This is a genomic window from Rhizobium acidisoli (assembly GCF_002531755.2).
GTDB classification, from domain to species: domain Bacteria; phylum Pseudomonadota; class Alphaproteobacteria; order Rhizobiales; family Rhizobiaceae; genus Rhizobium; species Rhizobium acidisoli.
Genome location: NZ_CP035001.1, coordinates 286397 through 341883, shown reverse-complemented (window position 1 = coordinate 341883; position 55487 = coordinate 286397). Strand labels below are relative to the sequence as shown.

The window sequence follows — 55487 nt, the reverse complement described above, 5'->3', positions numbered from 1 at the left end:
TCATGGACCGTCAGGCGGAGACTGAGCAGGCTTCCAATGTACTAGGGTATCTGGCCGCCTTCGCATGTGCGGCGATCTGGTCGGGGTACTCCGTCATCAACCGCCGCTTCGAAGAGGTTCCGAGTCAGACTTTAATCGGTGTTTATGGTGCGGTGGCCCTTGCCGGCGCGACCGCGCATCTTTTGTTCGAGGATAGTGTAGTGCCAACCGTCCATCAGTGGCTTGCCGTACTGTTTCTAGGGATGGGCCCCACAGGCCTCGCGTTCCTGGCTTGGGATTATGCGACTAAGCATGGCAACATGCCGCTGCTCGGGACACTCTCATACTTGGCGCCACTGATCTCGACCCTGCTCCTTGTCGCGAGCGGGCAATCACAAGCGAGCATTTACGTTGGCTTGTCGGCGCTCCTAATAGTTGGCGGAGCAGGGCTCGCATGCTACCCAGGCAGAGCAAAAGAAAACGCGAAACGCCCTGGCACCTGACGTGCTGAAAGGTATGCAACGTCGTCAGCGCTATGGCTCGGCGAGTGCGTTCAGCGTCGCGTTCACCCGCCACGTGGGGAAGCCGCCGGAGGACTTCTCACGGGAAAATACGGCAACATAGAGCGGAGCAAGAAACCGCTTTTGAGGCGTTGACGAGAGCCGAGCCGCCCAACGGGGCGGCCGGTATCTTATTCCTGTGGGATCAGGCGCCGCAGACTCCCACGGGACAGTCTCGCCATCAAAGAAAGAAGCCGCCGGTCGGGCCGTCTTCTGGTTCAGGGTCGCCAGAAAAGACCACGCTCTTTGCAGCGTGTTGGACAGTGCGGTAGCCGGAATGTCCGTTGAAGTCCGTGGTCGTGAAGCCTGGATCGGTTGCGTTGACCTTGATGCCGGACGCCGCGAGGTCCTTGGCGAACGCCAGAGCAACCGCATCGAGCGCAGATTTTGAGCTGTTGTAGCCGAGCTAATTAACTCGGTAGAACTCGTTCTGCGGGGTCAGAAACCAGCCCTTGGAACCAAGACCGCTGCTTACCATGACGACGTCGGTTCAGGCGGCCTTAAGAAGCGGAAGGAAAGCCTGTGTGACGCGAACAACAGCGAAATTCAATTTGGTTCAGAGGCGGGACTTAGGTCCTAGCGATAGATCGGCTCCGCAAGGCCGATTTAAGTCTGACCGTCCGACTGCCGTAGGTTGGCAACCGGCGATCTTTTGTACCAAAGCGCCCGGGACCTAAGTCCGGGCTTACACGCGCCCACGAACTGGCATAGCGTGTGGTGTCCAACCCCTGATGGACAATCGAAGGAAGGCGCAGTCGGCGTATGTTTTCGGTCTCGTACTGAGCCTTCCTTTCCGATAGCATCCTAGGTTCACTCTCTGATAAGATCGGCTGCCATCCGCCAAAGCCGATCCGCGTTCTCGCTGTCCAGGGCGTAAGCCGCGAGCCTTCCTGTTTGCCATCAGGTCGTCCAGGGAGAACGGGGGCGATTGACAATCGTGGAAGTATCGGCCGCTCACGCCCTCGACGGGGGGCGAACCCGCCGGCAACACGGACGTCGATGCACCTTGCCCCGGCGTTTTGCGGAGATGTTCCGCAGTTCTAAGTCCCCCCGTGTGTCGTTATAGGTTCGTCGCGATCGCACCCGGGTGAAGTGCGTTCGAGACGATCCCGTCCGATTTCTAGCGGCCGGCGATGCCACCGCGATCTTCAGCGGCCTCCCTGCTTTAAGAGCAATCTGGATGGCTCGATCGGGTCGCTTCTCCGGGGGCAATGCGCCCAAGGAAAGCAAGATAGTTTCCTTTCGGCTTTGCGGTAAAAGGCAGCATATCGATCGCAAGCCCGTGATATACGGTACCCGCCCAGTTGACCGGCGGCATCGGCTGGCGCTGATTGTTTGAGATCGATACCAGCGGTTTTCCCGGAAAGCCTGGTAGAATGGTCGAAGGTCAGGCAGGTCCAACTGCCCGTGCAGCGTCGTCACGGTTCGGCCGGCAAAATTCCGAACCAACGGGAAATGCAGCAGATCGATGTGGGAATGGACGACATCGAATTCGTGCGCCCGGCGGCGAACCTCCTCCAGCATCACGATCTGGTGCGGCAGGTGGTCCTTGACTGCAGGGTTGAGCCGCAAGGCAACGCGCGAGCAAGGCACCAGTTTGCCGTTGGTAACACAGTCGCCGCTGGCGAAAAGTGCGACCTCATGGCCCTGACGGACAAGCTCGTCCGCCAGATAAGAAACGGTTCTCTCTGTTCCCCCATAGAGCTTCGGGGGAACGCGTTCGGCAAGCGGGGCGATCTGGGCGATCTTCGTCGAAAAAGCTTCTCGAATGAGCAACGAGTTAACATTTGGAATCAGCCCGCGTTCTCGAAGGGATGCGGCGCGGTCATCAGATGTAAAACTAGATCTGAAGCGGCTCGTTCCGTACTCCAGTCCAAAAGCTGCATTGGCCCGGACTGTTGAACCGTCGCATGCGCGGGCGACCTCACGACGCTCTCTTAGCGCTGAAGAAGGTCGACGAGGTTTGGTTTTAAGCTCCTCCTTCGGCCTTATCCAAATCCTTCAGGGATCGTCTTGGTCAATGGCGGCAGGCCTGAACGATGACCCGGAAGGAAGTGCTAACCAATTCCCTTCCGCGTGCTTTAACGTTCCCGTTTTACGCTGTTCACACATAAAAGGACGAATTGCAGATGAATCGGCAGGCGCGGTCGCAGTGGGTTTTAAAGTGGCTTCTCCCGGCAGCGGCGTCATTAATCATAGGGTGCGTCCTTCTTGGTACCCTCCACTGGGCCGCAGCAAAAACCGATATGGTGGCAGAGGCTCGCCAGCGGGACCTGGTTAGACTGATCGTCTCGAAGATGCAGGCAAGCGTTGCTCATGATCAGGAAAGCGCGACGGTATGGGACGATGCTGTTCGAAAAACCGGTGCGCGGGATCTGGAATGGCTCAAATCGAACCTCGGCGATTGGATGCACACTTACTTCGGCCATGACGCCGCAATCGTACTTTCCTCCGATCGGACCCCGATTTATGAATTCATTGCGCCCTCGGATAACGCGTTGTCGTCGGATGATCTGCGCGGCGCCTACATGCCGCTGGCGGAGGCATTACAGAAACGACTTGCTGCCAGCGACACCGAAGGGGTCACGGACCGCGTGCTCTCAATCGGCGAAAGCGACCTCGCATACGTAGGGCGACGACCGGCGATTGTGAGCGTCAAGCCAATCGTCTCTGACACCGGCGATGTCGAGCAACAGCCGGGCGAGCAAAATCTCCATGTCGCTGTGAGGTTCCTCGATCAAAGTTTCGTTTCCGACATCGGAAAGGACTACCAGTTTTCTGAAATGAAGTTCGAGGACGATGCTCCGAAGGACACCGAGCACTCATTCGTTCCCCTAACGGCTCGTTCGGGCGCTGCGATCGGCTACTTCACCTGGCGCCCATTTCGGCCTGGTGGGAGCGTGATGAAAGCGACCCTGCCGGCGGTGGGCCTGGCAGCCGCTGTCATTTTCGTCGCGGCTAGTCTGTGCGGGCATGCGATCTGGAGACGTTCGACCCGGCTCGCTTCAAATCGTGAGGAACTCCAGCATCTCGCCTCGCGCGATCCTCTGACCGGCCTTTCAAACCGCGCTCATTTCAGCAACGAACTCGCCGCCCGCCTCGGCGCGGCCTCGCAGAACCAGAGCCACTGCGTGCTGTTCATAGACCTCGACCGGTTCAAAGCGGTTAACGATACTTTCGGGCACCCGACTGGAGACAGGGTCATCTCGCTCGTGGGCCAGCGCATGAATGAGATCATGCCCGCGGCGCTCATCGGTCGCATCGGAGGTGACGAATTTACCGTCTTTCTCGAAGAAGCGGACGGTGAAGTGGCCACCGCCGTTTGCCAACAGATCGTGCAGCGTCTGCGGCAGCCTTTCGAGATAGATGGCGCCCACATCGTCATTGGTGCAAGTGTCGGAGCTGCGGTTGCCGCCGGCCGTGCGGATCCGTCGGAACTCACCCGTCAGGCCGATATAGCTCTCTACCACGCAAAGGCTGCGGGTCGGAACACTTTTGCGATCTTCGGCGGGCATATGGACGAGCTACTGCGCAGGCGTCGCAAGCTTGAACACGACCTTCGGCTGGCGCTCGAGACGAGATCTCAGATCGAGGCCTTTTATCAGCCGGTATATTCAGCGGAGCACAAGGGCCTGTCGTCTATGGAAGCGCTCGCTCGTTGGAAGCATCCCGAAGAAGGCTTCATCGCTCCCGACATCTTCATCCCCATTGCCGAGGAAATAGGCCTTATCCACGAACTCGGCGCCAAAGTGCTCGAGGATGCCTGCAGTGTCATGGCAGACCTTCCTTTAATCTCTATGGCGATCAACGCCTCTGCATTGGAACTCTGTTCAGACGGTTATCCTCTTCGTGTCTTGTCCAGATTGGCGAAATGGAACATCGATCCAAAAAGACTCGAGATAGAAATTACCGAGTCTTTGGCTTTTGGTGAAGAAGGACGAAGCGACCGGAACATTGCTATACTCCGAAATGCGGGGGTGGGTATTGCGATCGACGACTTCGGAACGGGATATTCCTCTTTCTCGAGAATGCAGAAGCTGGTGGTCGACAGGATCAAGATTGACAAGTCGTTCATCGATGCGATGCAGGGAGAGAGCAAGCCGCTGATCGAGGCGATGATCAATATGGCCCGGGCGAAGGGTCTTAAGACCACGGCTGAAGGTGTGGAAACGGATGAACAGAGCGATGCTTTGGTGGCGCTTGGATGTGATAGCCTCCAAGGTTTTCTGATCTCGCGGCCCCTTAGCCGCGCGGCCGTGATCGATTTGTACAACGAAACCGGCAAGCAAATATTTACTGCTTGAAGCTGGGCCGCGCCTCGGTCTGTCGCTACCGGCGCGGGGATATGCATTGGCTTAGAAGTTCCAAGGGCTGGCGTGCCGCCACCGGCTTCAGCCATTTTGGTCGTCTCGTGGCATCACGCCGCGAACGTCGTTGGAGCGCAAGAGGGAGTGTCTCCGGCTCATCGCGGTGCAGCCATGGTCTTTGTTGGTTTTGCGCCGAGGCCGATCAGTGGACAGTGGCAACCACCGGAACTCCGGCTTCCTCGGCAGCGCGAATGAGGGCTGCGCGGGCGACCTTGGCCGGGATATTGCCCCGGATCGCATCCAGACATGTTTTGCCGCCGCGATATCTTCCGCGCCGTCGCCCGCTGCCGATATGCCCCCGTCAGTTTCTTATCGGCAACGCAGACAAGGGTCGGCTGGCGACGGTGGATGGGATATCACCAACAGGCCTTCTGGCATTTTGTCCCCGCCAGCGCTCCCGTCCTCCGCAGCATTGGTGGCGTCGGAACACTGTTGGGAACAGGATGGACCCCGGGAGCAGGAACCCGCCTTTTTGCGCGGCCGAGGGCTTTCTTTTCCGACTTGGCGCGCTTGAGGCCCGATTGCGTCCGCTCGATCAGCAAGCCGCGCTCGAACTGGGCGACCGCGTTAAGCACGTTCAGGTTCATCGTGCCCGCCGGCGGTCTCACCTCCGTCGGCATCGTCAGCGGCAATCGCCGCTCAGGCCGACTGGCTCACTGCCAACCACCCGCTCGGCTATAGTTATGGGAGAGGCGTCTCCGCTCGGCAAACTCGTGGAGGCAGGTGGCAAGGTATTGATGGTCGGAGCCCCCTCGACACAATGACCCTTCTCCACCATGCCGAACACCTTGCGCGAATTCCGGACAAGCGCCTGCACCGGTATCAGGTGCCCTTTGCCACGTCGGCCGGGGTGGTGTGGCGCATACTCGAGGAGTTTGACACCCGCGACCCGGTTGTGCCGGGTCTTAAGGACGACAACGAGATCATCGGCGCGTTTCTCGCCACAGGGCAGGGTGACGCAGGGCTTGATCGGAGAGGCAAGATCGGTGCTGGTCGATGCGACCTCCATCTGCAGCTTCTGTCGCATGGTTGGAGAACCATGTCTGGCCTGACTGAGCAGCTGTCATGGCGACCCGAAGGTCCCGCACATCCTCTCATTGGTAAGCTGACCGCACACTCAAGCACAAGGAGCGCCCCTTCTGCCGCCAAGGAACAAACTCCGCATGGCGAGGTTGGTATTGCGAAACAGCACAAAACAATGGGAGAAACTCATGCATAAATCTCTTCAGTTCATCCTTGTCGGCCTTGCCGCCATGACCGGATTGACGATCTCGCCAACGATCGCCGCCGCGCAGGATATGGAGTTGCGGGTCGGCCCCGGCGGCGTCGGTGTCTACGATCGCGATCGCGACCGTAATCGCTACGACCGCTATGACCGCCGCGCTCCGCGCGGCTGCGATCCCAACGACGCGCTCGACATCGCCCGCGGAGAAGGACTTCGCAGGGCGCAGATCGTCCGCATGTCGCCCCGCAGCATCGTCGTCCAAGGGATGACGCGCCGTGGACCGGATCGGATGACCTTCGCCAATCGGCGCGGATGCCCGGAAATCTGATCTGCCCGTCAGCGGCAAGCTGAAGGGCCGGGCGGCTAGCGGAGCCCGGAACGACAAGGCTGCCGCGCCCAAGGCTTCGAAACCAGTTAGACTCACTGGGAAGTGGCCGCATGCAGGCCGCTTCGTTCTATTGTAAACGGGGGCAGGCTCCAAGGAGACGAAGCTGCGCGACTGCGGGATCATCGGAGGCGCCCCCGCAGGGCTGACCGCGGCGATCTATCTCTCGCGGAAAACCGTGCAAGAAAAGCACGACTGGACCACGCTCTTGTTGAACGACATGAAATGAGGCACCGTTGGCCTCAATTTCTGAATGGTGTACGGGATGATCAGCGGCGGCTGATACTTTATTAGGACAATTCATTTTTGCTCCAATCTATGCTTGATCCGAACCTTGTTGCGCGTGTTTGATCGGTTCAAATTCCATGACTTCTCCACCTGAGGCGCGAAGCCGATCAAAGTATGTGGAATGGTCGATGAGCTGGGCCGGGAAGTAGAGGCCCGGTCGAGGCGGTTCGCCTGCGAGACCAGCCAGGCGTTCAAGAACGAGCGCAACACCCAAACCCGTTAGCGGCATCTGACCACCGGGGTGAACGATCGCGTGACGTTTCTGAAGCGGCTGCCCGGCGTGATCCAGGCCCGAAAGGTTTATGATGATTTCGGTCGATACCGGTCCGCCATTCCGGCGAGCGGAGCTCATTCCAATGGCCAAGTCGAACCGAATATCAGGCGCGCCGGTTGCGTTTGCCAACAACAGGATATCGTTCGGCGAAAACACGTTCGCGTCCAACGCAGTGCCGTCGATTGCGCGAACCTTTGACTTAGTTTCGTCCCCATGGCACCACCGCCATGCGCCAGCCGTTCTCATAAGAGCAGCAGCACCCGCATGCATCTGGCGCTCAAAATCAGCATTTGCTGCAGGTCCGAACGCATCTTGCTCGTCGAGCACGGCCTCGATGTGAATGTTATGCAACCGACCAAATTGTTGGGCGAACAAGAGCGAAGGTACGCTTGTCGCACCAACGAGCCACTCTGTACCAAGGACGACAGGCGCGGCAGCGGGCTTTTGCATGAAAGATGCAGCCTCCAGACCCAGCTCGCTAATGCTTGGTGAGATGTTGATGTGCCCCGCGCTCTTTTGCTGAGCCCAGCGGAGAGCTGCTCCCGTTGCATCGGTAAACAGCGTTGCGACCGCCGAGACACGTTGCTCGCCTAGCCCCAGGTCAGAGGCAGTGAGGTCCACGACCACCGCAGACGCGCCGTCGAAAGCTGCTGCTGCTCGTACCGCGCGTTGTTCGTCCCGGCCGCCAATGAGGATTGGTACATCAGGATGTTGGACACGCAAGAAGCGTGTAGCCCAGCGCCCGACCTCACCGGCGCCGCCAATAATCAGTATTGGGTTTTGCACACTTCCAGATGCTTGTAACATCGCGATACCTATGTTTTACTGATACCTACTCATGGTAGGTTACTAAAAGTAGGTATGCAAGTGGAAAAACCAAAAGCCGCCGTCGACAACAGGACCGCAGGTCGTCTTTCGAAGCCTGAGCGGCGTCAGCAACTGCTGGAGACGGCCCGCCTGATCGTCCGGGAGGAAGGTGCTGACCGGCTGACATTAGGCCACCTGGCAGTGCGGGCCGGCGTTTCCAAACCTGTGACTTACGAGCATTTCGAGACCAGAACGCGTCTTTTGATTGAGCTCTATCGTTGGATAGACACCGAACGCATTACCGCGTTTCGCACGCTTATGGCTCAGGAAAATCGACCGGCGAAAGAGACTGTTTCGGCTTTGGCTAAAACCTATCTAGCTTGCGGAACCGACCAAGGTGACGAATTTCATGCTGTCGGCGCGGCGCTCGCAGGAAGCGAGGAAAGAGCTGGCGTATACCAGGAGTTAGTCGACGCAGTGATCGAGATGTTCCTGGAAGTTCTACGACCTCATTCAAGCGTTCGGCTGGAATCGCTGGCATTGGCATGCGAGGCATTGGTTGCGGCAGGAGACGCGCTGACAAGCGCCGTTACACGCGGCAATTGCTCCGCGTCTGAGGCAGAGGAGGTATATGTAAACCTCATTGAGGCTGTGACCAAGTGCTGATTGCCACTGAGGGGTTCAATGGCGCTCTAGGATCTTCGGAGGTTAACGCCGAGGTGTAGTCTCGATATCGCAATTAAGTCGCGAGGTCTCGGCACGTGCCGCAGGCCGACCCGCGCTGCCGAAATTGGCCATTCGGCAAATCAGCTCGCAAAGTAGCGCGTGGGTGTTTTGCCTAAGGCCTTCTTGAACATGACGATGAAAGCCGTCGGCGACTCGTAGCCCAAGTCGCTGGACACCCTCTGGACCGCCGCGCCGCTGGCCAGTTCGCGCAACGCGATGACCAAGTGCAGTTGCCGCCGCCATCGGCCGAAAGTCAATCCCGTTTCCTGGACCATCAGCCGCTTCAGGGATCGCTCACTCATGGCAACGTGTGCCGCCCAATCGACCAGGGTGCGACGGTCGCTCGGCTCTGCCATCAGTGCAGCGGTGATCGCGGCGATTTTGGGATGGCTGGATGCGGGTAACTCCAGCCCCTGTATCGGCATTTGCGCGAGTTCATCCAGCAGGACCCGCACCATTCGGCCTACATGGTCGTCTGGAGCAGAATTGACCGGTACATCCGCCAGTCGGAGGATCATCTCACGGAGCATCGGCGACACAGAGAGCGTGCAGCACACCTGAGGCAGCTTGGCAGCGTCGGGTTGAACGAACAAATAGGACGGGCATGCGTTGGACGTGACCTGGTTGCTGTGGGGCACGCCGCCGGGTATCCAGACCCCGCGGTCCGGCGGGACAATCCAGATGCCATTCTCCGTTCTGCATGTGACGGCCCCGTGCAGCGCCAAGATGAGCTGCCCTTCCTTGTGCTGGTGCTGGGGCACTTCAGCCTCATAGTCACTGAAGTCGAGACGGACAGCGAAGGCCGGACGATCCCACCGGTCGGGTTCAATGTCGTCGTAGCAGGAACGGCGTTTTGCGGATTGGCCCGATTTGGAGATCATTTGGCATTATGTCTAAATTCGTACGCACCGCAATAGTCTACTCTTTGGTAATCAACAACCGAATGGAGACTTTCATGCGAATTTCTGTCGTCGGCGCCACGGGACGAATTGGCGCCAAGCTGACTCGGAACTTACTGAAGGCCGGGCACCAGGTCAGAGCAGTGTCGAGAGGTGGCCCAGCGCTTGACGCACTGGTCGAGCTTGGAGCAGAGCCATACCTTGGAAGCTTTGACACAGGAGCGGGAGACCTCGACCAATTTTTCCAGGGTGCAGATGCTGCCTTCCTGATGGTGAAGACCGATTGGAACAACATCGCGGGACACTACCCCGCCGTTGCCCAGCGCTTTGTCGATGCGCTCGAAACGTCCTCCGTCAAACTGGCCGTAAGCCTGACGGCCATGGGTTCGGACGTGAAAGGGAAGACGGGTCATTTCGAGTGCTTCAACGATCTGGACGAAAAACTCAACGAGCTCCTCAATATCGATCTGGTCCACTTGCGCGCCGGCTGGTTCATGGACGACGTGTCGGCGTGGACGGGCCCGGTTGCCAAATACGGTCGAATTGCCTGGTTCTGCAAACCTGATTTGAAGATGCCCTGGGTGGCGACCGACGACATCGCTTGGCTGGCGGCGAAGGAACTGACCAATCCGAGGGGCAGACACCGCGTCTATCTCGAAGTCGGCTCGCAAGATGTCTCGATGAACGAACTGGCCGTAATCATTGGCAGGGAGATCGGCAGGCCGGTGGAGTACCGATACATCGAGACGACCCGCAAAGACGTGGAAGCTGAATTTCTGGCGCGGTTTGGAACCGCGGAGAAATGGCACGACGACACCCTGAGCGCCGACGCTTTGAACAATGGCATCGTAAGGTTCCATGGGGAGAACGAGGATCGTCCGAAATTGCCCACGACGATGGAGATGTTCATTGGTCATGTTTGGAAGCCGCGTTACCTGGATGCGGTCAGATCCGGAAACCAACGGGAGACGTTTTTCATGTGGGCCGCCAGAGACTAGCTGTCCGTCATGGCGGCTCTTTTGAGCTGTCCCAGCAATCTCGAGTCTTTATTGGACGCTGCCGCAATTTAATCATTTGCGGTAGTCATACGACCGCAATTGGCGCAGAGGGCTACCAAGCTATTCCATATAGGGTCGGAGCACCTCTTCGATCCATATGAACGCTGGGACACGGCGTGACAGGTTTTGGCGCAGACGTTCGCCGCGATTGCCCGGATTGACCACCAAGGATCATGAGCCGTCGTGGTCAGCTTGGCTGAAACGTTGTTCTACGTGCCGTCGTCGTATCCTGTCATAAGATCAAGCATTTTCGCGAGCCCTGAGCCGCGCTGTGATCGCGCCAAGGTTTTGCCTGGCTGACGCCACTCGCAAATACGCGTTTTGGGAATTCCGACAAACTCGGCGAGCTTATTTGTCGCTTGTGACCATTTTGCCGATATTGCGAAGCGACCCGCAGTTCGCGGTTCGGCTTCTTCGCGAGAACATTCTCCGTGTGATGCGATACCTTCGTGCCGCGTCGGTCATATCAATCGGTGAAGATTCACTGCGAATGAATAGTGCGAAGTTCGACGATAAGGTTGTGCCTTCGTTTCAGGACTGCCCCAGCGAGACGCCGCGGTTTCGACCTCAACTGATGCCACTGGCTGCGTGGATGCAAGTCTGATTTCAACTCTTGCACCACGAGTGGAAGAGATGGTGATGAGGAGGAAGGTGGAATGATGGAGGAACCGCGGGCCATGGAAGCCGGCCCGCGATTCATTCATGCTATTGGACGACTTCAATTACCGCGCGGGTCTTCGGATTAACGAGCACGCGCTTTTTGTTGACAACCACATAACCGTAATCAGGTTGATCGGGGATTGTGTGGATTTCGACCGTGTCAGGAAGCGCCGTACCGACCGTGACGTCACCGTCAAACGTGACGGATGGCGTTTCCTGTTTCATGACGTAGGTTTTGACCTCGCCGGGAACGACGACCGTCGTCGTCTGCGCGACGGCCGCTCCGCCGAGTGCCAGAAACAGCGACGCCGCAGAGATGACCAGTATTTTCATGTTATCCTCCAGGATCTTGAGTGTCACGGCAAAACGCTACCGGCAGGATATGGTTCCTCCGTTACACGGAATGTCGCAGGTATTCGGACACCCTGCAGGGTACCTTTGCCAGCATGATCTGCAGAATGTCCGATAGCTGAGCTGAGACCGCGTTCGAGGGAACGGCCTTGATGGCAATAGGGTGATGTCCGGTATAGTGTTGAGAACGTCATCAGCTCGTGGTGGATCAGGCGTATAACATGATCATGAACCCCTTTTTCCACTTCCAGCCGTGCCCGAGAACGCTTTCTCGAAGCTATCCTCCAGAGTGCCATCGAATATGCGATCATCTCCGTCGATCTCGATCACAGGGCGACCACATGGAATGAAGGTGTGCGCCGGATCCTCGGATGGGACGAGGCCGAAGTCATCGGCGAGCCCATCGGCGTAATCTTTACGCCGGCGGACCGGGAGACGGGGGTACTGACCTTGCCCCCAAGTTTTATCCATTTTTGAGTTCGCTCCAGCGGTTTTGGGGTGGTAGCGGCGGGTTGCGGTGCGGAGCCATTCCGGCTGCGCAGCACCGCATCACGTCGCGGGTTGATTGTCTGAGCGAATTCGGCTGGTGTCATCCAACCGAGTCCAGAGTGAGGTCGGTGATCGTTGTAATCGCTGCGCCAGTTTGAAAGCGCTGATCGAGTATGGGTCAGTGACGAGAAGAGCGTTTCATTGAGGAGCTCGTCGCGCAGTCGCCCATTGAAGCTTTCGATGAAGGCGTTCTCGATTGGTTTGCCCGGTGCGATGTAGTGCCATTCCACCCTGGCCCGATCCGTCCATTGCAGGATCGCGTTGCTGGTAAACTCACTGCCATTGTCGCTGACGATCATCTTCGGCTTGCCTCGTCCTTCGATGATCCGGTCCAACTCGCGGGCAACCCGCAGGCCGGAAAGAGACGTATCGGCGACGAGCGCCAGGCACTCCCTGGTGCAATCATCGACGACGGTCAGCACCCGGAACCTGCGTCCATCGGTGAACTGATCCGACACGAAGTCCAACGACCAGCGATCATTGGCGGTCATCGGGACCAGCATCGGTGCTCGCGTGCCGATCGCTCGCTTGCGGCCGCCGCGCTTGCGCACCGTCAGCTTCTCCTCCCGATACAGCCGGAAGAGCTTCTTTTGGTTCACACGGTGTCCCTCGCGTTTGAGCAGCACGTGGATGCGTCGGTAACCGAAGGGCGGCGTTCATGCGCCGGCGCCTTCATCCGCTCGCGAAGACTATCATCGTCGCTGCGCCTGGTTTCGTAACGGACCGTCATTCGGCAAAAGTCAATGGCTTTACACGCCCGCCATTCGCTCATCCGATGTTGTTCCACCAGATGCGCGACAGCTTTCCGCCTTGCTGCGGGCGTCACCACTTCTTTCCCAAAAGGTCTTTCAAAGCAGCATTGTCGAGCATGGCATCCGCCAGAAGCCGCTTCAGCTTGGTGTTCTCGTCCTCCAGCGTCTTCAGTCGTTTGGCTTCCGACACTTGCATGCCGCCGAACTTCGCCTTCCATTTATAGATGCTGGCATCGCTGACGCAGTGTTTGCGGCAAAGATCCGAGACCGGAGTGCCCGCCTCGTGCTCTTTCAGAATGCCGATGATCTGTTCTTCTGTGAAACGGTTGCGCTTCATTCTCTGGTCCTCTCGATGGGCCAGAGCTTACTTCAAAATGGATTATTTCAACGGGGCAAGGTCAGGCGCCGTCACTTTCCCGCCGCCGACAAAGGACGATATTGATCCGTTCAGCAATGGTCCTTGCTTCCTCGCACTCCGTTATTCCGCATCAGCTGGTGGCAATATTTATTCTGGCGTTCCGCATAGGTCACGCGGTTCGGCTTCGAATCCGTTATGTCTCACGCCGGGAGCCCGCGCAGAAGAGGTTTGAGAAGGAGATGACCAGCCTTCTGCGCGGCCCCGAACCCCGTGGAGGGGGTAGATCGCGAATAGCGCAGGGCAACGCTAGCTAACGATCCGAGGAGTTAACTATCAATGCGAGGCGGTGGTTCCTGTACAGTTGCGCACCAGCCGTTTCACCGCCTTGGGGCGGCCGGCTGTGAACCGCACGGACGCTGCGAACAGGGGTGCTGGCGCAGCAGTACAAGATACTGAAGCCGTGCGGCCCGTCGTCAAAACCATTAACTGACTGAAGAGGTTCCCAGATCACAGCTGTCGTCTAAGAAAAAAGCCCGCTGGCTGGCGCGAAGCTGGCTAACGAGACACCTTCCCCAGCAGTCGCATATTCTGCCCATCGCATTTCACTGTGTCGCTGTCGACGGCCGTCAGCGAGGCGCATAGGATCAGTTCGGCGATCATCTCGAATTGCTCCGGCTCTTGATCTCCTAACAGGGATAATGCTCGAAGCACCACCAGCGCGTTTCAACCGTCTTCGATTGGGAAAAGCCGAAGCTTCCTCATTTCGCGCATCCGGCGACGCAGCAATAGTGCTCGGTGATGTCGTTCGCTCCCCGAATGGCGAGCCCGTCTACACCCCTCTTCGCGGCGAAGGATAGCCGTCCTCTGAAAGCTCAGCAGCCGTCTGAGATCAAGTCCAGAATGCGCTGTTGCCTCACCTGTCGTGACGGTGAGGACGCGCGAGAGGCACCCAGCCTTTTCCTCTTCGCCGAATTGGAGCGGACCGCTTCTGTCGGGCGGTTGCGACATGGCTCGCCCTTCGCCGGCTCTATGTACTGAAGGGCCTTGAGGGAGGCTCTGCAAGAGTGATGCGATTTCCGTCAGGGTCTGTTAACTGGGCGATCCTTCCGTAGTCACCCTCCAATTCACTTGTGAGCTTCATGCCTAATTCATCGAGCGATTTTCGGGCATTTTCCAGTTTCGGCACCACAATTGTCAGTCTACCGGAGCCCGCATTCTCCTTGTCATGGAAGATTTGAATATTTGCGCCTGCGACGTTGCGCCATTGGATCAAACCATCCATCGGACGATCATCAGGTTCGCGGTCGAAAATTTGGGTATAGAATTTTTCCGCAAGATCGATGCTTGCCGTTGCAAGCGCGGCGTAGATTCCTTGGATTCGCATTTACATTGCTCCTTCCAAATCGGGCTCAAATGAGAAATGGGACAGTCCGTTCCAAATGGTTTGTGATGACGGCGGCATGGCCTTTCTGGCGCAAACCTCAAATTGAGAGGTGCTATCCCGCCGACTTCTCCTTCACCAATGTTGAGATATAATCTCGCAGGTCTATCGCTCCGCGGATCGGATTTTCAGGCATGTCAAAGCCGGCCAGGGATACCTCCGTCATCCGCGCGTAGGCATGAGCCGCACGTTCTGAAAAGCCCGCCTTCATGAAGCTCGCTTCCCACTCGCTCCGCTTGATCGTTCGGACGGTCACCGCATGCCCGAGTATTTCGGCGAACGCAGCCGCGACCTCGTCGAACGAGTATGCTTCCGGTCCTTCGACGTACCTTATCCCGACGTCGTCGAGCGGACTGGCCAACCGTCTTGCTGCGGCCAAACCGAGGTCGGCCGGAGCCACCATCGGTATCTTCAGCTGCGCCGGGAACATCGTCGTAATCGAGCCTTGCCGAGCCTCGTCGGGGAGCATGTCGAGGTTGGTGTAGTAATATGCGCCGCGGTTGATGGCAGCCGGAATCGCGGCGGCGCCGACGGCTCTCTCGAAATTCCACAGAACCGAGAGATCGCCGATCGCGTCGCCGGGCTGTGCGCCGTAGGTGGACTCCACCATGACTTTCTCCAGGCCCGCGCCGCCGACCGCCTCGGCAATGCTGGTTGCCGTCCGGGTTTCCCCGGCGTTTGTGTCAGTAGTAACGGGCGCTGGAGGATTCAGGAGAAATGCTCGGCGGCCGCGACGCAGTGTGGCGCGCAGAGCTTGCGGGTCGCCAAGATCGACAATGGCGATCTCGGCTCCCAGGGATTTGAGACCCGCGGCCTTCGCCTCGTCGTGTACGACCGCGACAATCTGATGCCCGTCTCGAAGAAGTGTCCGGGCGACTACCGATCCGATATGGCCGGTTGCGCCAAGAACGATGAAAGCATCCGCCCTGGTCATTGAGCCTGCTCCAGAGGCCAGACTTCGACGACACCCTGGGCGACCGCGCATGGCGCCTTCGAAACTATCTCGATGGCTTCTTCCAGGCTTTCAGCTTCAATCAATGCGAAACCGGCCAATGGCAATGCGGCCGTCAGGAACGAACCCTTAGAAATTTCCACCTTTACGCCATCGTGGTTTCGGACCTGGACCGGCGATCCGGCTATACCCATGATCGCACCTCGATCCCGCAGTTGCTGGTCGTGAGCGTGCGCCGCATCGCGGAGTGCTGGAGCGGTGCGATCATATCCGATCTGATCGCCATATCCGATCGTGAGATATTTCGGCATTACAAATTCCTTTCTTCCGCATCTCTTCCATCGCGGTCTCGGTCTCGGTCTCGGTCTTGTCGGCGGCGATGCCCAGCGCCTTGAGCACGGCGGCCGACTTGGAACTGGATATCGCGGTACTCGACGATTTCGAGATGGTTTCCCCAAAGGTCGAGAAAATTGAACGGCCGGCCCTCCGGAACCGTCGCGCCAGCCGCGGTGGCAAGGTCCATGACGATCGATCTGTCGTTCACGACCAAGCCAAAATGACGGTTTGTGTGGCGCTCTTGCGTTCTGCCGCGGCTCAACGCGAGGAACTGGTCCCCCATGTCCACGAAAGCCATCTGCAGGACGCCGCTATCATCGCGGTGGCTTCCGCGGAGCTGGAAATTAAAGACCTTGCCATAGAATTCGAACGCCGCGTCGACATCATCGACCTCGAGCGCGACATGGTTCAAGCCCATGAGCTTGGGTTTGGTCATGCTCATCTCCCGATTCTTGATGCTTTGGGCTTAACGCCCCAGAACCGACAGGGTTCAGAGCGTCTTCGGAATGCGGGATTTCTGCATCTGCGGATCCCGTAGAAAACCTGCGGGCGGGGCCAGCACCTTGAGCACGAGTTGCTAAACCGTGAGCAGTGTTGGCGGCATCGCGTTTGTGCCAGATGAGCCCGGCCTCCATTCGGCGCGCATGCGCTTCGGAAAGCATCGAGATCAGATCGGTGTCCGCCTCGGCGTCGGCGGGTTGCCCCAGGGGCCGCTTGCATCGGAGAGCTTCGAAAATTTCTGCTGGAGCTTGTCGACTGAAGGCCGCTGAAGCTGAGATCGCCCGGCTGGAGGCGGTGGAGAAGAGCGCCAACGAGCGGATTGCCAACCTCACATTGATCCTGAAGGTTCTGCAGCGCACCCTAGAAGTGGGAGGCGCTCACGCGCCCCCTGTTCCGAACTCCCAGACAGGGATACCGAGCTTCTTCGCCTTGTCGGCGAGATTTCCCTGCCGGTGCCCGGGACGTGCATCACACCGATAGGCAGGATGTCCCGCAGCTGATCGTTATGCTTGAACGGCGCGGCCTTGGCGTGTTTCGTCCAGTCTGGGGCAAATCCGACCCGCGGCACCTTGCGGCGATCGGCCAGCGGGAGGCGATCTTTTCGGCAGCTGCTGCAGATCGATGCGATATATCAAGTTAATCGTCTGTCGGATCACTGGGAGCTCTTGCACAAGATAATACCGATGCTCGGACGGACTTGTGGGGCAATTCGTCATCGAAGCGGCAGATAAAAGTTCATTACACCGGCGAATTCAGGCTTGGTGCTTAGAACGGGAGAACTCTGCCCACTCGGAGAACTCTGTGCTGCTATAAAGCGGCTGTCCCTAAAATGGTCCGTTGCCACACGCAGACGGTCCGGCGAGAGCGGCGACGGCTCCGCAATCGATTCACCCAACTTTCGCGATCCTGCGTAGACGTCGATATCGCAAATTCGTCACTGCGTTCTCAGCCACTGAGTAGATCGGCCCTCAAATCTCAGTCCAGGTCAAAGCGTTGTGAAACTGAACACCTCTGGCGCCTTGCACCGGTTCAGGGCATCCTATGATGGCTGAAAATTGTGTCATGGCAGTTGGAGGAATGCCGATGCGCTGCTTTACCGTGCTTGGACCTTCGCAGACCGGAAAATCGACAGTCGTGGAAAAGCTCGCCTCCCTGGAGGGAACGCCGCGAAAATCCGGCTCCCCTTATGGATTGAACCTTACGGAGTTCAGCTTCGGGAACGAGGCGTGGTGTGCACTGGATGCGCCAGGACCCAACGAAGCGTTGGCGCACGCGCAGCATGCGCTTCTTGCCAGCGACGCCTGCATCCTGTGCGTTTCATCGGCACCCGAGGAGGCTGTGCTCGCCGCGCCCTATCTCAGGATCCTCGAGGCCTCGGGGACGCCTTGCATCCTCTTCGTCAACCGGATGGACGAACCTAGAGGGCGGTTGAGGGACGTGATCGCCGCGCTTCAAGACTACGCCAACCACACCCTTTTGCTTCGCCAGATCCCGATCCGCGAGGGGGACAGGATCATTGGCAGTTGCGATCTGATTTCGGAACGGGCGTGGCGATACCGGGAAGGCCAGCCTTCGGCGCTGATCGCCATCCCCGAAAACACTGCGGAACGCGAGCACGAAGCGCGCACCGAGCTCCTGGAACACCTGTCCGAATTTGATGACTGGCTTCTCGAGGAACTGATCGAGGACCGTGAGCCATCCAGCGACGCGCTCTATGCCATCTCATCGCGCATTCTCAGGGAAAACAGAATTATCCCGGTCCTGATCGGTGCTGCAAGTCACGGCAGCGGCATGATGAGGCTGATGAAGGCGCTGCGCCACGAGGCCCCGCCGGTAGGCGTTCTTCGGCAGCGTCTCGCTCATACAGGAACTGTCGAGGAAGGCAAGCTGGCGGCCGTGAGCTTCCATGCCTATTATCGCCAGAATGTCGGCAAGACGGTGCTCGTGCGCGCACTTGGCGAGGGGCTGCGGCAAGGCGCATCACTGGGCGGCTCCAGCCTCGGCGCCGTCCAAAATCTCGCAAACGGCCGGTCCAATTCGGGGGTTCTGCCCGCGCCGGGGGATGTCTTCGCGGCGGTCAAGTCCGACCACCTGCCCGTTCCTTCGCTGTTGACCTCCGGCGCGGTGGTTGCCCCGCCTGATTGGACGGAACCACCCACGCCGATGCTCGAAAGGATCCTGGTTCCAGGCAGCGAGCGCGATGAAAACAAACTTTCCGAAACGCTGGCGAAACTTTCCGAGGCGGATCGCGGTCTGAAAGTCTTGCAGGAGGAAGGCACCGGCGCTCAACTCGTCCGCGCCCAAGGGCCGGTCCATCTGCGTGATCTCTGCCGAACGCTGTCCGATGTCTTTCACATCTCCGTGACCGACCGAACGCCCAGCCCGATCTACCGTGAAACGATCGCGAAACCATCGGAGGTTCATTACCGCCATCGCAAACAGACCGGTGGTGCGGGGCAATTCGCGGATGTGAAGCTGAGCATTCACCCCAACGAGCGCGGCCAGGGCTTCAGCTTCGGCGAAACCATCAAGGGCGGCGCCGTTCCGCGCAATTACATCCCCGCCGTCGAAGCGGGCGCGCGCGAAGCGATGGAGAAGGGGCCGCTAGGCTTCGAAGTCATCGATGTCGGCGTAACGCTGTTAGATGGTCAGCACCATACCGTCGACAGTTCGGAACACGCCTTCCGGACTGCGTCGAAAATGGGGGTGCGACAGGCGCTTTCCGAAGGATCGACCGTCTTGATGCAGCCGGTCTTTCGCACGGACTTCCACATCCCGTCGGTCTATTCGGGCAGCCTTATCCAGATCGTCGCCGCTCTCAACGGTCAGGTTCTCGGCTTCGACCGTGATGAAACCGCCAAGGGATGGGACATCTTCCGGGCGCTCGTTCCAGGCAGCGCACTTGAAGATCTGGCGCGGGCGCTGCGTTCGGCGACGCAGGGCATTGGTTATTTCTCCAAGACCTTCGATCACTTCGAGGAGCTATACGGCAAGGAAGCGGATGCGATTGTGAGGGCAAAGGAGAAACCGGGCACCGCACACTGAAACGTGCGCGCCACTTCATGCCTGATCACAGAGCCGGGCTCACGCCCGCCCTTAAGTGCCTGAGGCGTTTGCAGTTGTAGTCGCACAGGCCGCGGTTGGCTTGCTCGGCGAATCAACCGCTTGTGATTGCCACCAGGTGAAATCCGTCGGCTGGTCCGTTGCTCTTGATGTTCGCTTGATCCCGTTGCTGCGTGATCCGATTTCAAATCAGGTGGGGTTCCTCTCCGGTGCCTTGAATTAGGTCCTCTATTTGGACTAGCCGGGGTGGCATGCAATTCAACTTGTGAATGATTTTTGCAATCTTGCTGCTGTTAAGCGAATTCTGATTGCACGGTTCGATCAGCGACTGTGAAGCGCCCGTTCCGCCTCGAATAGTTCAGGAGCTGGGGTTCCGTTGGTTGTCTTGGGTGTGCGAACCATTTGCCTTCTCGCGTGAGAACGGCCGGGCCGCCGTTTCCGTGAATACCGCGAGCATCGTAGCCGATGAAGAAGGATGGAGCGTGTGGAAGCTCGCCTTTCGTCCATTTCTCCGGGTCAGGACGTGCCATTCAGCAGTGGTGAATCACGCAATGTCATAACCATATGTTCGATGAAGGCACGGACGCGGTGGGGCAGGGGACCGCCGCCAACATAGATGGCATGGACCAGTTCCAGGTCGCCCGGATTGTAGCCTTCGAGCAGTGCGATCAACTGCCCCGCCGCAATCTCGTCCGCCACATGGAACAGCCCCACTCTGGCGACGCCGGCGCCATCCAACGCCATCTGCTTCATCGTCTCGCCGTTGTTGACGACGATCGTGCCTTTCACCGGTTGCGCGATGTCCCGCTCATGGTCACGAAACGGCCAAGACGGCCTTGCGCGCCGGAAATTGAACGTCAGGCAGTCGTGATACGCAAGATCCGCCGGTGTTTCAGGCGAACCCCTGCGCGCCAGATAGTCGGGTGAAGCGCAGACCACGCGCCGGCTCTGTCCGAGCTTGCGCGCGATCAGCCCGCTGTCCGGCAGGTTGCCCATGCGGATGGCGACGTCGGTCTTATCCGCCACAAGGTCGACAATCCCATCGGTAAAGGAAAGATCGACGATCAGACCGGGATTGCGCGCAACGAATTCCGGTATCGCGGGGGCGACGAACATCGTGCCGAACGGTATCGTCGTATTGATCCGCAACCGCCCGCGGACCGCACCACCCGCCGCCTCCTGATCGGCATCGTTCAGCTCCTGCAGAATCCGCAGTGCCGCATGGTGATAGGCCTCACCCTCTTCGGTCAGCGTCAGGGCACGGGTCGTCCGCACAAGAAGGCGCGTGCCAAGCCTCATCTCCAGGCGTGCGATCAATTTGCTGACCGCCGATGGGGTCAGGTCGAGGTTGCGGGCGGCGGCGGAGAAGCCCCCATCCTGAACAACACGGGCAAACACCTCCATCTCGCCGGAGCGTTCCATCAGGATGCGTGGCATTGATGATCCTCGTTCACAGGTGCATGTCTTCTGAAGGCAATAGTGGGAATTGAGCTTAAATCATAGGTTTCCTCCAGCAACAATCTGGAGAGACGAGATGGATCTGCAACTCAATGGAAAGTCCGCACTTGTAACCGGCGCGACCGCCGGCATTGGCCTGGAAATCGCCCGCACGCTCGCCACGGAAGGCGCGCGTGTTATCATCACGGGACGAGATCGCGCCAAGCTCGACAGCGCGATTGCTGCCGTCAAGGCATCGGGTGGATCAGAGATTACAGGCGTTCTGGCAGATGCGGCCAATGCCGAAGGTGCTGCGATCATCGCCAGCGCCGAACCGTCGGTCGACATTCTCGTCAACAATCTCGGCATCTACGAGAGCAAGGCCTTCGGCGACATCACCGACGCTGACTGGAGCCATCTGTTCGACGTCAACGTCATGAGCGGCGTGCGCCTGTCGCGGAGCTATCTTCCCGGAATGCTGGAGCGCAACTGGGGCCGTATCGTCTTCATCTCGAGCGAGTCAGGTCTCGCTATCCCTGAGGACATGATCCACTACGCGACGACCAAGACGGCGCAGCTCTCGATCTCGCGCGGACTTGCGCAACTGACCCGTGGCACCAATGTCACCGTCAATTCCGTGCTTCCGGGGCCGACCCGCTCGGAAGGGATCGAGGCCTTCCTGCGCAGCCAGGCAAGCGATCCATCGGCTCCGATCAAGCAGATTGAGGCCGAATTCTTCGCCACCGCCCGCTCGGCATCAATCGTCCAGCGCATGGTGGAAGCAGACGAGGTGGCAAACCTCGTCGCCTATCTCGCCAGCCCCCGTTCATCGGCCACTAACGGCGCAGCCCTTCGTGCCGAAGGCGGCCTCGTCAACACCATCGCCTGAGAAAGGTTTTGCAATGTCAAACATACCTCTGACCATCATCGCCATCACTACGGCAAAGCCCGGCAAGGAGGCAGCCCTTGGCGCCGCCCAGCAAAAGCTCGTCGCCGAGACCTTGGCCGAAGACGGCTGCCTTCGCTACGAACTGCATCAGTCGCTCGATGATGCACGGGTTCGCATCTTCGTCGAAACGTGGGCAAGCGAAGACCAATGGCGTGCCCATATGCACGGCGCCGCCATGCAGCGATTTCAGGCGAGCGGCGTTGGCGATTATTTCGCTGACTTCGCTCTGCACCGGCTGACCAAGGTCGCCAGCTGAGAAGGGCCCGTCTTTTCGTTCACGACGACATTTTCTCACATTCGGAGCTAAACCCCTGAAACTTCTGCGCACCCTCGGTATCGCGCTTGCACTGAGCGCCGGCACCATAAGCGCCCATGCCGTAAACGTACTGATCGTCCGACCACCTCGACCTGAGGGTTGGCATTCGAAACGGGATTCACCTCAACGAACTGATGCAGCGGTGAAGCCGCTGCTCGACGCCGGCCATGAGACCACTTTCGCCGCGCCGAAGGGACTGCTCCATCCGTGGACGGGACACGATCGACAAGATGTACTTTGGTGGTGATGAAGCGCGATGAAAGCCAGCGAGGCGCAGTTAGCAGAACTGCACTGACGTCGAGCGATACGTCGCCTGTGGTCAGCCTCGCACGGGTCGAGCAGACCGGTTACGACCATTTCGATGCAGTCTACGTGTCCTGGCGGTCATGCCCCGATGCAGGATCTTCTGGTGAGTTCCGACTCGGCAAGTTGCCGACGGACTTCCATGAAAACGGCAAACCGACGGCTTTAGCCTGCCATGGTCCCATCGCCGGAAGCAGATAACGGAGTTATGGATCAAGAATAGAACGATCGCATCGGCGGATTCCTGTCCGAACGCGAAATGCCGGTGACGAGGATTTGCGCCGACTTCGGCCTTGGGTGAATTTCAGCGAGCCAGACGATCTTCCAACACCCTCGAGGATCTGCGAAGAGACATGGTACCCATCATCTCAGGCCAGTTGTGCAGTCCCCATGTCGCGATACGCCTTGAAAACTGGGTAGGCGGTGTAGCGTCGATCTTTCATGAATTGTGAGAACACAGTGTCACACGATCGCGGGTCCCAGGCATTGTCGAAACAAACCGCTTTCCAGTTCGGGGATTTCCGTTTTCTACCGGGAGCTCAAGCACTCCTTTATAAGGGTCAGCCCGTCGGCCTCGGTGGGCGAGATTTCGACATTCTGACCCTGCTTGTAACGCGGGCAGGCGAGGTCGTGAGCAAAGCCGATCTGTTCACGTATGCTTGGCCAGATTATATCGTCCACGACCATAACTTAAAGGTCAATGTCGGCAACCTCCGACGCTCGCTGGCCGAGCTTGATCCTTCCATGGAGTAAATCGCATTGCTGGGCGAGGCTACAAGTTCGTCGCCGCCTTGGAAAGCGACCCTCCGGCGCCAGCAAGGCAAGTCGGTTCAAGCAGAAGTCACCATATCGCTGCCCAGCGAGTTCGGCAGCTCCTCGGCCGCGATGTCGCGATCCGGCAGATCTCCGAGAAGCTCGATCAACCTGGTTACGTCACCATCGTTGGGTGGTCTCATGGCCGAAAGTCCAGGAGATGGCCAATGCGAACATCGACGATATTCGCAGGGCGAGTGAGAAAAACCGCCTACGCCTTTATTGTTGAGAAGGTCGCCCAAATTCATTCGACCAACGCTTCCATTAAAAGCCGATGTCGCTGAGACGGGGTGGTCGTCCGGACGGCGGCCAAGCGGCCAGCCGGAACTTGCAATAGGCCTCAGTTATTACAGCCGGGCAAACGCTCACTGAAGACAGATCAAGATGGAGATGTGACTGGAGCTTTGGTAATGATCTCGTGCGGGAAGAGCCCGCCGCGGTCGACGCACCTCGCTCGACTTCTGTATCGCACTAGGAATCCTATGACCGAAGAGGCAGCCCACATTAGTGCGACCCTTTTACTGCTTGCGGCTGTGATCGTTCCATGGATCACCCGGCAGTGGCCGCTCTGGGCGCGAGCGACGTGGCGTTTGGCGTTGTTTGCGATACTGACATACTTGGTTTTCCTAACGACCGGCTCGCCGTTTGCGCCGTCGTTCGACACGCAGCAGCCGGGCGAACAGGTATGGGAACAGCTAATCGAAATCGGCTGGTGGCTGATGGCCGCCCAGTGCGCGATTGGAATTGCCCGACTGCTGGTCGTCTTCGAGACCAAGCCTCGCGAGTCTCGGATCGTCTCCGATCTGCTGGCCGGGCTCATTCATCTGTTGACGCTATTCGCGGTGATCAACTTTGTGTTCGCGGTGCCGATTGGCGGACTGCTTGCCACATCCGGCGTCATCGCGATCGTGCTGGGTCTGGCGCTGCAGAGCAGTCTGTCTGACGTCTTCTCAGGAATCGCCGTTGGCATAGAGCGACCCTATAGCCCGGGCGATCTGGTCTGGGTCGAAGGTGGGATCGAGGGCCGGGTGATCCAGGTTAACTGGCGTTCCACTCATATTGCTACGATGAACCGCGACGTGGCTATCGTGCCTAACAGCGTCATGGCGAAGGCCCGACTCGTCAATCACAGCATGCCAACGACCGTTCGAGGCGTCTCGATCACAATCCGGCTTGCCGCCAACGAACGGCCTGATCGCTGCATGGCGGTACTGGTAGCGGCGGTCAAGACCTGCATGCTGATGTCCGATACGCCGGCACCAAGCGTTGCTCGCACCGAACTGCAGGGCGACGGTGTCGCCTATGACATCAGCTTCTCGATACCAAGCATCGAGGTGCTTGTCGCCGCCCGAACCGAGCTGCTTGGTCATGTCCAAACGCACTTGAGGCATGCGGGGATTGCCCTTGCCGTAGCAGGCGTGCCCATCCGGAGGCGCCCGGAAGTACCGACCGCGGGAACATTGCTCCAGGAATCGGACTGGTTTGGCGTGCTTACGGAGGCTGATCGAAACCTTTTGGCGGAGCATTTGATCGAGCACTGGTTTGCGGCGGGCGATAAGCTGATAAAGCAAGGGGACGACCCGCAGGAGCTGTTTATTCTCGCCTCGGGGACAGTCGAGATTTCTAGTGATACTCCGCCGTCGAGCGGCGTGATCTTTCGATTAGGACCAGGAGGCAGTCTCGGGGCGATCGGTATGATCACCGGCACGCCTTATGCCGCGACCGCGACCGCTCTGACGCCGGTAACCGCCTATTGCCTGAACAGGAAGGGCGTCAGCGATGCCATCGCCTCGCGGCCTGAACTCGTCAACAGCCTCGAAGTGTTGGCCCGGAGAGGGCAGGAGATGCAGCGCCGGGATGTGGTCGCGCGGCAAAACGATCACTTTGACGAGCCGGAAATGTTTTTATCCAAACTGCGCAGCTTCCTGCGAAAGATATCCGACAGTCCTAAAGACGATGACAACCGGCGAAATCACCGGCGCTAGCCGGCACTATGTTAGAGGCAGTTCTGGCTAAACAAATTCTCGCTACACACCGTTTGATCAGGGTTCTGCTGCTTCAGCTTTGCGACGTTGATCAATTGTTAGCAGGGTCGTTGCCTGCGGGAACTTCAGGCTCTATTCGTGTTGCCACTGAGAGCTGACCCGGCGCAGCCTGATATTTCCATTGAGACGCGGTCCCAGGTCCAATCATGCTGCTTCCACCGCCCGGATAACCTGCGTAAGGAAGGCTCGGGCCAAACACTGCGCAAGCGAGATCGCCGATACGCACGGCCACGTCTATGCCTTGCTCAATCATGTCGGAACTGGTCGCCGAGACGAAGGTCGACGCGTGGGCGATCACACGCTCCGCAATTCACCTCCGTGACTGCATGGATATCCCCTAGACTCAAAACGTCCATTAGCCATGACTGATTAGCAAGCGCTACATCCAGTCGCCACTTGAAAATACGAAGGGCTGCATATCCAAGCTTCACTTGCCGTATGTTACCTGCCTGCCTTCGTCGCCGCTCGATGGCGTCCGGGTTGGAAGAAAGGGCTCTTTCAACATGGATTAGTTGCTCTTTTTCCCTTCCAGGGTTCCTATTGACAACGCCCGCATTGCAATGCGGCCACCCTCCTCTTATCTTTCGGACATCACACACATATCGGCACAGCGGAACGGTCTGACGTTCATGATCCATCGTCGCCGAGCAACTGGGGTGAAGCCGTCGATAAGATGCCGGGGGCCGGGCTCCTGCGGGCCACTACCCGCAGGACATCAGCGCGGTAACTGCCGGGCACAGGGCATCTATCGAAAGAACAAATGAGGGAAGAAGTACCCCGCATCACGGTATCGAAATAAACGGCTTGACGATTGCCGTGATGTCATCAAGCCCGATTTAGAGGACCCGAGCCGCGCAACGATCGCCTCCGGCTTTTCAGTTGAGGAGGTTCTGATCGCGATCGGCGAACTCCTGTCGGAATATTTCGCCACAGTGGTGAAAGTCCCCAGCGTGCATTGAGGTGGAGAATTGACCATGGGTTTCGCAGCGCAATCAGATCTATTCGGGAAAGCGGAGCCGGCCCTACCCACCGGTTTCCGTTACCAACCAAACGTGGTCCCTGAATTAGTCCAGTCGGACCTCCTGCGTGAACTACCGCAACTGCCGCTGAAGCCATTCGACTTCCACGGCATCGAAGGCAAGCGGAGGGTGATCTCCTTTGGCTGGAAATACGACTTCGACACCCAGCAGGTGAGGCGGGTCGAAGACATCCCGCCGTTTCTCCTGCCCGTACAATCCATTGCCGCAGCCTTTGCCGGCGTCGGCCCGGATCAACTGCAGCAGGCTCTCATCACCGAATATGCACCCGGCGCGCCGATCGGATGGCATCGGGACAAAAATGTATTCGGGCGGGTTGTTGGGGTCTCCCTGTTGTCGCCGTGCACCTTCAGGCTCAGGCGCCGTGCCGGCGATAAATGGGAGCGGATCTCGGTCATTGCCGAACCCGGGTCTGCCTACGTGCTCTCCGGACCTGCGCGCAGCGACTGGGAGCACTCCATCCCGCCTGTCGATCAGCTTCGTTATTCGATCACCTTCCGGGAAATAGCCTGAGCGAAAGGTGCCAGATGGGCCCCGGTGTCAGCGCGGCCGTCTAACGATGCGCGTGTTCTGCATTGCATTTCCGGGTTGCTGCAGCCTTCTTCGCCACGTCGAACGAACGGTAGCAGATCGAGATGCAGCGGCCTTTCCACCCTTCTCGCCACCCTTATGGGCTGCGGGAGGACGAGCATGCTTTCCTTGCCCGGATCCGCCGGACTTCTTGCCGCCTATCTTTACGGACCCATGTTGTTTGCATATCCGCTTGTCTACATCGCGACTTCACCGACCATACGCCTGCCGACCCTCGACCGGTTGGGCGACGTCTCCTACGGGACCTATGTCTATGGCTGGCCCGTGGAGCAGGTAATGAAACCATGCCCTCGGCCCGTACAGTACGTGGTGGGCAGTCTTCGCCCTTTCTTTGCCGACAAGCTTATTGCTAGGTTGGCTTTCACGGCATCTGTTGGAAAAGCGTGCGCTACGGTTGAAGCGAATTTCATCTTCCAGCGTCAGCCTGTCAGTGCGTTAAGCTGACTTCAAGCCACACACCCAGCGAGTGCAGTCTGGCGCGCTTGATCCGAAGGTTCTCCCCGTCGCATTTGACGGGTGTCGCCGTCGACCCCCGTCAGCGATGCGCAGATGATCAATTCAGCGATCATCCTTGCTTCCTCGCATTTCGTTTAAGCGCATCAGCCGCTGATAGTATTCCTCGACCTTTCGAATAGCATCGCGCGGTTCAGCTTCGAAGCCTTGGTAGGGCGTCAGCCTTTGGCGCACACCGGGGCCAAGGACGCTCCATTGCCACATGCCGTTTTCGGGCCCGCCGCTCTCCACTCGTATCCTCCCGATGATTACCTGTTTGTCATAGCCCAGCCAGTCGAGATCCGTTGGCTCGTCGCTCTCGTCGAGCTTTGTGCCACGCCATGTGTAGAGAGGTTGGTACTTAGTCGCCATGTCCTGGAACATGCTCCAGCCGGCCTAATAATCAATCTGGGTTGATTGCTTTCTGGGCTGCTGTTGCTGAAATGACAAAGCCGCCTCGCATGCCTGCCAAGCCGCTGCTCGATGATGCGGAAAAGCCTCATCGCAGCCGGCCGCGCTGCCAGTGAGCAATCAGCTGAAAAGCATAAAGGATACGGTCCAGCAAAATGCCGTTCAGCCAAAGCTGGAGGAGTGGACCCGCCTCAAGATCCTCGGCCGTGGCGTCTCGGGGCTCATGGCTCTCTTCCCATCCAGCGAGAGTGTCGGGCCGCGCGGAGCGTCGCTTGGGAGCAGACCGAAAACTTGCCTCCGCACGACCCAACTCTGGGATAGGTGGATTGCCAGGTTCAAAGGCATCTAGCGATCCACTGAACAACCCCGTTGGGCGGCCGCAGTTCCCGGTCTTTTCAAAGAAAACCTCGTTTCTTCGGGCCGATCTTCGTGACCGGAATAATAGAGGTGCTGCAGTCCTCATGGCAGAGAACACAAACCTTATTTCTTGGACAAAATCTCCGCGATGGCGAGGATGAGTAGAGTGGGAGTTTTCTTAGGCATGCGCCTCTAGGGGCTGCACAACTATTTTGCACTACGTTTCTTTTTATTGCAATAAGTAATACTTATACAACGCAGATTTTAAGTAAAGTAAACGTGATTGTGTGTTTTTGTGGCTTAAGAAGAAACAACTAGAAGTCAAAAAAATATCTCGTATGGTTCATCTGGCCGCTCAGCGATTATTTGCTTACCCCAAGCATATGTCTCCTGTGCGCTGGGCGGCCGACATCAATCACACCAGTCATTATAGTGCCTCGGGCTCCACTCTCGCGCAAAACCTTCCGTGAGCAGCTTCTTGCCAATTTCTTCACCATTCATTCGGTAGATGTTGACCAGCGGCCGGTGTGTTTGTGTCCTGTCCACCGCGCCGCTCCATACGACCCGCAGACCTTTTCAGCCAACAGCTCTTTCAATCGGCCTCTGGCGAGCGACGCCAGCTTCCGTTCCTTTATGCACTTTGCGTGTGAACCAATCTCCGGCGTGTCTATGCCCGAGATGAATGGAACACCGTCCCCAGTAACCGCATGTTCTGCCCGTCGCATTTAACGGTGTCGCCGTCGACGACCGTTAACGATGCGCAGATAATCAGGCCCGCAATTATTCAGCGTTATCTCCGCGTTCAGCCGCCTTGGGCTTCCGCCCACGCGCAAGTTCCTGTTCGTGTGACCAATGGGGAAAATGTCCAAAGCACCACCAGCGGGTCGCAACAGCCGGGGAGGGGGAGTTGCCCCAGCCGCCCCACTCCCCGCATCCCTCTTGCTCGCAATAATGGACATACATCGGCGCTGCCGTGGTCAGCGCCGGCCGATCGAGATCGCTCATCTGACCTCCTGAAGCTGCCAGCCCGCTTTCGGGATAGGCCAGCCGTTCTTGGCCGCCCTGAAATCCGCCTCGCCTTCGGCCTTCTTCTTGGCTTCCATGATACCTGTTGCCCAGACGGTGATGCGCATGCGGCCCGCTCTGAAGACGAAGCGACGCTCGGTGGCGGTTTTGCCGGCGGTATATCCTGCGCGGAAGCAGGCGCGCGCAACCAACGGGCTTACCCGGTCTCGGGAAGAACCCGGCTGCGACCGCCACCAGTCGTTAAATGCGGTTTCGAAGGTAACGCGTTTTGGGTGCGGACGGTCAAGCATGTCAGTCACGCTCGTAGCTCGGCCGCCACCCACGCGTGATGCCACGGCCCATGGCGCCCTCGGTTAAAACGAGCTGCCAGCGAAGGTGGCGGATGTCAGCCAGAAGGCTTCCTATCGCCGCCTGCGCATCGCCTTTGTGATAGGCAAGCACTTCCGCAATCTCCTCGTCAACCACGGCGTCGCCGATCGGCTGCTCGCGCATATCCGTGCTCCATATTTTCGGTTTTCAGATGGGCGGCCGCCGCGCCGATGTTCTTATTATGTTCGCGCAGTGACGGGAGTCAATAATCAATCTAGGCCAATTGCTTTTTAAAGCATTGCTGATGAACTGCCTGCACGACGGAGCCGCATCGAATTTCCGATGAAGGTTGTTGCATTTCAAAGGTTTACTTCCAGGAACACAGCGAGCTCACGCGCAACCGCTTCAGGGTCCTCCCGTTGAGGAAAGTGTCCGACGTTCTGGAGAAGAATGCGTTCGAAAGGGCCTGTGAACTTCTTGTGCAGGTCCTCGGACGTCGCAACCGGCGTGACCCCGTCTTCCATGCCGTGCACGAATATTGCGGGCAGCGAAAGTGACTTCGTTGCCTTTACCAGCTTCTCCAGCCAGAGGCTCCGAGGATCCGGCTCCACTTCCTCCCACCGAACCCGATAACTATGCAGCGTGACCTCCAGCCAGTCCGGATTATCGAAGGACTTCGACACTTTGCCGAACGTTGCCTCGTCGAACCATCCCTCGGGCGCCCAGTTCTCCCACTGAAGGCGGGCGTAGCCCGCGCGGTCCTTGTCGATGGCCTCAGCGCCGCGCTTCGTCGCCATGAACCATTGATACCAGTACAACTGGGCTTGTTTGAACGGCGGGGTTTGCAACCCGCCCATGCGCGGCGTCGAGGAAAGGAGCGCAATGCGCTCGACCCGCTCGGGCCACCCGATCGCCAGGCATTCGGCGATATGAGATCCCCAGTCGTGGCCCACGACCGAAAACCGCTCGATGCCAAGTCCGTTCATCAGAGCGATGGCGTCCATGGCCAGGATGCCGCCATTTGCCGTTCTTGGTGCGTGGTCATTGCGGAACCTGCTGGGCCCGAATCCTCGCAGATATGGTATGACGAACCGAAATTTTCGGTCCTTCAATCGTTCGATGACCGCTTCCCAAGTCGATGCGTCGTCCGGCCATCCGTGAAGCAGCAGTACGGCCTTGCCGTGCTGCGTCCCGGTTTCCATGAAAGCGATCTCGAGGTCTTCTGTCCGGAGCTGCGGCATGGATAGTTTTCTCTCATCAGTTGGAGCGGCTGGTGGGGCTCGTTGACCGGCGTTCGGGAAATGCTGCTGAAAACTTGTTCGAAAGTCTGGGCCGGAACTTGCCTACGGATCCTGGCGATGTTTGAAGACGCGCCAGATTGCCGGTCGGGTATGTCGAAGGTATGGGCGTCCCGCCGCCGAGATGCTTGATCGAGTTTTCGCCGGTCGACCCAGGCGCTAATCCGTCCCGTAGGTAACGTAATTCGCGTCGTCGCTCCCGCATGAACCGCAATCGCTCAAGCTCCAGAGCATCGTGAAGGCGCAATGAGCGGTCGTATCAGGCTCGTATCGGGCGACGACGTCGCCGGGTGTCGCACCGGACGCCGCTAATGAGTTTTGTCAACCGGCCCCACGCCCCTTGAGCCGCGCAGAAGGGGTTGGAGAAGGAGTGGACCATTGACTCCTGCGCGGCCGGAACCCCGTGGGGGGTAGATCGCGAACAGTGCAGGGCATACGCCATCCAACGATCTTAGCGGCTAACCACCAGCCCGAGGATGCGGTTCCCGTACAGTTCCGCACCAATCGTTTCGCCACTTCGGGCTCGTGGCTTGGTCGCTGAATGATTTGTCAACACGGCTGTTCATCGGAGGTTCATTGAGGAAGGCCCCCAATATATGCCTTCCGTCATCGGCGTCACAGCTCAGGCGGAAGAGGGAGACTGAAACATCAACATCATCGACCGAGGCCAATCACATGTCGCACAAATTGCTTCTCTCCGCTGCTGGATCGTTGCTTGCTGCATTTATCATGTCGACGCCGGCGCACGCGCTGACGATGAAGGAATGCAGCACAAAATATCAGGCGGCTAAAACTGACGGCTCCGCCACAGGCATGAAGTGGAACGACTTCCGAGCCAAATTCTGCGGGGCGGATGCGGCTGCCGCCGATAAGGAAGACGAGGCGGACGTCGCAAAAACATCGGAAAAAGAGCCTGAAAAGCCGACAACCGCGGCGCCGAAGAGCGTCAAGTTCCCGAAGGCGGTAGACAAGAAATATTCAAGCGAAACGCCGGGCAAAGGCCGCCTGCACACCTGCGTCGACGCCTATCACGCTGCCAAGGATGCCGGCACGCTCGGCGATCTGAAGTGGATCCAAAAGGGCGGCGGCTATTGGAGCCTTTGCAACACGAGCATCAAGGGTGCCGGCTGAGCACAGGCGCTTTCTGTTACCCGAGAAACCAGGCGGCTTACGCCGCCTGGTGACGAAAACCAAACCGGCGCTATTCCACCGTAAACGTTCCGCCCCTTGGAGTATTCCTTACCTCCAAGCGAATTGTTAGTTGCACATTTTTCCTTGCCGAACTTCTCACACATCTTATTGTCTTTGATGCTCCAAGTCCCCTTGTAGGTGGCCTTGTCGCCGTCGACAGTGGCTTCAATCGTTCCGTCTGGTTTATAAGTTGTGACGCCCGATTGGGTCTTTGACTTCCAGTGAATTGGGTGGCCCACCAACTCTCTTTTCAACTGCTCCGCTGTCATGGTTGCTGCATATGCACTAGATACGAAGGCTAGCATAATAAGGCCAGAAACCGTGATCGCTTTCATCGTTTCCTCCCTTCTCATTAAGCGATGATTGTAACCGCGTTACGGCGCGGCGAATATCTATCCCAATTGCTTATCTCGACCTCCAAATCTGCTGGATTTCGCCCGGCCAGCTGAGGCCTGGACAGAGCCCGGATCGTTATGAGCTGCATCCTGAACATCGTAGAGGTTCGCGCCAGGCCCGAAAGACGCCGTTCAGGGCTTTTGTTATCCCGCGGGCATATGAAGGCCAAGGCCTTTCCTTTTTCCCAAGGCTTTCGCAGGGAACAAAAGCTCCTTCCGAGACATATCCCGGCGATTTTCAACAAATGCGGCCTGGCCGTGAGAAGGAGCTACCAATGGTTACTAGGAAGGAGCGGCCCACCCTGCTCGATGAAGGCGCGAAGATCGGCGAACCCGTTCCGCGCGGCATCGTCGACATTAACACCGCGTCGGTCGGTATTCCGGCCCAGCCGGTGTTCGATGCACAGCAGGAGATCGGCGCGCTGCGTAGGCAGTTGGAAGCCATTCGCGACCAGCTCGCCGGCGCAGTGGCGGGCGGTGCACGCCAGGCGGCACGGCAGACGAAAGCAACGATTAAGCTTTACCCTATCTCCACACTGGTCGCCGTCGCTGGGCTTGCCGGCGTGTTCGCCTTGGCGGTTGCTGGTCTGAGGGCTGCTCCGCCACGCTCGCGGTACGACCGAACGCTCGACGATCTCCGCAGTCTGTACGACAGGGTCCGCGAGCGGTTCTAGAACAGGATGATTTTAGGCCCGGTTGGCCTAGAATCTGAACCCTGTTCTAAATTAGAGAGTTAGAGCATGATGTCGCCCGAAAACCGCGCACACTTTTCGGCATCATGCTCTAGTGAGATTTGATACTAGAACCTCGGGCTTTCCCGCTAGCTTCGTCTCGAAAGCTGGCCTTTGATCTGCAGAATGATGCCCATCACGGGCAGCGCGCAGACGTTCCGTCCGCTGCTCAAGAGCCGAGACGAGGGCGAGCCTAGCCGTGCAGATCGGCAAGTCTCTCTTCGAGCGAGTCGAAAATGGTCTTCGTCGCCATCCACCTTCCAATTGCCGCCCCGGGACAGCACCTCAGTAACGCCGCTCTATGCGGGCGGGAGCCGTCGCAAACCAAGGCGACGGTTCCCGTCATCAAATTCCAAAACTCTTCCGGGCTACTGGTGGCGCGCACGAGCTACGTCTCAGTGCCGGGTATCGAGTAGCGGCTGGTCGTCGTCAAAGTTGCCGTTGCTGGCTGCGTCGTAGGCATTCAGACTCCTACCGCCGCCACGTGTCCCGAAGGCTGTGAGCTGGACCATGATCGCTCGAGCGCGCTCGACTGCGACCTCTTCATCGACATAAGCCCCATCGGCAACATGAACCGTTACAGCTTCGCCATCGTCCCCGAGAAAGTCGATCCGCCAGCCGTCGTCTTCGTGAGCAACTCTCGTGTCCGTCAGATGCATGGCGTCACCCTGCCTTTCTTCCCTTGAGATCGGCTTCGACGCTCTTTCGCAGAGCATCCATGATGTTGACCACATTCGACGTCGGTGCGGCCTCGGCAGCCTTGCCTTTGGCGGCCTTTTTCGGCTTCAGCGCCTTCCTCTTCTCTTCGATCAGCTTGAGTAGGCTAGTCTGGATCGGATCACTGACCATGTCCGACGACCAGTGCGCGGACTTCTGCTTTATGAGCTTCTGGACCAGAGGCACGAGATCGGGATCGGCGTCGTCATCGATATCCTCGAAGTACGACTCCTCCGGCCGCACTTCGTCGCCATACCGCAGAGACCACAGGACGATGCCTTGATCGCGCGGCTCCAGGATAACCGCGCGTTCGCGACGGCCCATTACCAGCTTGGAGACCCCGACGACCCCATCCGACTTCATGGCATCGCGGATCACCGCGAAGGCTTCGTTGCCAACAGCGTCGTCCGGCATCAGATAGTGAGGCTTCTCGAGGTAGACCCATTCGATACTGTCAGCCGGAACGAACTTCTCGATATCGATGGTCTTCACTGTGTCGAGAGCGACGCGATCCAAATCATCATCGGTGAGGATGACGTAGTCGTTCTCACCGCGGGCATAGCCCTTGGCCTCGTTCTCGTCCTTCACGGGTTTTCCGGTGATCGAATCCACATATTGGGAAACGACGCGGTTGCCGGTGTCCTTGTTGAGGGTATGGAAGCGGACCTTCTCGGATTCGGAGGTCGCCGGGGTCATTGCGACGGGGCAGGTGACTAGTGAGAGCTTGAGGTAGCCTTTCCAATAATAGCGCGGTGCCATGTCAAGTCTCCCTAGCTTGCCTTCCGGTGCGCCGGCGATCTCGCCGCGGATGCCTTCGAAGCGGTGGCTCGCGTGGCGCGCTGCCGACCGGCGCCTTGGTTGGCGTTTGCCGCCGTACGTTTCGGTTTGCTTTCGGCAGCCCCAGCCTTGAGAAGCCCAGCGCTTTCGCGAAGGGCGGCCAGAAGGTTATTCGGATTCGAGACCTCGACCTTCTTCGGCTTCGGCAGTGACCTGCCTTCCATCTTCGCCTTCACCAGCTCGGCAAGGGCGGCTTCATAGCGGTCGTCGAAAGTTGCTGGATTGAACTCGCCCTTCTTGGTGGCGATGATGTGCTTGGCGAGATCAAGCATCTCGCCCTCGATCTTTAGCTTCGGCATCTCCTCGAACGCTTTTGTCGATGAGCGAACTTCGTAATCGTAGTTCATGGTGGTGGCGATCAACCCCTTGCCATGCGGGCGTATCAGCACTGCCCGGACACGGCGGAATAAAACGGCACGCGCGATGGCAACCACCTCTGACTTCTTCATTGCCTCGCGGAGCGCAACGAAGGCATCTCCGCCCGCCTTGTCGGGGGTCAGGTAGTAGGGCTTGTCGAAATAGACGTCGTCGACTTCCGAGCAGGGAATGAACGCCTCGATCTCCAGCGTTTTGTTGCTTTCCGGGATCGTCGCTGCGACTTCCTCAGGATCGATGATGATGTACTGGCCGTTGTCGATCTCGAAGCCCTTGGTCTGCTTCTCCTTCGGAACAGGATCCTCGGTCTCACTGTCGATGAAGATGCGGTTCACCCGATTGCCGGATGCCTTGTTGATTGTGTTGAAGGTGATGCGTTCCGACGTGCTCGCCGCCGTGTAGAGCGCTATTCCGCAGGAGACTTGCCCAAACTTCAGGAAGCCCTTCCACTGCGCACGATGTCCTGCCGCCATGACACTCACTCCGAATCACTAGGGTCCGACTCAAAGACGTGCCAGGGTGATTCGTTCCGACTCGAAACGAATCATTTTTCAATGCCTTACGGAAGCTCCCTCAGAAATTGATTCCGCCTCTGTTTTGGGGCCCGACGCAGCCCTTGGTGGAAAAATGATCTTAGAAACTCGATGAGCGTTCCTCCGCGTGCGACAATACAAAAACAGAGCAGCCGAGCGCCTCAGCGGCCTGCTTCGCCCAGAACACGCGTCCTGTCAGGGCATTCCAGTCAGACCTCTTAGCCTGCAAACCATCAGGACCAGATGCGGCACCAACCGGGTGCTTACCATACCACTGGCCGGACCCAAGATCCTACCGGCGCAACTCCGTGTCCATGACGGCCCCCGTCGAAATAGCAGCGCTCCACCATGCAATCCGAGCCTGATCAAAATAAAGGCCTTCTGTTTGGGACCAAGCAATAATGATCGGTACCAACAAATGTCACGGCAATTGGCGACGATGGCTGAACCTGGGCTTAGCGTCGTTGCGCGAAGAATATTTACAAAACTGGCTCCATCGACAGCACATCGACCGATTGTTGGTATTTTATTAAAGATGTGGGGGAATACTCCCACCGAGGGACGATCTAAATCTGGGCAAGCGAGTTCATCTCGTAACCGCAGAACGGAGACGACCATGTACAAGCGTACCGTACTTATCGTCGAAGACGATCTTCTGATCCGCATGGTGCTGGCAGACACTCTCGCCGAAGAGGGGTATGATGTCATCGAAGCAGGAAATGTCCTCGAAGCTGTTGCAGTGCTTGGTCGAAGGAAAATCGACGCTGTCATCACAGACGTCGACATGCCGGGCGGACTGAGCGGCCTCGATCTCGCGCGCATGATATCGTCCTCCGACATGAAAGTACCTGTGATCATCACTTCAGGCGGCAGCATCGTTCGACCCGAGGAACTGCCCTCTGACGCGGTCTTCATGCCCAAACCCTATGGAATGAATGCCATCTCGGCGATGGTTGGAGAGATGACTGCGGCCGAAACCCGCAAAATGGCGAGCTAACGAAGGCAAAAAGGCAAAGCGGCCGCGAACGATCCGTCTCCTGCTCTCGATGACCGGGCGGCACCAATCATCTTCCTTGCGGGCTCATTATCCGGCGACTTGTCGGGCCTGGCCGACCGCGACGCTGACTTCAAGCAGCCCGCGGGCAGGGGAGACGAGTTCGCTCACGGATCGCCGGGAGCCGGAACGCAAAGCACGACCGACGCCGGTGCCGCAGCCGCGCGACATCTTCGTCAGAGACCTTCTCCATCGACACATTGAAGGTGAGGGCGCGGAATTTCCACTGATGGGAAAGAGACCACTAGGAACTCACCGGCATTCCCCACGTTGAGGCTGCGAGGAGGAATACGAATGTCAGTTCCATTCGAGCCTATCGTGCCACCGACGTCCGTGCCCCCGCTCGACAATCCGCGCCCGGATCCTGATCGCGCTCCTGGCGAAGAACCGCTTCCCGATCCTGAACCTGATGAAGGCGCCGCACCGGAAAGTCGGGCATCGTCACATTGTGCGAGCTGGGGAATGCTCTGTCAGGGCGTTCGTCTCCAGCCGGAGATTCGACGATGAGCCGCGACTGGAAAGACGGTCTGCGTGAGCGGCTGGAGGATTTCGTCGACTCGCTCGTCGTGCAAGGCGCGAAGCAGGCGGACGTCTATGAGGCGATCGTCGAAGAGGTGGGACATCTGCGAACGGCATACGAGCGAGATCCTGATCTCGCCGAGGATCGCCCCGGCGTCGAAGCCGAGGAGCCGTCGAACGAATGGCCGGGCGCACTGCCTTAAACACAAATAAAAAAGGCCGGGCGAATTCGCTCCGACCCTCTCCGCATCGCATCTCATACCAGTGCTAGCAACATACGTGGTCAAAGCCGGATAACGACCTCGGCTATCGCGAACACTCTGTGGAGCACTCACCAACGACGCCGATGACCTACATCTAGACGATAACTGCGTTCGTTTCCATTTCACACCAATAATCAAGTGTTTGTGGGCTCTGCGAAGATTGCTGCCACCGTGAACTATGCCGACGTCATGAGGCAGGGTTACCTCAGCGCTTGCTCGATCCGCTCGACGTTATGCGCCGGCACGTCGTCCCCGCGCTCGGCCGCTACGATCTCGGCGGTCGTCAGGCCTGTGGTGGTCGCCAGCTCTTCCAGGCTATATCCCTTGGCAACTCGTCCTTTGCGCAGCGCGTTTGCCGCCTCGAAATTCTTCGATACGTGATCCATTTCATTCTCCAGTGTTTGAGATTGCATTGTTTGACGAGGATTTCTCCATCGACGCAGCCGCTGCTTCCTTCCGCGACGTCGCCCCGGCCGCTGCGAGCCTGACCCTGCGCAGCCGTTCGGTCTTCTCCTCGCGGCAGCGGCGTTCTTCGTCTGCTGCTTCTTGCGCGATCGTGTTCGTGCGCTCGACCGCGGCCGCGCGCTGGCCGACGGTCAAGGTTCGTTTGATCCTCGAAACCATGATTTCCATCTATGTGAGTGTTTCCGGAAATATGGTGATCCGCGCCCGGGTTCACAACGCATGGCTGCCCTTCGCTGCACGCGTAGATCGGCCTCTTGAAGCGGCTGGCGCCTCTCATCATTTAGTATGCACACCCCGTATCGATGGCTGTGTCACGACGATCCCTCTGTCGATGTGCGCGTCATCCGGCGTGGAAGGGCGCTCCCCGGCGACGGGTCGAGTGCCCTTTGTGTTCGGTGAGACACGACGATTGAGACAGGTCGTGGTGAACGATCCATGGTAGGCAGCGTTGTACAGAAGGCAATGGAACGTCGCTGGAGAACAGACTCGCCTCCGCGAGGCCATCCGACAGCGTCGAACGCCGACCCCGCCGGCGAGGAATCCAAGGCGCCTCCGACTGTTCAGCCGGCTGGCGAAAAGGGCGAGTGGGAAAGACTTATTGTGAACGCCATCTCAGGCGTGCCGATCAGGAGTTTATGAGACGGAGACAATCTTGTTGACCTTCGACAGGATAACCATCACCCGCTCTTTCAACAATATCTTGAGATCTGACGGTACTTCGCAAGCCTGACGGACCGTGTAAAACTCGTTCGATCCAGATCTTCCAGGAGCCCTGCTTGCTTAAAATATATCGAGACAACGATGGCGCCGTTCGATCGGCCGGGGCCGATGACGATTTACCGGGGCAAGTGATCTGGATGGACTTGTTCAATCCTGACGAAAAGGAAATTGAATTCATTCAACGCCGGGCGAAGGTAAGGGTGCCTACACGCGACGCTCTGAGCGAGATCGAAGCTTCCAGCAGGCTGTCGAGAGAGGGCAAGGTTCTTTATCTCAGCGCGCCGGTCATCGGACACGCAACCATCGGAGAGGCCGAGCTCTCCCCGGCTGGGTTTATCGTCGGACCTGATTTTCTGGTTACGGTTCGCTACGAGAGCTTGCCGACGTTCGATGCCGTTGCGGAACGGCTGCAACAAGACGAGACCCTTGCTAGCGGTATGGGCGTTTTTGTCGCGTTGCTCGAGGCGATCGTGGACCGCGGCGCAGACGTTCTCGAGCATCTGGCCGCTGCCGTCGACGAGGTGTCGAAGACGGTCTTCAAGGGCAACCTCAAAGGCTCGGCATCTCCCCGCAGCGCCAATTTCACCCTCCGTCGGGCGCTGTCCAAGGTGGGCGCGCTCGGCGACCGATCCTCAAAAGCCAGAGATGTGCTGCTGGGTGTCGGAAGGATGGCAAGCTTCACCCTGGATGTGTGTCACGACGTCCTATCCGACGATTTCCGAGACCGGCTCCACGCGGTGACGGAGGACGTCGCCTCGCTCAGCGATTACGAGACGCACCTGTCCGACAAGACGCAGTTCCTGCTGGATGCTGTACTCGGCTTCATCACCATCGAACAGAACGACATCTTCAAAGTGCTGACGATCGCGTCGGTTGTTGGCGTCCCGCCCACCTTAATGGCAGGGATATGGGGCATGAATTTCAAGTTCATGCCAGAACTGAGTTGGACCTGGGGATATCCGTTTGCGTGGGCTATCATCATACTGAGCGCCGTTGCACCGTTGTTTTGGTTCTGGCGCAGAGGGTGGTTTTGAGCCCAAACCATCGCAGCCTACTGGAGTGGTTCCTCCTCAACGCGCGCTGACCACCGCGTTGTTCTGATGCGCTTTCATCCGCTGAAGACGCCTCCTCCTCCGGCACGCTCGGAGAATCCGCTCTAATCAGGCTTGCCACTTCCGAACCCAGGCAATCAGCGATACCGGACCAACATAAGCCCGTGCCGTTCGGATTGTGTGCCAGATTTTGGCCGGCGCGATTTGCCATGTAGGCAAAGTAATCTCCTTCAAAATCCGTCTTGATCCTACTGCCGCGATAGGAGCAGTTTTGTGCCAAAGCCAATGAACACGGTCGCAACACCGACATCAATCTTGCGTTTTGCCCTGAGATAACCAGCGGCCACCGCAGGATGGGTGATCAGGCTGATCAGGCAGGTGTAGTAGATGGTTGAGATCATCATCATCTCGGCAATTGCCGCGGCGCCGTAAAAGAACGGTGTGCCCACGGGCATCGTCGCGGCGAAAAGCGACGCGACAAAGAGCGCTGTTTTCGGATTGGCAAGGTTGGTTGCGAGACCCATGCGATAAGCTGTGGCTAATGGTACTTCGACGCGCGCCGGCGAAACATCCGCATCCCCGCCGCGTGTTTTCCGTAGGTCGAGGAAGAGTTTCAGCCCGAGCCAAACAAGGTAGAGCCCACCGGCAATTTTCAGGGCAAGATAGGCGAACGGAGCGGCCTGAAACAGCACGTTGATCCCCAACCATCCGGCCAGGCCCCAAATGAACGTCCCGGTGACGGTACCGCAAGCCGCTGTGAGCGCAACCTTGCGCGTCGATGTCAGGCAATAGCGGATGGACAGCAGCGTATTTGGCCCGGGCGTCATGGAAGCAACGGCCCAAATTGCCGCAACTGAAAGGAAAAACATGCGGTCCTCGAGTTTGTTTGCGGCAGCTGTACGCCCTGGTTGAGCCGCAGGTAAAGACAAATTAATCCGGCAGCTTCGTGTTTGATAATTCTACCTGCCCGGTCCCGCGAGCATCAGACGCGCCAAGTCACAAAATTGTCCTCGGGGATATTTGGCAAGGTAGGCCTCAATCATTGCAGCATTCCCATCACTGCGTACCGTGTCCCAGAAGGCAACTTCGACCGCCAGCTCTTCCGTGGAAGGCTTGCCGTTTTCAAGGCGAGCCTGCGCCAGATCGACAAACTTTCCGTTCGGATATCGCGTCAAATATTGTCGGTATTCGTTGGGGTCATTGCTTTCCCGTACAGAGTCCCAGTACGCGATCTCGACCTGCTGCTTGTCGTCCGGGGTTCGATAATCGGTCGATATCGGTTCGGCATGCTGGGCCCAAGTGCCTTTGTCGCTCCCATCATCGAGATGCGGGAAGCGGGACTCCGTTCCATCGATGAGCGGGTCTGCCTCCTGATCGAATTGCACCCGGAACACCCTCAGCGGTCTTGCGATGTTTTTGAATGTCTGCTCACCAAGATCTTCGAACCTCGCGTCCACGCGGTCCCGGAGATGATCTCTGACACCGCGGGTCACGCAAATGCCGCCGACATCCGCCATGCCTTCCAAACGAGCCGCGATATTTACACCATCGCCAAAGATATCCCCGTTCTTGACTAGAACGTCGCCGACGTTGATGCCAATACGAAAACTCATCCGCTCCTCGTCTGGCAGAGTCTGGTTGGCGCGCCAGATGGATTGCTGCATGGCAACGGCGGCATTGAACGCGAGCACGATCGATGGGAATTCAGCAAGAACGCTGTCACCAGCCGTCCCGAAGATTTCCCCCTTTGCCCGTTCGATGATGCTGTCGACGATCGTGCGATGCGATGTCAACGTTGCCAGAGTCCGCTCCTCGTTTACATGCATGAGCCGCGAATAACCCTCCACGTCGGCAGCGAGGATGGCGGCAAGCTTTCGATCAAGAGGAGGAGCTTCCATGCGTCTGTCCAAAGTGGCCTCTCCGCAAAGAAAGGCCGGCGAGGGCTTTTGTTCCTTCGCCTCGGTGATACTCATACCATACCTTAGATGACCGGCCGAAAACACATCGGCCTGGTGGGGCTTTCGAAAAGATCTCCACATAGCAAATATCACATAAGCGGCGCTATAAGGGGTATTGGCGTGGTTGGCTCTAACGATTCCACATTTTTTTCAGAAGCTTGCTCCGAGCGACCGTATGCCTATTTCCTCTTCACCACGAGCTCAATGGACGGCCGAAACTCCGACATTGATCGCGACTCGCGATGACGCTGGGCTGCCGCCGGCCACAGGGTTACGTGGCCGTTGGCAGACATGTCGTCTTGGGGGAACCCGGCCAGACGATCTCCCGGCATCATAAATGGCGAGATCAACAACGAAGTCGCCGGACTTGCTAAGCAAATCTAGCATAGTCGCCGCCGGAGGCGCGGCTTCCCGCCGGTCAGTCGACGCAGCGTGCGGCATTTCGGATTGGCCCCGTCGACAGCCGATGACGGAGCAAAGGTTCTGATCCCTTCAAGGCGAACGGCACGCGACTTTTCAAAACGGGCTTCGAGGTGAAGTCCCACCAAGTTGCTAAACAATGGCGGCACAGATGGCGCCATCGGACAACTTCAGATTTGATCGCGCAGAAGCTTAAAGGAGGCCCGCAGCTCTGCCGTGAACACCTCCGGCTGCTCCCAGGCGGCGAAATGCCCGCCCTTGGCCGGCCGGCCATAGTGGATCAGATTCGGATAGGCCTTCTCGGCCCAGCTCTGCGGCGCTTGGTAGATCTCATCCGGAAAGGCGCTGACGGCGACTGGGATCTTGATGCCGCGCGGATCGAAGAACCCGCCAGAGGGGAAATGCGCATTGTCCCAGTAGAGGCGGGCCGACGAGACCGCCGTATTCGTCAGCCAATAAAGCGTGACGTTGTCGAGGATATCGTCGGGCGTCAGACCCTCCTTCTCGCCGTCAAGGGACCGGGCAATCATCCGGTAACTGCGGATGTCGTGATCGAGCATCCAGGAGGCAAGTCCAATAGGCGAGTCCACAATGCCGTAGAGCGTCTGCGGCCGATTGTTCATCTCGATCGCGTAGCCGAGACCGTTCTTGTAGAAATCGTCGAGCTGCCCATAGGCGCGCTTCTCGTCATCGGAGAGGTCCGCCGGCGCCGGCGCGCCCGATGACAGGAGCTTGGCGATATCTGCGGGCACGGTGGCCGCCATGTTGGTGTGGATGCCGATGAGGCCCGCTGGCTCCTGCACCGCCATCAGCTCGGTTACCGCATTCCCCCAGTCGCCGCCCTGCGCCACGAATTTCGTGTAGCCGAGGCGCTGCATCAGAACAGCCCAGGCCTTGGCGATGCGCGGCGGATTCCAGCCCGTCTCCCTCGGTTTGGCCGAGAAGCCGTAACCCGGCAGCGACGGGATCACGACGTGGAAGGCATCGGTCTCTGTGCCGCCATGGGCCGTCGGATCGGTCAGCGGCTCGATAATCTTCAATTGCTCTACGATCGAGCCCGGCCAGCCATGGGTAATGATAATCGGCAACGCATTTTCGTGCTTCGACTTGACATGAATGAAATGGATGTCGAGGCCGTCTATCTCCGTCAGGAATTGTGGAAGGGAATTAAGCCGAGCCTCAACCTTTCGCCAGTCGTGGGTCTTCCAATGGTTGGCAAGCTTCTTAATCGTGTCGAGCTTGACGCCTTGGCTGTCGTCTGTGACGTTCTCCTCGTCCGGCCAGCGGGTGGCGGCAACACGTCGCTCGAGATCGGCAAGCTGATCCTTAGACGCAGTGAACCTGAAGGGCCGGAGCCCGGATACGGTCCCTGTCGCTCCGAACGCTTCGGGAAAGACACCGATAGCGCCGGCGGACGCAGCGACTGCAAGCAGTGTTCGACGGGTGACTTTTGGCTCATCTCGGGACATGGGGTCATCCTTGCTCGTGCGGAGTTATTTGACGAGGAGGAAATTCGCACTGAAGGAGTTCTGCAACAATTGCACCAAGGTATAGCCGACACCTTAGTATCGGGCTGTTCTCCGACTGCTCGACTACGGTGCGGACATGGACAGAAGTTGGGCAAGGGCCGAGTTTTATTGCAAAGGCGGCCGTGGTGCTTGTCTCTTCGGCCGACGGTACGGAGGAGTGCCTGGCCACTCGTCTTCGAATACGATGTTGCGCTTACTGAATAACGCAGCAGCTCTTCTCGTCGAGATATCGTCATCAACCACGAACACTGTCGGTCGAGCCTGATCGCCTAGGTTCAAAGTCGTCACCGTCGAGGTCATCCGGGACATTTGCTCTCCCAAAGAGCTGTCCAGGTCGTCGCCGACGCCCCGAAAATTGTATCACGAAAGGTGCGCCTGTCGCCAAAACCTTCGGTTTGCTTAGCAAGCCCTGACGGAATGAGCGGTCCATTGGGGAAGTCGATTGAACGATGGTACCGGCCCAGAAGGGTCGCGCGTCGCCTCCTTGTTGGGTAGAAGGCCCGTGACCGGCACCTTCGCGCGGTCGCCCACGCCTAAGCGGTCAGGAGCAGATAATGGATCGTATCGATGCAATGAAGGTCTTCGTCACTGCGGTTGAAGAAGGAAGCCTGGCAGGCGCCGCTCGTAGGCTGAAGCGGTCCCCGACTGCGATCAGTCGGGCGTTGGGTCTGCTTGAGCAACATGTTGGTGTGGAGCTCCTTCACCGTACGACAAGGAGTCTAAAGCTCAGCGAGGCGGGCCAGAGATATGTCGAAGCTTGCCGCAGGGTGCTTGTGGATCTCGAGGAGGCGGACATGATCGCCGGCTCAGAACGATCCTCTCCGCGAGGAACACTGACGATTTCGGCGCCGCCCATCCTGGGCGAAGAGGTGCTCCGACCGATCCTCGACAGCTTCCTTCGCGAGAACGCCAACGTATCCGTTCGGCTTTTGATGCTGGATCGCTTTGTGAACCTGGTCGACGAAGGAGTGGACGTCGCCCTCAGGATCGGCAATCTCGCCGATTCGACTCACATATCCACCCGCATCGGCGGAGATGTTCGCCGCGTCGTGGTCGCAGCGCCGCAATATCTCGACAGTCGAGCCGCGATCAACGAGCCGTCGGATCTCTCTCGCCACGACTTGATCGCCTTCTCGAACTTCGGCCTCGAATCCTGGAGCTTTGCGCCGGCAAAAGGCACTTCCGTCCCAAGAACCGTTCACTTCACCCCACGGTACCTTGTCAACAGCGTCCGAGCAGCCGCGGCATCGGCCGCGGAAGGAATGGGCGTAACCCGGCTCTATTCCTATCATGTCGCCGGATATGTCCGGGACGCTCGCCTCAAAGTCCTTCTTCCTCAGGCGGAGCCACCTGCGCTGCCTGTTCACATCCTGTCCCCCCAAGGCCGCACAGCAGTTCCGAAAGTGCGAACTTTCATCGACTTTGCGGTCCCGCGGCTACGTTCGGAACTTGAACGCATCGCCGCGGAATCCGGCAGCCTCGAATGATTGTGCCGAAAGGCGGTTGGCTGTCTGCGGCCAACCGACGGTTCTCCGTGGCGTCCTTCCAAGCTAACGTTCAGTTACGGTGATGCGGTCAGTACCGGCTTAGCGCTCGTTATCCGAGGCGGATGGACGAGTGTCGCCGACAGCCAGCGGGAACGCGCAACGCTTGGGCAGGGAGGATCGCCCGGGGCGCAGGTTTTCAGACCCGAAGGTGGTCGGAAAGCCTTGAAGTGAAAAAACGAAGAGGTCACGTCGGCAGGGTTTGGCCGGACTGCTCCTTGACCAGATAGTCGGCGTACCATTCCGGCCAGGCTTCGTCGTGCTTGCCGCCGGCGCGCTTCTCATGCTCGCCATGTGCGGAGGCGACCCTGCGCAGCGCCTCTGCGAGGTCGCCGACGGATGCGAACGCAGCACCTTCGGTCTCGATGCGACCAGGAAGTCTCGCCGTGACTTCCTGCAGGAGCCACCCGTTTCCGTCCGGGTCGGAGAAGGAGGCGAAAGACCCGTAGCTCGTCCGGGAGGGATGTGGTCCGGGTAGCCGCTGGTCGGCGCCCTTGTGATGAAAGACGCCGCCGGCGTCGTGAAAGACGCCGCTCATCTCGGCGCCGCGAGAGGCAAGGGCTGCGTGCGCCATCTCGATATTGGTGACGATTAAGTGGAGGCCTTGAGCGGAACCGGGCGAGGCGGCCGTCACATTCGCTCCGAAGATCACGGAGCAAGGCGAGCCTGGAGGGGTCACCTGCACGACGCGAAAACCGTCCTTGCCAGATACGTCGGCGTCGAGCCTCCAGCCAAGGCCGGTGTAGAAGGACTTGGCGCGATCGACGTCAGACACGGGAATGACGACGACTTCGAGCTTCATGTCGATGTGATCTGCGTGCGCGGAATTGGTTGAGTTGGATTCCTGGATGGCCATCTCGATCTCCTGTTAATCACGGTCAATTCACCGCGGTCGGCACGATGCGCCATCGCTGTCCCCGATGTCCATTATCCGAAGGTGTCGATGCGTGGAGCACCCGGTAACCGATCCATTGGTATCGCCGATACCTTTGAACAATATCTTCGGCAGCCCCGCCGGACGATCCCTAACGCATTCCAAAAATGGGGTTTCAACGGAGGACGTCATGTCAGCAGAAGTTCAAACACAGACCGCTCTATCGCCGACGCGACGCGAACTGCTTGCAGTCTCGGCCGCGACCGCCGCCCTCTGCATTCTCCCCAAGCCGGTCAGGGCGACGACGGAGAGCGATGCTATCCGCCCCTTCAAGTGCGCAATCCCACAGAAGGAGCTCGATGAGCTGCGCCGCCGTGTCCGTGCTGCACGTTGGCCCGATAAGGAGACGGTTTTCGACCGATCGCAAGGCGCGCAGCTTCAAAAGCTAAAGCCGCTCGTGGAGTACTGGGGCACGGAATACGACTGGCGGCGCGGTGAGAAGAAGCTAAACGCGCATGCGCAGTTCATGACCAGGATCGACGGCCTCGACATTCACTTCATCCACGTCAAGTCCAAGCACGCGGACGCGCTGCCGCTGATCATGACGCACGGCTGGCCCGGATCGGTGCTCGAACTCCTCAAAACCGTAGGACCGCTGACGGACCCGACCGCACATGGCGGGGCCGCAGAAGACGCCTTCCACGTCGTCATCCCGTCGATGCCCGGCTACGGCTTCTCCGAGATTCCGAGCGAAATGGGGTGGGGGCCGGACCGCATCGGGCGTGCCTGGCACGTTCTGATGAAGCGGCTGGGCTACGCCCGCTACGTCTCGCAGGGCGGCGACTGGGGCGCTGTCGTATCCGACAAGATGGCGGCACAGGCACCGGACGGGCTCCTCGGCATTCACACGAACATGCCGGCGACCGTTCCGCCCGACATTGCTAAGGCGCTCGCCGATGGCGAACCCGCACCGGCCGGCCTTTCCGGAGATGAGAAAGCCGCCTACGAGCAGATGAACGCCCTATATACGAAGGGCGCGGGCTACGCTTTGATGATGGTCACGCGGCCGCAGACGCTGGGCTATGCGTTGACCGATTCACCGGTGGGTCTCGCCGCCTGGTACTACGACAAGTTCGCCGACTGGACCTATAGCGGCGGCGATCCGGAGAAGTCGCTGACCAAGGACGAGATGCTCGACGACATCTCTCTCTACTGGTTCACCGGCACGGCCACGTCTGGCGCGCGGCTCTACTGGGAGAACAACGCCAACAACTTCAATGCCGTCGATATCAAGATCCCGGCCGCGATCACCGTCTTTCCCGGCGAAATCTACCAGGCGCCGAAAAGCTGGGCCGAGAAGGCGTACCACAACCTCATCTACTACAACAAAGTCGAAAAGGGCGGCCACTTCGCCGCCTGGGAGCAACCAGACCTCTTCTCATCAGAGCTCCGTGCGGCGTTCAGAACGCTACGCTGACGCTACACCGCACCTCAATCAAGGAGAACCACAATGACAAACTTTCCAAGAGGCACTGCGCTGATCACCGGAGGATCGTCGGGTATCGGTGCCCTCTACGCGGACAGGCTCGCTCGCCGCGGCTACGACCTGATACTGGTGGCGCGCAATCAGGATGCGCTCGCCAGGATCAGCAAGGACATCGCCAGTTCGACCGGTCGGAACGTAAAGACCGTCCGGGCGGATCTTGGACAACGCGAGGACCTTCTGAAAGTCGAAGGTATCCTTCGGAGCGACCCGTCGATCACCATGCTCGTCAACAACGCCGGCGTCGGCGCGGTCGAGCCGCTGCTCATGTCCAACGTCGAGGCGATGGAAAAAATGATCGCGATCAATGTGACGGCTCTGACTCGTCTCGTCTATGCCGTCGCGCCGTCCTTCGCCGCCCGCGAGCACGGCACGATCGTCAATATGGCCTCCGCATTGGGCGTCGCGCCAGAAATCCTCAACGGCGTCTACGGCGCCACGAAAGCGTTCGTCATCGCTCTGACGTTCTCTCTGCAGAAGGAGCTGGCAGAAAAGAACATCCGAATCCAGGCCGTACTTCCCGGCGCGGTGGAGACGCCTTTCTGGGAGGCATCGGGCGGCTCGCTCGACCGCCTGCCCGACCATATCGTCATGAAAACCGAAGATGCGGTGGATGCTGCACTCGCCGGTCTCGACATGGGCGAGCTGATGACCCTTCCTTCGGTACCCGACATCGAAGACTGGAACGCATATGAGGCGGCGCGTCAGAAGCTGATGCCCAATCTTTCGCGCAACGTTCCGGCCCTTCGCTATCGGACGCCGGCCCTCGCCCCCTGACAGCTGGGCTACAACACTCAAGAAGCGAGGCAGAGATGTCCGACAGGGATCTTTTGAACCGGTTTTCGCGCGTGCGCCTGGTGAATGGAGCGACGCCGATCCAACGGCTGGAACGACTGGAGCGAGTGCTGGGCGCGAGCCGAAAAGCCGTCTCGATCTGGGCGAAGAGAGACGATCTGATGGAACTCGGCGGCGGGGGCAACAAGCTCCGAAAGCTGGAATTCCTGATCGGTCAGGTGAGGTCGGAAGGCTACGATACGCTGGTGGTGACCGGCGGCGTGCAGTCAAACTTCGCCCGTCTGGCCGCGGCCGCCTGCGCCAGAACCGAACTGGCATGCGAGGTCGTCCTGGCTCAAATGGTGCCCCGCGGGAGCGAGATCTATCAGGCGAACGGCAACGTCTTGTTGGACCGACTTTTTGGTGCCCGCGTCCATCTTCTAGGCAAGGGCGATGATGCGAGTGTGTTCGCCACGGACCGAACGTCGGAGATTGCCGCGTCCGGGGGAAAGGCTTTCGTGGGCACGCTTGGTGGTTCGACGCCGGTCGGAGCTCTGGGCTACGTCGACTGCGCATTCGAAATCGCAGCGCAATCGACTGAGATCGGCATCGCGTTCGACCACATCGTCGTCCCGAACGGTAGCGGCGGCATGCACGCGGGTCTGGCCGTGGGAGCTGCCCTTGCCGGAAAAGATCCTTCGAGGATCAGAGCATGCACCGTTCTCTCGCCAGCCGAGACTTGCGTCGCCGCGACGGTGGAGAAGGTCAACGCCGTCTTCGACCTCCTCGGAAAGAAGGACCGAATTCGAGGAGAGGAGCTGAAGATAGACGGCGCGCAGCTCGGTGGCGGCTACGGCATGCCGACGCCAGAGATGATCGAAGCCATCAAGCTGGTCGGCCGGTCTGAAGGCCTTCTTCTGGATCCCGTCTACGGAGGGAAGGCCTTTGCTGGCCTGCTGTCCGATATCGACAACGAAGTCATCGCGCCAGGATCGAACGTCCTGTTCGTTATGACGGGAGGTATTCCTGGGCTTTATGCGTATGCAGACGCCCTGAGCAGCGACTGATCCTCTCTCCCCGAGGTCATCATCAACCCGACATAAATGAGGAATGCCATGCCTACGAAACCAAAGATCGCCATCATCATCGGCTCCACCCGGCCGACCCGTTTCGCCGACAAGCCTGCACAGTGGATACTGAAGCAAGTTCAGGCTCGCGATGACATCGACGTTGAGATCGTCGATCTGCGCGACCATCCACTGCCATTCTTCGACGAGGCCGCGTCGAACGCCTACGCACCAAGCCAGAGTGCGGAAGCCGTTCGTTGGCAGAAGACGGTGGGCCGCTACGACGGGTACATCTTCGTTGTCGCGGAATACAATCGCTCGATCACCGGCGTGCTGAAGAACGCCCTTGACCAGTCATACGTGGAATGGGCACGCAAGCCATTCACCGCGATCGCGTATGGCACAGCGGGCGGGTCGCGCGCACTCGAGCATCTGCGCGGAATCCACGCATGCAGCCGTTCATATCGGCGGCAGCGACTTCTTCACTGTCTTCTCGATGGGGGGCAACAAGCCGATCGAAGAGATCGAAGCCAACCTCCTGCCGTCGGCGAAGACTGCGCTGGACGAGCTGGTCTGGTGGGCGAAGGCCACGATGGCTGCGAAGGCTTCGGAAGTCTAACGTCTGCAAGACAGAGCAGGGGCGTTAGCCGCCCCGCTCCAGTTTTTTCGTCTAGAGGCGGTGCCCGGCCTTAACATTCTTGAGTGGGGCTGGAAGCAACCCGACCGGAAAGTCCTGGTAGGAGACTGGGCGCAGGAATCGATAGATCGCCAATGTGCCTACCGACGTCGATCTTCCGTCCGATGTCGCGGGATAAGGTCCACCATGGACCATAGCCGGGGAGACCTCGACGCCCGTCCCGAAGCCGTTGACGAGGAGCCGGCCCGCGAGAAGTTCCAACTGCGGGATCATCTGGGAGGCAGCATCGATGTCCTTGGCATCCACATGCAGCGCGATCGTCAATTGACCTTCCAAGGATGCGACGACCCGACGCAACTCGCCGTGGTCGTGGCAGCGAACGATCAGCCCCGCCGCGCCAAATACTTCCTCCTGCAGCTCTGGATTTCCAAGGAATGCAGCCGCCGTCGTCTCGAACAGCGCGGCCGCGGCCTGATGGGGCGTTCCTTCCTTGCCCGCAGAGACCTGCGATACGGACGGCGACGACGAAAGCCTTGCCACGCCTTTGCGATACGCCTCGCAGATGCCGCCTGTCAGCATGGTTTGAGCCGGCGCATCCGCCAACGCTGCTGCCGCGCTATCGATGAAGGCGTCGAGGCCCGCACCCTCGATGGCGATGATCAGGCCAGGATTCGTGCAGAATTGACCGGCGCCGAGGGTCAGCGAAGCCGCGAACGATCTCCCGATTTCCGCGCCCCGGCCCAGCAGTGCGTTTGGATAGAGGATGACGGGGTTGATGCTGCTCATTTCGGCGTAGACGGGTATTGGTTGCTTCCGCTCCGAGGCGATCTTCATCAACGCGGTGCCGCCCCGGCGCGAGCCGGTGAAACCAACTGCGCGCACCCGGTGGTCGGCGACCAGGGCCTGGCCGACCTCGAATCCCGCGTCAAACAAAAGCGCGAAGGTCCCCGACGGGAGCCCGCATGCCGCGACGGCGTCGACGACGGCCTTGCCAACCAATGCGGAGGTTCCGGGATGGGCGGAGTGCGCCTTGACTATTACCGGACAGCCGGCGGCGAGGGCGGAGGCAGTGTCGCCGCCAGCGACCGAAAAGGCTAAGGGGAAGTTCGACGCCCCAAACACTGCGACCGGTCCGAGAGCGACGTTGCGGAGCCGAAGATCAGGCTTCGCCACCGGCTTGCGCTCGGCGTTGGCGGGATCGAAACGCAGCTCCTGGAAGACGCCGTCGCGGACTTCCTTGGCGAAGAGCCGAAGCTGTCCGACCGTTCGGGCACGCTCTCCTTCGATGCGGCCCCGCGGCAGTCCCGTCTCGTCGATTGCTCGCAGGACGAGTTCGTCCCCGATGGCCAGAATTCCTTCCGCGATCGCTTCCAGGAAGCGGGCCCGATCCTCGAGCGATGTCTCCTTGTAGACCGGGAAGGCGTCCCAGGCCAACGACGCGGCTTGTTCAACCTGCTCCGTGGTCGCGCCCGCAAAGCTCGGCTCCATGGAGCTGCCGTTGGCTGGGTTGATCGCGGAGAATGTCGCGGCCGCGCCGCGCATTCTCGCGCCGCCGATGAGGAGGTCGCCGTAGGGTGTCATCGTGGATCCTTTCAAACTATGCGCGTCGATATGGTCCTCAACTGATAGGGAGGCTCGACGCAAACCGCTAGGGGTCGGCTTTCGACCTCAAATAGGTGTCGGCACTAGGCTTGCCAACCCTCGGCCTGCAAATAGTATTACTTTTTGAGCGGAGCTGCATCCGACGAGCTTGAGGCCCGCCGGATGATGGCAGCTTCACGCCGCTTGAGTGACGGCGATCGCCGCCACGGTTTCCTTCGTGCCGACGATGGCGCTGGCATAGCTGGGCAGATTGACCTCCAGCGCCGCATGCATCATTTCCGGCGAATAGTCGGCGATCGCGTCCTTGACGACGGTGACGTCGTAGCCAAGCTCGGCGGCGTACCGCACCGTTGCTTCGATGCAGGTGTGGGCTACCAATCCGATCACGATGACACGCTGGATGCCGTGCCGCTTCAGTTCGAGATCGAGATCGGTGTTGGCGAAGCCGCTCGAGCACCAATGCTCGGATGCGACGACCTCGCCGGCCACGGGTAGGAACTCGGCTCTAAACTCACCGCCCCACGTGCCGAACTCGAAGCTTTTGCGGTGCCAGGCCGCACGCTGGATTGGCGCCACGTACTTCCAGTTCTCGTAGTCTCCGGCCCGATAGCGATGATGCATCGCGAAAAAGACCCGGAACCTGGCTTCGCGGGCGGCGGTCAGCACTTCGAGCATGTGGGGTACGCAGTTGTTCGCCTCGGCCACCTCTTTGATCCGCGGCCAGATCTTGCCACCCTCGGAAATGAAGTCATTGTACGGATCGACCACGAGGAGTCCGGTGTTGCTCCGATCGAAGGATAGTTCAGTCATGATGTTCTCCTTCACCGGTTTTCACGCCGCCTTCGTGGCCGAGTTCTTCAGGGCCGCGCGCTCGATGCTCGCGGCGAACAGCGGCGTCTCCCCCTTGTTGTGGGCAATGGACATCGGCTGTCGCTGGGTGCGGAAGAGCTCGAACGGGATGCCCTGGCGGTCGAGGAAAGCCATCATCTCGTCGGTCGCGTAGGATCGGACGCGGTTGGTGAATTGGCAGCGGTTCGCATCGACCTTCTTCACGCTCAGTTCCCACGTGACGTGGATGGTGACCCGGCCGTTCGGTGTGAAGACGTCGGAATCGGAGTCGAGGATGAGATGATGCTTTTCGCCGAGTGTTTCGTGGTAATGCTGGACCATCAGGCTGCCGCCGATTGTTTCGACGTTGATCGACATCCGCGTGCCGTCGTCCGCTGTCGTGAATCCGGCAGCGATGTGGGCGGGCGAGCATCCCTGATATTCCTTTTCGGGCAGGTTAAAACACCATGTTGGAATGTCGATCTTCTCGATCGGCGCGTTTATGATTGCCGAAAAGCTGGAATCGACGATCTGGTTTTCAAGCCTGTGCATGAGACTACTCCCTTGTCGTTGAGGGGGTGGAGGATTTTGATGCCCGCGCGACCTGCTGAGTCCTTGCGCGGGCACCGCCTCGGCCTACTTGTCGGCCAGAGTTTGCGTGTAGTGTCCGAGCCTGGCTTCGACGTCCGGATCCCTCTGAAGGCCCATTTCCATCAGCCGTCCGATGTTCGTCTGCGCCACCGGACGCTGGACCGACGTGATGAAGGCGTCCCACCCCGCGGCAATTTCCGGATCGCTCGGAAGGCTTGCGAAATCGACCAGACGCTTGGTGTCGGCAATGGCCTGTCGGTCGAAACCCGAGATCCGCGTCGCCAGGGCGTCGACGAAAGGATCGAGCTTGTCATCGTCGAAGGATCGGTTGACGTAGCCGTACGCCTCCGCGAGATCACCGTTGATGTCATCGGATCCGAGTAGAACTTCGAGCGCTCGACCGCGGCCCATCAGCCGCGGTAGTCTTGCCATCGGTCCGCCGCCGGGGACGAGCGCCGCGCCGACCTCCCACTGAGAGAGAATTGCCTTCTGCCGGCTTGCGAAGCGCATGTCGCTGGCGAGAGCAAGCTCGCTCCCGACACCCGTCGCGCGGCCGCGGATCAGGGCGATGGAGACGACAGGCGACTTGCTGATGCGGACCAGCATGTCGGGCAGGGGGTGCAAGCCGGTGGGGCCAGAAGGGAGGCCGGTGGATTCGGCGAGAGGCGGCGTAAAGTTGTAGTGGGTGAGGAAGAACCCCGGTACATCGCTGTCGAAGACGACAACTCTAAGATTGGGATCGCTCTCAATTGCGGCCACTACTTTTTCCATCTGAGGGATCGTCTCCGGTCCAAAGATGTTGAAGGGCGGGTTGTCGAAGGTGACACGCCAGTAGGCGGGCGTCCGCTTATCCACTTTGATTTGCGCATGTTCCTGACCTGGGTCGGCCTTGACCTCTGCCGCACGATCCACCTTCGGGGCGACTATCGATTGACCGGAAAGGGCGAGCGCCGGAAACAGCAGTAGCGCCGCGACGGTAAGGCCTTTCGACGACATGGCGATAGCGCTTGTCCTGGTTGGTTGTCTGAGCTTCATGGCTGACTCCGTTCTTCGGTTTGAGAAGCGAACGCCGGCCCGATTTCGAAGACGAGTTCGATCTCGACGGGCATCCCGAGCGGTATGCTGGAAACGCCGAGGACCACGCGGGGAGGGAGCCGGGCGGGGCCGAACACGTCAAGCAGCAGCTTTGACGCTCCATCGGCGACTTTGGGATGTTCATGAAAATCGGCGAGGCAGGCGATATAAACGCCTAGCTTGGCGACCGATTGGATTCTGTCCAGCGTTCCTAGCTGCGACCGCGCGGCGGCTAGACCACTAAGACAGGCCGCTCGCGCCGCATCGTAGCCTTCGGCGACGGACAGCTCGCGGCCGACGAGGCCAGTATAGAGTGGCACATGTCCGGCGACCGGCAGCATGCCGCTTAGGAAAAGCAGCGAGCCGCTTTGGAACGCTTCGACGTAAGAGCCGAATGGCGTAGGCGCGTTCGGGAGGCATATGGCGAGTTCCTTGACGCGCGCCTCAGCGCTCGCGACTACCATTTGCCCAGATGTGCGCCGTTGTCGACGTGCAGCACCTCCCCTGTGATATTGGAGGATTCCGTCAGATAGATGACGCCGTCGACAATTTCCTGCACGGCCGTGATGGTGCCCATCGGCGACAACGATTCGAGAAATGTTCGCGGGTTTTTTGCATGAAGTGGGGTGTCGACGACGCCTGGCGAGAGCGCGTTGACACGTATGTTGCTCTTGGCGAATTCCAGCGCGAGGCTCTTCGTGACTGCGTTGAGGCCGCCCTTGGTGATCATAGGCAGCGACGCTGTCACGCCGGCGATCGGATGGTCCGTCAAGGACGACGTGATCGTCACGATACTCCCGCCGGACTTCTGACGCAGCATCTGACCGATGGCATGTTTCGTGAAATGGATGAACCCTTCGACGTTCGTCGCGCACAGGCGTCGGAAGTCCTCAATGGTGTATTCGAGGAACGGCTTGGTGAGGAAGACACCGGCATTGTTAACGAGCGCATCGATCGAACCGAATTGCTCAACCGCCGTTGTCGCCACCCGCTCTGCCGTTTCGGGATCCGCGACGTCGCCGCTGATTAGCTCCAGCCTGCCTGCGCGGTCGAACAGCTTGCTCTCGCTGATGTTCCGTGAGGTTCCGACGACGTTCCAGCCCTTGTCCAGGAACGTCTTGACGAGTCCGGCTCCGATCCCTTGCGACGCGCCAGTGATGATAATAGTCTTATGCACGCTCATGCCTGCCTCCGTTCTGGCGACGTGGATTTCTTCGGCCGCCAGGTGGCGGTCGGTCGCTTTGGTCCTCGTGAAATGCGTTGATCCAGCCATCGGCCG

General features: G+C 59.0%; 52 protein-coding genes and 12 pseudogenes (1 of these 64 cut by a window edge). 26 read left to right on the top strand and 38 right to left on the bottom strand.

Going from position 1 to position 55487, the window contains the following annotated elements:
• A protein-coding gene (locus CO657_RS30595; RefSeq protein ID WP_054184644.1) for a DMT family transporter crosses the window boundary here: on the top strand, positions 1–482 show its 3' portion. 421 nt of this gene lie to the left of the window's left edge; 482 of the gene's 903 nt are visible here — the last part of the coding sequence; the start codon falls outside the window, past its left edge; the stop codon is at positions 480–482.
• A 238-nt stretch (positions 483–720) separates the two neighbouring features.
• Here the strand turns inward: CO657_RS30595 and CO657_RS37710 are convergent, their stop codons facing one another.
• From CO657_RS37710 to CO657_RS30575, 3 genes and pseudogenes are all read right to left on the bottom strand, one after another.
• Positions 721–903: a Rossmann-fold NAD(P)-binding domain-containing protein gene (locus CO657_RS37710; protein ID WP_245293005.1), complete on the bottom strand. Its 183-nt coding sequence runs from the start codon at positions 901–903 to the stop codon at positions 721–723.
• Positions 904–1349: 446 nt separating this feature from the next.
• Positions 1350–1656 (bottom strand): annotated as a pseudogene (locus CO657_RS37705) (SDR family NAD(P)-dependent oxidoreductase); the annotation flags it as partial.
• A 23-nt stretch (positions 1657–1679) separates the two neighbouring features.
• Positions 1680–2309, bottom strand: a pseudogene (locus tag CO657_RS30575) (glycosyltransferase); the annotation flags it as partial.
• A gap of 359 nt (positions 2310–2668) precedes the next feature.
• Between CO657_RS30575 and CO657_RS30570 the strand changes: the two are divergent.
• Positions 2669–4843 (top strand): putative bifunctional diguanylate cyclase/phosphodiesterase, encoded by a 2175-nt coding sequence (locus tag CO657_RS30570; protein ID WP_054184646.1) that lies wholly within the window; start codon positions 2669–2671, stop codon positions 4841–4843.
• Positions 4844–5048: 205 nt separating this feature from the next.
• On the opposite strand, the pseudogene CO657_RS30565 reads toward CO657_RS30570, so the two are convergent.
• Together CO657_RS30565 and CO657_RS30560 are read right to left on the bottom strand one after the other, a co-directional pair.
• A pseudogene (locus tag CO657_RS30565) lies at positions 5049–5185 on the bottom strand (DUF982 domain-containing protein); the annotation flags it as partial.
• Between the two features lie 197 nt (positions 5186–5382).
• Positions 5383–5502 (bottom strand): annotated as a pseudogene (locus CO657_RS30560) (recombinase family protein); the annotation flags it as partial.
• Between the two features lie 35 nt (positions 5503–5537).
• Here CO657_RS30560 and CO657_RS30555 point away from each other — a divergent pair.
• Positions 5538–6125 (top strand): AAC(3) family N-acetyltransferase, encoded by a 588-nt coding sequence (locus tag CO657_RS30555; RefSeq protein ID WP_128715634.1) that lies wholly within the window; start codon positions 5538–5540, stop codon positions 6123–6125.
• Entirely contained in the window at positions 6118–6459 is a 342-nt protein-coding gene (locus tag CO657_RS30550) for a hypothetical protein (protein WP_054184648.1), read from the top strand. Before CO657_RS30555 ends, CO657_RS30550 begins: the two co-directional genes overlap by 8 nt.
• A 373-nt stretch (positions 6460–6832) precedes the next feature.
• On the opposite strand, the gene CO657_RS30540 is transcribed toward CO657_RS30550, so the two are convergent.
• Positions 6833–7885, bottom strand: a complete 1053-nt coding sequence (locus CO657_RS30540) for a hypothetical protein (RefSeq protein WP_054184649.1) — start codon at positions 7883–7885, stop codon at positions 6833–6835.
• Positions 7886–7939: 54 nt separating this feature from the next.
• On the opposite strand from CO657_RS30540, the gene CO657_RS30535 reads away from it, so the two are divergent.
• Complete coding sequence (locus CO657_RS30535) at positions 7940–8551, top strand: TetR/AcrR family transcriptional regulator (protein ID WP_063856447.1); 612 nt, start codon at positions 7940–7942, stop codon at positions 8549–8551.
• 140 nt (positions 8552–8691) lie between these two features.
• On the opposite strand, the gene CO657_RS30530 is transcribed toward CO657_RS30535, so the two are convergent.
• Positions 8692–9492 carry an AraC family transcriptional regulator gene (locus CO657_RS30530; protein WP_054184650.1) on the bottom strand — a complete coding sequence of 267 codons (801 nt, stop codon included), beginning with the start codon at positions 9490–9492 and terminating at the stop codon, positions 8692–8694.
• 74 nt (positions 9493–9566) lie between these two features.
• Between CO657_RS30530 and CO657_RS30525 the strand changes: the two genes are divergently transcribed.
• Positions 9567–10508: an NmrA family NAD(P)-binding protein gene (locus CO657_RS30525; protein ID WP_054184727.1), complete on the top strand. Its 942-nt coding sequence runs from the start codon at positions 9567–9569 to the stop codon at positions 10506–10508.
• A gap of 765 nt (positions 10509–11273) precedes the next feature.
• Here the strand turns inward: CO657_RS30525 and CO657_RS30520 are convergent.
• Entirely contained in the window at positions 11274–11561 is a 288-nt protein-coding gene (locus CO657_RS30520; RefSeq protein WP_054184651.1) for a DUF1236 domain-containing protein, read from the bottom strand.
• 239 nt (positions 11562–11800) lie between these two features.
• Here CO657_RS30520 and CO657_RS30515 point away from each other — a divergent pair.
• A pseudogene (locus tag CO657_RS30515) lies at positions 11801–12026 on the top strand (PAS domain S-box protein); the annotation flags it as partial.
• Between the two features lie 41 nt (positions 12027–12067).
• Here CO657_RS30515 and CO657_RS30510 read toward each other — a convergent pair.
• From CO657_RS30510 to CO657_RS37695, 7 genes and pseudogenes are all read right to left on the bottom strand, one after another.
• Positions 12068–13217: pseudogene (locus CO657_RS30510) on the bottom strand (IS3 family transposase); the annotation flags it as partial.
• 588 nt (positions 13218–13805) lie between these two features.
• Positions 13806–13898: pseudogene (locus CO657_RS37700) on the bottom strand (thermonuclease family protein); the annotation flags it as partial.
• Between the two features lie 367 nt (positions 13899–14265).
• On the bottom strand, positions 14266–14622 hold the full coding sequence (locus CO657_RS30500) for a VOC family protein (RefSeq protein WP_054184653.1): 357 nt from the start codon (positions 14620–14622) through the stop codon (positions 14266–14268).
• Positions 14623–14734: 112 nt separating this feature from the next.
• A complete protein-coding gene (locus CO657_RS30495) occupies positions 14735–15613 on the bottom strand; it encodes an NmrA family NAD(P)-binding protein (RefSeq protein WP_054184654.1) in 879 nt (292 codons plus the stop codon).
• The gene (locus CO657_RS30490; RefSeq protein ID WP_054184655.1) at positions 15610–15942 is read right to left on the bottom strand and encodes a YciI family protein; all 333 of its coding nucleotides are present in this window, start codon (positions 15940–15942) and stop codon (positions 15610–15612) included. Before CO657_RS30490 ends, CO657_RS30495 begins: the two co-directional genes overlap by 4 nt.
• Positions 15942–16403, bottom strand: a complete 462-nt coding sequence (locus tag CO657_RS30485; protein WP_245292998.1) for a VOC family protein — start codon at positions 16401–16403, stop codon at positions 15942–15944. The genes CO657_RS30490 and CO657_RS30485 overlap by 1 nt, the downstream gene beginning before the upstream one ends.
• Before the next feature lie 442 nt (positions 16404–16845).
• A pseudogene (locus CO657_RS37695) lies at positions 16846–17086 on the bottom strand (hypothetical protein); the annotation flags it as partial.
• Positions 17087–17551: 465 nt separating this feature from the next.
• Here CO657_RS37695 and CO657_RS30475 point away from each other — a divergent pair.
• Positions 17552–19513, top strand: a complete 1962-nt coding sequence (locus CO657_RS30475) for an elongation factor G (RefSeq protein ID WP_054184657.1) — start codon at positions 17552–17554, stop codon at positions 19511–19513.
• Positions 19514–20047: 534 nt separating this feature from the next.
• Here CO657_RS30475 and CO657_RS30470 read toward each other — a convergent pair.
• Complete coding sequence (locus CO657_RS30470) at positions 20048–20968, bottom strand: LysR family transcriptional regulator (protein ID WP_054184658.1); 921 nt, start codon at positions 20966–20968, stop codon at positions 20048–20050.
• A 97-nt stretch (positions 20969–21065) separates the two neighbouring features.
• On the opposite strand from CO657_RS30470, the gene CO657_RS30465 reads away from it, so the two are divergent.
• The 3 genes from CO657_RS30465 (at position 21066) to CO657_RS37690 (ending at position 23289) form a co-directional block, all read left to right on the top strand.
• On the top strand, positions 21066–21857 hold the full coding sequence (locus tag CO657_RS30465) for an SDR family NAD(P)-dependent oxidoreductase (RefSeq protein ID WP_054184659.1): 792 nt from the start codon (positions 21066–21068) through the stop codon (positions 21855–21857).
• A gap of 13 nt (positions 21858–21870) precedes the next feature.
• Positions 21871–22173, top strand: coding sequence for a putative quinol monooxygenase (locus CO657_RS30460; RefSeq protein ID WP_054184660.1), 303 nt, complete (start codon positions 21871–21873; stop codon positions 22171–22173).
• An 849-nt stretch (positions 22174–23022) separates the two neighbouring features.
• A complete protein-coding gene (locus CO657_RS37690) occupies positions 23023–23289 on the top strand; it encodes a winged helix-turn-helix domain-containing protein (RefSeq protein ID WP_245292999.1) in 267 nt (88 codons plus the stop codon).
• 77 nt (positions 23290–23366) lie between these two features.
• Here CO657_RS37690 and CO657_RS37995 read toward each other — a convergent pair whose 3' ends face one another.
• Complete coding sequence (locus tag CO657_RS37995) at positions 23367–23492, bottom strand: hypothetical protein (protein WP_280950492.1); 126 nt, start codon at positions 23490–23492, stop codon at positions 23367–23369.
• 339 nt (positions 23493–23831) lie between these two features.
• Here CO657_RS37995 and CO657_RS30445 point away from each other — a divergent pair, with 339 nt between their 5' ends.
• The 3 genes and pseudogenes from CO657_RS30445 (at position 23832) to CO657_RS30440 (ending at position 26944) form a co-directional block, all read left to right on the top strand.
• Positions 23832–25334 carry a mechanosensitive ion channel family protein gene (locus CO657_RS30445; protein ID WP_164918694.1) on the top strand — a complete coding sequence of 501 codons (1503 nt, stop codon included), beginning with the start codon at positions 23832–23834 and terminating at the stop codon, positions 25332–25334.
• Between the two features lie 820 nt (positions 25335–26154).
• Positions 26155–26353, top strand: a pseudogene (locus CO657_RS37685) (hypothetical protein).
• A gap of 15 nt (positions 26354–26368) precedes the next feature.
• Positions 26369–26944, top strand: coding sequence for an alpha-ketoglutarate-dependent dioxygenase AlkB (locus CO657_RS30440; RefSeq protein WP_054184663.1), 576 nt, complete (start codon positions 26369–26371; stop codon positions 26942–26944).
• Between the two features lie 40 nt (positions 26945–26984).
• Here CO657_RS30440 and CO657_RS37680 read toward each other — a convergent pair.
• Positions 26985–27160 (bottom strand): annotated as a pseudogene (locus tag CO657_RS37680) (plasmid stabilization protein); the annotation flags it as partial.
• On the opposite strand from CO657_RS37680, the gene CO657_RS30430 reads away from it, so the two are divergent.
• Positions 27122–27466: a hypothetical protein gene (locus CO657_RS30430; RefSeq protein WP_054184664.1), complete on the top strand. Its 345-nt coding sequence runs from the start codon at positions 27122–27124 to the stop codon at positions 27464–27466. The pseudogene CO657_RS37680 and the gene CO657_RS30430 overlap by 39 nt on opposite strands.
• Before the next feature lie 114 nt (positions 27467–27580).
• On the opposite strand, the gene CO657_RS30425 is transcribed toward CO657_RS30430, so the two are convergent.
• The 5 genes and pseudogenes from CO657_RS30425 to CO657_RS30400 all read right to left on the bottom strand — a co-directional run bounded on the left by CO657_RS30425 (position 27581) and on the right by CO657_RS30400 (position 30858).
• Complete coding sequence (locus CO657_RS30425; protein ID WP_245293000.1) at positions 27581–27898, bottom strand: hypothetical protein; 318 nt, start codon at positions 27896–27898, stop codon at positions 27581–27583.
• Between the two features lie 795 nt (positions 27899–28693).
• Positions 28694–29066: pseudogene (locus CO657_RS37675) on the bottom strand (thermonuclease family protein).
• Between the two features lie 217 nt (positions 29067–29283).
• Positions 29284–29598 (bottom strand): hypothetical protein, encoded by a 315-nt coding sequence (locus CO657_RS30410; RefSeq protein WP_054184666.1) that lies wholly within the window; start codon positions 29596–29598, stop codon positions 29284–29286.
• 1 nt (position 29599) lies between these two features.
• On the bottom strand, positions 29600–29800 hold the full coding sequence (locus CO657_RS30405; RefSeq protein WP_054184667.1) for a hypothetical protein: 201 nt from the start codon (positions 29798–29800) through the stop codon (positions 29600–29602).
• A gap of 176 nt (positions 29801–29976) precedes the next feature.
• Positions 29977–30858 carry an alpha/beta fold hydrolase gene (locus tag CO657_RS30400; RefSeq protein WP_054184668.1) on the bottom strand — a complete coding sequence of 294 codons (882 nt, stop codon included), beginning with the start codon at positions 30856–30858 and terminating at the stop codon, positions 29977–29979.
• 732 nt (positions 30859–31590) lie between these two features.
• Between CO657_RS30400 and CO657_RS30395 the strand changes: the two genes are divergently transcribed.
• Complete coding sequence (locus tag CO657_RS30395) at positions 31591–32046, top strand: hypothetical protein (RefSeq protein ID WP_054184669.1); 456 nt, start codon at positions 31591–31593, stop codon at positions 32044–32046.
• Here CO657_RS30395 and CO657_RS30390 read toward each other — a convergent pair.
• The gene (locus CO657_RS30390) at positions 32004–32441 is read right to left on the bottom strand and encodes a hypothetical protein (protein ID WP_245293001.1); all 438 of its coding nucleotides are present in this window, start codon (positions 32439–32441) and stop codon (positions 32004–32006) included. The two genes, CO657_RS30395 and CO657_RS30390, sit on opposite strands and share 43 nt — an antisense overlap.
• Positions 32442–32776: 335 nt before the next feature.
• Between CO657_RS30390 and CO657_RS30385 the strand changes: the two genes are divergently transcribed.
• Positions 32777–33175, top strand: coding sequence for a hypothetical protein (locus CO657_RS30385; RefSeq protein ID WP_054184670.1), 399 nt, complete (start codon positions 32777–32779; stop codon positions 33173–33175).
• A gap of 452 nt (positions 33176–33627) precedes the next feature.
• Here the strand turns inward: CO657_RS30385 and CO657_RS30380 are convergent, their stop codons facing one another.
• Genes CO657_RS30380 through ku (CO657_RS30370) form a run of 3 tightly spaced genes read right to left on the bottom strand, consistent with a single transcriptional unit; the run spans position 33628 to position 35634 of the window.
• On the bottom strand, positions 33628–33891 hold the full coding sequence (locus CO657_RS30380) for a hypothetical protein (RefSeq protein WP_054184671.1): 264 nt from the start codon (positions 33889–33891) through the stop codon (positions 33628–33630).
• A gap of 4 nt (positions 33892–33895) precedes the next feature.
• A complete protein-coding gene (gene ku, locus CO657_RS30375; RefSeq protein ID WP_054184672.1) occupies positions 33896–34708 on the bottom strand; it encodes a non-homologous end joining protein Ku in 813 nt (270 codons plus the stop codon).
• An 11-nt stretch (positions 34709–34719) separates the two neighbouring features.
• Positions 34720–35634, bottom strand: coding sequence for a non-homologous end joining protein Ku (gene ku, locus CO657_RS30370; RefSeq protein WP_054184673.1), 915 nt, complete (start codon positions 35632–35634; stop codon positions 34720–34722).
• Between the two features lie 676 nt (positions 35635–36310).
• Between ku (CO657_RS30370) and CO657_RS30365 the strand changes: the two genes are divergently transcribed.
• Positions 36311–36691, top strand: coding sequence for a response regulator (locus CO657_RS30365; protein ID WP_054184674.1), 381 nt, complete (start codon positions 36311–36313; stop codon positions 36689–36691).
• A 560-nt stretch (positions 36692–37251) separates the two neighbouring features.
• Entirely contained in the window at positions 37252–37470 is a 219-nt protein-coding gene (locus CO657_RS30350; protein ID WP_054184675.1) for a hypothetical protein, read from the top strand.
• 260 nt (positions 37471–37730) lie between these two features.
• On the opposite strand, the gene CO657_RS30345 is transcribed toward CO657_RS30350, so the two are convergent.
• Positions 37731–37916 carry a helix-turn-helix domain-containing protein gene (locus CO657_RS30345; RefSeq protein ID WP_054184676.1) on the bottom strand — a complete coding sequence of 62 codons (186 nt, stop codon included), beginning with the start codon at positions 37914–37916 and terminating at the stop codon, positions 37731–37733.
• A gap of 26 nt (positions 37917–37942) precedes the next feature.
• Here CO657_RS30345 and CO657_RS36960 point away from each other — a divergent pair, with 26 nt between their 5' ends.
• Together CO657_RS36960 and CO657_RS30335 are read left to right on the top strand one after the other, a co-directional pair.
• Positions 37943–38437, top strand: a complete 495-nt coding sequence (locus CO657_RS36960) for a hypothetical protein (RefSeq protein WP_156339793.1) — start codon at positions 37943–37945, stop codon at positions 38435–38437.
• Positions 38438–38771: 334 nt separating this feature from the next.
• Complete coding sequence (locus tag CO657_RS30335) at positions 38772–39749, top strand: magnesium transporter CorA family protein (protein WP_054184677.1); 978 nt, start codon at positions 38772–38774, stop codon at positions 39747–39749.
• Between the two features lie 266 nt (positions 39750–40015).
• Here the strand turns inward: CO657_RS30335 and CO657_RS30330 are convergent, their stop codons facing one another.
• The 3 genes from CO657_RS30330 to CO657_RS30315 form a co-directional block, all read right to left on the bottom strand.
• Positions 40016–40636, bottom strand: a complete 621-nt coding sequence (locus CO657_RS30330; protein WP_054184678.1) for a LysE family translocator — start codon at positions 40634–40636, stop codon at positions 40016–40018.
• 90 nt (positions 40637–40726) lie between these two features.
• Complete coding sequence (locus CO657_RS30325) at positions 40727–41665, bottom strand: adenylate/guanylate cyclase domain-containing protein (protein WP_054184730.1); 939 nt, start codon at positions 41663–41665, stop codon at positions 40727–40729.
• Between the two features lie 650 nt (positions 41666–42315).
• The gene (locus CO657_RS30315) at positions 42316–43614 is read right to left on the bottom strand and encodes an epoxide hydrolase family protein (RefSeq protein ID WP_054184679.1); all 1299 of its coding nucleotides are present in this window, start codon (positions 43612–43614) and stop codon (positions 42316–42318) included.
• Positions 43615–44228: 614 nt separating this feature from the next.
• Between CO657_RS30315 and CO657_RS30305 the strand changes: the two genes are divergently transcribed.
• Positions 44229–45161, top strand: coding sequence for a LysR family transcriptional regulator (locus CO657_RS30305; protein ID WP_054184680.1), 933 nt, complete (start codon positions 44229–44231; stop codon positions 45159–45161).
• A 244-nt stretch (positions 45162–45405) separates the two neighbouring features.
• Here CO657_RS30305 and CO657_RS30300 read toward each other — a convergent pair whose 3' ends face one another.
• Positions 45406–46074 carry a VOC family protein gene (locus CO657_RS30300; RefSeq protein ID WP_054184681.1) on the bottom strand — a complete coding sequence of 223 codons (669 nt, stop codon included), beginning with the start codon at positions 46072–46074 and terminating at the stop codon, positions 45406–45408.
• A 208-nt stretch (positions 46075–46282) separates the two neighbouring features.
• Between CO657_RS30300 and CO657_RS30295 the strand changes: the two genes are divergently transcribed.
• The 4 genes and pseudogenes from CO657_RS30295 to CO657_RS30280 all read left to right on the top strand — a co-directional run bounded on the left by CO657_RS30295 (position 46283) and on the right by CO657_RS30280 (position 50095).
• Positions 46283–47569, top strand: coding sequence for an epoxide hydrolase family protein (locus tag CO657_RS30295; RefSeq protein ID WP_054184682.1), 1287 nt, complete (start codon positions 46283–46285; stop codon positions 47567–47569).
• A gap of 33 nt (positions 47570–47602) precedes the next feature.
• Positions 47603–48412 carry an SDR family NAD(P)-dependent oxidoreductase gene (locus CO657_RS30290; protein ID WP_054184683.1) on the top strand — a complete coding sequence of 270 codons (810 nt, stop codon included), beginning with the start codon at positions 47603–47605 and terminating at the stop codon, positions 48410–48412.
• Between the two features lie 35 nt (positions 48413–48447).
• Positions 48448–49476, top strand: a complete 1029-nt coding sequence (locus CO657_RS30285; protein WP_054184684.1) for a D-cysteine desulfhydrase family protein — start codon at positions 48448–48450, stop codon at positions 49474–49476.
• A 48-nt stretch (positions 49477–49524) separates the two neighbouring features.
• Positions 49525–50095: pseudogene (locus CO657_RS30280) on the top strand (NADPH-dependent FMN reductase).
• A gap of 51 nt (positions 50096–50146) precedes the next feature.
• On the opposite strand, the gene CO657_RS30275 reads toward CO657_RS30280, so the two are convergent.
• The 6 genes from CO657_RS30275 to CO657_RS30250 form a co-directional block, all read right to left on the bottom strand.
• A complete protein-coding gene (locus CO657_RS30275; RefSeq protein WP_054184685.1) occupies positions 50147–51694 on the bottom strand; it encodes an aldehyde dehydrogenase (NADP(+)) in 1548 nt (515 codons plus the stop codon).
• 195 nt (positions 51695–51889) lie between these two features.
• Positions 51890–52525 (bottom strand): cysteine hydrolase family protein, encoded by a 636-nt coding sequence (locus CO657_RS30270; protein ID WP_054184686.1) that lies wholly within the window; start codon positions 52523–52525, stop codon positions 51890–51892.
• Positions 52526–52546: 21 nt separating this feature from the next.
• Positions 52547–53095 (bottom strand): hypothetical protein, encoded by a 549-nt coding sequence (locus CO657_RS30265; protein WP_054184687.1) that lies wholly within the window; start codon positions 53093–53095, stop codon positions 52547–52549.
• Positions 53096–53179: 84 nt separating this feature from the next.
• The gene (locus CO657_RS30260; protein ID WP_054184688.1) at positions 53180–54169 is read right to left on the bottom strand and encodes an enoyl-CoA hydratase/isomerase family protein; all 990 of its coding nucleotides are present in this window, start codon (positions 54167–54169) and stop codon (positions 53180–53182) included.
• Positions 54166–54672 (bottom strand): RidA family protein, encoded by a 507-nt coding sequence (locus CO657_RS30255; protein ID WP_054184689.1) that lies wholly within the window; start codon positions 54670–54672, stop codon positions 54166–54168. Before CO657_RS30255 ends, CO657_RS30260 begins: the two co-directional genes overlap by 4 nt.
• Positions 54666–55391 carry an SDR family NAD(P)-dependent oxidoreductase gene (locus tag CO657_RS30250; RefSeq protein ID WP_054184731.1) on the bottom strand — a complete coding sequence of 242 codons (726 nt, stop codon included), beginning with the start codon at positions 55389–55391 and terminating at the stop codon, positions 54666–54668. Before CO657_RS30250 ends, CO657_RS30255 begins: the two co-directional genes overlap by 7 nt.
• Between the last annotated feature and the right edge of the window lie 96 nt (positions 55392–55487).

Bases quoted from the DNA above. Each gene is read 5' to 3' on its own strand.
- CO657_RS30570 (WP_054184646.1), top strand. From the start codon at position 2,669: ATGAATCGGCAGGCGCGGTCGCAGTGGGTTTTAAAGTGGCTTCTCCCG.
- CO657_RS30550 (WP_054184648.1), top strand. From the start codon at position 6,118: ATGCATAAATCTCTTCAGTTCATCCTTGTCGGCCTTGCCGCCATGACC.
- CO657_RS30540 (WP_054184649.1), bottom strand. From the start codon at position 7,885: ATGTTACAAGCATCTGGAAGTGTGCAAAACCCAATACTGATTATTGGC.
- CO657_RS30535 (WP_063856447.1), top strand. From the start codon at position 7,940: ATGCAAGTGGAAAAACCAAAAGCCGCCGTCGACAACAGGACCGCAGGT.
- CO657_RS30530 (WP_054184650.1), bottom strand. From the start codon at position 9,492: ATGATCTCCAAATCGGGCCAATCCGCAAAACGCCGTTCCTGCTACGAC.
- CO657_RS30525 (WP_054184727.1), top strand. From the start codon at position 9,567: ATGCGAATTTCTGTCGTCGGCGCCACGGGACGAATTGGCGCCAAGCTG.
- CO657_RS30520 (WP_054184651.1), bottom strand. From the start codon at position 11,561: ATGAAAATACTGGTCATCTCTGCGGCGTCGCTGTTTCTGGCACTCGGC.
- CO657_RS30500 (WP_054184653.1), bottom strand. From the start codon at position 14,622: ATGCGAATCCAAGGAATCTACGCCGCGCTTGCAACGGCAAGCATCGAT.
- CO657_RS30495 (WP_054184654.1), bottom strand. From the start codon at position 15,613: ATGACCAGGGCGGATGCTTTCATCGTTCTTGGCGCAACCGGCCATATC.
- CO657_RS30490 (WP_054184655.1), bottom strand. From the start codon at position 15,942: ATGCCGAAATATCTCACGATCGGATATGGCGATCAGATCGGATATGAT.
- CO657_RS30485 (WP_245292998.1), bottom strand. From the start codon at position 16,403: ATGACCAAACCCAAGCTCATGGGCTTGAACCATGTCGCGCTCGAGGTC.
- CO657_RS30475 (WP_054184657.1), top strand. From the start codon at position 17,552: ATGCGCTGCTTTACCGTGCTTGGACCTTCGCAGACCGGAAAATCGACA.
- CO657_RS30470 (WP_054184658.1), bottom strand. From the start codon at position 20,968: ATGCCACGCATCCTGATGGAACGCTCCGGCGAGATGGAGGTGTTTGCC.
- CO657_RS30465 (WP_054184659.1), top strand. From the start codon at position 21,066: ATGGATCTGCAACTCAATGGAAAGTCCGCACTTGTAACCGGCGCGACC.
- CO657_RS30460 (WP_054184660.1), top strand. From the start codon at position 21,871: ATGTCAAACATACCTCTGACCATCATCGCCATCACTACGGCAAAGCCC.
- CO657_RS37995 (WP_280950492.1), bottom strand. From the start codon at position 23,492: ATGAGACCACCCAACGATGGTGACGTAACCAGGTTGATCGAGCTTCTC.
- CO657_RS30445 (WP_164918694.1), top strand. From the start codon at position 23,832: ATGACCGAAGAGGCAGCCCACATTAGTGCGACCCTTTTACTGCTTGCG.
- CO657_RS30440 (WP_054184663.1), top strand. From the start codon at position 26,369: ATGGGTTTCGCAGCGCAATCAGATCTATTCGGGAAAGCGGAGCCGGCC.
- CO657_RS30430 (WP_054184664.1), top strand. From the start codon at position 27,122: ATGCTTTCCTTGCCCGGATCCGCCGGACTTCTTGCCGCCTATCTTTAC.
- CO657_RS30425 (WP_245293000.1), bottom strand. From the start codon at position 27,898: ATGTTCCAGGACATGGCGACTAAGTACCAACCTCTCTACACATGGCGT.
- CO657_RS30410 (WP_054184666.1), bottom strand. From the start codon at position 29,598: ATGCTTGACCGTCCGCACCCAAAACGCGTTACCTTCGAAACCGCATTT.
- CO657_RS30405 (WP_054184667.1), bottom strand. From the start codon at position 29,800: ATGCGCGAGCAGCCGATCGGCGACGCCGTGGTTGACGAGGAGATTGCG.
- CO657_RS30400 (WP_054184668.1), bottom strand. From the start codon at position 30,858: ATGCCGCAGCTCCGGACAGAAGACCTCGAGATCGCTTTCATGGAAACC.
- CO657_RS30395 (WP_054184669.1), top strand. From the start codon at position 31,591: ATGTCGCACAAATTGCTTCTCTCCGCTGCTGGATCGTTGCTTGCTGCA.
- CO657_RS30390 (WP_245293001.1), bottom strand. From the start codon at position 32,441: ATGAAAGCGATCACGGTTTCTGGCCTTATTATGCTAGCCTTCGTATCT.
- CO657_RS30385 (WP_054184670.1), top strand. From the start codon at position 32,777: ATGGTTACTAGGAAGGAGCGGCCCACCCTGCTCGATGAAGGCGCGAAG.
- CO657_RS30380 (WP_054184671.1), bottom strand. From the start codon at position 33,891: ATGCATCTGACGGACACGAGAGTTGCTCACGAAGACGACGGCTGGCGG.
- ku (WP_054184672.1), bottom strand. From the start codon at position 34,708: ATGGCACCGCGCTATTATTGGAAAGGCTACCTCAAGCTCTCACTAGTC.
- ku (WP_054184673.1), bottom strand. From the start codon at position 35,634: ATGGCGGCAGGACATCGTGCGCAGTGGAAGGGCTTCCTGAAGTTTGGG.
- CO657_RS30365 (WP_054184674.1), top strand. From the start codon at position 36,311: ATGTACAAGCGTACCGTACTTATCGTCGAAGACGATCTTCTGATCCGC.
- CO657_RS30350 (WP_054184675.1), top strand. From the start codon at position 37,252: ATGAGCCGCGACTGGAAAGACGGTCTGCGTGAGCGGCTGGAGGATTTC.
- CO657_RS30345 (WP_054184676.1), bottom strand. From the start codon at position 37,916: ATGGATCACGTATCGAAGAATTTCGAGGCGGCAAACGCGCTGCGCAAA.
- CO657_RS30330 (WP_054184678.1), bottom strand. From the start codon at position 40,636: ATGTTTTTCCTTTCAGTTGCGGCAATTTGGGCCGTTGCTTCCATGACG.
- CO657_RS30325 (WP_054184730.1), bottom strand. From the start codon at position 41,665: ATGGAAGCTCCTCCTCTTGATCGAAAGCTTGCCGCCATCCTCGCTGCC.
- CO657_RS30315 (WP_054184679.1), bottom strand. From the start codon at position 43,614: ATGTCCCGAGATGAGCCAAAAGTCACCCGTCGAACACTGCTTGCAGTC.
- CO657_RS30305 (WP_054184680.1), top strand. From the start codon at position 44,229: ATGGATCGTATCGATGCAATGAAGGTCTTCGTCACTGCGGTTGAAGAA.
- CO657_RS30300 (WP_054184681.1), bottom strand. From the start codon at position 46,074: ATGGCCATCCAGGAATCCAACTCAACCAATTCCGCGCACGCAGATCAC.
- CO657_RS30295 (WP_054184682.1), top strand. From the start codon at position 46,283: ATGTCAGCAGAAGTTCAAACACAGACCGCTCTATCGCCGACGCGACGC.
- CO657_RS30290 (WP_054184683.1), top strand. From the start codon at position 47,603: ATGACAAACTTTCCAAGAGGCACTGCGCTGATCACCGGAGGATCGTCG.
- CO657_RS30285 (WP_054184684.1), top strand. From the start codon at position 48,448: ATGTCCGACAGGGATCTTTTGAACCGGTTTTCGCGCGTGCGCCTGGTG.
- CO657_RS30275 (WP_054184685.1), bottom strand. From the start codon at position 51,694: ATGACACCCTACGGCGACCTCCTCATCGGCGGCGCGAGAATGCGCGGC.
- CO657_RS30270 (WP_054184686.1), bottom strand. From the start codon at position 52,525: ATGACTGAACTATCCTTCGATCGGAGCAACACCGGACTCCTCGTGGTC.
- CO657_RS30265 (WP_054184687.1), bottom strand. From the start codon at position 53,095: ATGCACAGGCTTGAAAACCAGATCGTCGATTCCAGCTTTTCGGCAATC.
- CO657_RS30260 (WP_054184688.1), bottom strand. From the start codon at position 54,169: ATGAAGCTCAGACAACCAACCAGGACAAGCGCTATCGCCATGTCGTCG.
- CO657_RS30255 (WP_054184689.1), bottom strand. From the start codon at position 54,672: ATGGTAGTCGCGAGCGCTGAGGCGCGCGTCAAGGAACTCGCCATATGC.
- CO657_RS30250 (WP_054184731.1), bottom strand. From the start codon at position 55,391: ATGAGCGTGCATAAGACTATTATCATCACTGGCGCGTCGCAAGGGATC.